42 protein-coding genes and 1 tRNA gene (1 of these 43 running past the window's edge) are annotated in these 57,671 nt (G+C 41.5%); 20 read left to right on the forward strand and 23 right to left on the reverse strand.

Going from position 1 to position 57,671, the window contains the following annotated elements; all coding sequences use genetic code 11:
- Nucleotides 1–559: 559 nt before the first annotated feature.
- The 3 genes from HMPREF9304_RS03455 (at nucleotide 560) to HMPREF9304_RS03465 (ending at nucleotide 3,244) form a co-directional block, all read left to right on the forward strand.
- Entirely contained in the window at nucleotides 560–1,609 is a 1,050-nt protein-coding gene (locus HMPREF9304_RS03455; protein ID WP_036926472.1) for an agmatine deiminase family protein, read from the forward strand.
- Nucleotides 1,610–1,706: 97 nt separating this feature from the next.
- On the forward strand, nucleotides 1,707–2,594 hold the full coding sequence (locus HMPREF9304_RS03460; RefSeq protein WP_036926552.1) for a carbon-nitrogen hydrolase: 888 nt from the start codon (nucleotides 1,707–1,709) through the stop codon (nucleotides 2,592–2,594).
- Nucleotides 2,595–2,644: 50 nt separating this feature from the next.
- Nucleotides 2,645–3,244, forward strand: a complete 600-nt coding sequence (locus tag HMPREF9304_RS03465) for a hypothetical protein (protein WP_156104753.1) — start codon at nucleotides 2,645–2,647, stop codon at nucleotides 3,242–3,244.
- A gap of 387 nt (nucleotides 3,245–3,631) precedes the next feature.
- Here HMPREF9304_RS03465 and HMPREF9304_RS03470 read toward each other — a convergent pair whose 3' ends face one another.
- On the reverse strand, nucleotides 3,632–4,609 hold the full coding sequence (locus HMPREF9304_RS03470) for an ROK family protein (protein WP_036926478.1): 978 nt from the start codon (nucleotides 4,607–4,609) through the stop codon (nucleotides 3,632–3,634).
- 252 nt (nucleotides 4,610–4,861) lie between these two features.
- Between HMPREF9304_RS03470 and HMPREF9304_RS03475 the strand changes: the two genes are divergently transcribed.
- The 4 genes from HMPREF9304_RS03475 (at nucleotide 4,862) to HMPREF9304_RS03490 (ending at nucleotide 8,680) form a co-directional block, all read left to right on the forward strand.
- Nucleotides 4,862–5,530, forward strand: a complete 669-nt coding sequence (locus tag HMPREF9304_RS03475) for a LysE family translocator (RefSeq protein WP_036926481.1) — start codon at nucleotides 4,862–4,864, stop codon at nucleotides 5,528–5,530.
- Between the two features lie 93 nt (nucleotides 5,531–5,623).
- On the forward strand, nucleotides 5,624–6,172 hold the full coding sequence (locus HMPREF9304_RS03480; RefSeq protein WP_008123298.1) for a DUF4924 family protein: 549 nt from the start codon (nucleotides 5,624–5,626) through the stop codon (nucleotides 6,170–6,172).
- A 3-nt stretch (nucleotides 6,173–6,175) separates the two neighbouring features.
- Complete coding sequence (gene rfbD / locus HMPREF9304_RS03485; RefSeq protein WP_036926487.1) at nucleotides 6,176–7,024, forward strand: dTDP-4-dehydrorhamnose reductase; 849 nt, start codon at nucleotides 6,176–6,178, stop codon at nucleotides 7,022–7,024.
- Between the two features lie 90 nt (nucleotides 7,025–7,114).
- Nucleotides 7,115–8,680: a peptide chain release factor 3 gene (locus tag HMPREF9304_RS03490; RefSeq protein WP_036926488.1), complete on the forward strand. Its 1,566-nt coding sequence runs from the start codon at nucleotides 7,115–7,117 to the stop codon at nucleotides 8,678–8,680.
- Between the two features lie 148 nt (nucleotides 8,681–8,828).
- Here the strand turns inward: HMPREF9304_RS03490 and rny are convergent, their stop codons facing one another.
- The 4 genes from rny to HMPREF9304_RS03510 form a co-directional block, all read right to left on the reverse strand.
- Nucleotides 8,829–10,361 carry a ribonuclease Y gene (gene rny / locus HMPREF9304_RS03495; protein ID WP_008123292.1) on the reverse strand — a complete coding sequence of 511 codons (1,533 nt, stop codon included), beginning with the start codon at nucleotides 10,359–10,361 and terminating at the stop codon, nucleotides 8,829–8,831.
- Nucleotides 10,362–10,526: 165 nt separating this feature from the next.
- Nucleotides 10,527–10,838 (reverse strand): cell division protein ZapA, encoded by a 312-nt coding sequence (locus HMPREF9304_RS03500; RefSeq protein ID WP_036926553.1) that lies wholly within the window; start codon nucleotides 10,836–10,838, stop codon nucleotides 10,527–10,529.
- An 8-nt stretch (nucleotides 10,839–10,846) separates the two neighbouring features.
- On the reverse strand, nucleotides 10,847–11,140 hold the full coding sequence (locus HMPREF9304_RS03505) for a coiled-coil domain-containing protein (RefSeq protein WP_036926489.1): 294 nt from the start codon (nucleotides 11,138–11,140) through the stop codon (nucleotides 10,847–10,849).
- A 137-nt stretch (nucleotides 11,141–11,277) separates the two neighbouring features.
- Nucleotides 11,278–11,904 carry a DUF8491 family protein gene (locus HMPREF9304_RS03510; RefSeq protein ID WP_036926554.1) on the reverse strand — a complete coding sequence of 209 codons (627 nt, stop codon included), beginning with the start codon at nucleotides 11,902–11,904 and terminating at the stop codon, nucleotides 11,278–11,280.
- 304 nt (nucleotides 11,905–12,208) lie between these two features.
- Here HMPREF9304_RS03510 and rfbA point away from each other — a divergent pair, with 304 nt between their 5' ends.
- The 3 genes from rfbA (at nucleotide 12,209) to HMPREF9304_RS03525 (ending at nucleotide 16,166) form a co-directional block, all read left to right on the forward strand.
- Nucleotides 12,209–13,090, forward strand: a complete 882-nt coding sequence (rfbA, locus tag HMPREF9304_RS03515) for a glucose-1-phosphate thymidylyltransferase RfbA (protein ID WP_036926490.1) — start codon at nucleotides 12,209–12,211, stop codon at nucleotides 13,088–13,090.
- 60 nt (nucleotides 13,091–13,150) lie between these two features.
- The gene (locus HMPREF9304_RS03520; RefSeq protein ID WP_036926493.1) at nucleotides 13,151–15,649 is read left to right on the forward strand and encodes a GumC family protein; all 2,499 of its coding nucleotides are present in this window, start codon (nucleotides 13,151–13,153) and stop codon (nucleotides 15,647–15,649) included.
- 79 nt (nucleotides 15,650–15,728) lie between these two features.
- Nucleotides 15,729–16,166: a BT0820 family HAD-type phosphatase gene (locus HMPREF9304_RS03525; protein WP_036926496.1), complete on the forward strand. Its 438-nt coding sequence runs from the start codon at nucleotides 15,729–15,731 to the stop codon at nucleotides 16,164–16,166.
- 336 nt (nucleotides 16,167–16,502) lie between these two features.
- Here the strand turns inward: HMPREF9304_RS03525 and rplI are convergent, their stop codons facing one another.
- The 6 genes from rplI to fusA2 form a co-directional block, all read right to left on the reverse strand.
- Nucleotides 16,503–17,081: a 50S ribosomal protein L9 gene (gene rplI / locus HMPREF9304_RS03530; protein WP_036926498.1), complete on the reverse strand. Its 579-nt coding sequence runs from the start codon at nucleotides 17,079–17,081 to the stop codon at nucleotides 16,503–16,505.
- A gap of 18 nt (nucleotides 17,082–17,099) precedes the next feature.
- A complete protein-coding gene (rpsR, locus tag HMPREF9304_RS03535) occupies nucleotides 17,100–17,369 on the reverse strand; it encodes a 30S ribosomal protein S18 (protein WP_008123278.1) in 270 nt (89 codons plus the stop codon).
- Nucleotides 17,370–17,371: 2 nt separating this feature from the next.
- Nucleotides 17,372–17,716 (reverse strand): 30S ribosomal protein S6, encoded by a 345-nt coding sequence (gene rpsF / locus HMPREF9304_RS03540; RefSeq protein WP_025071601.1) that lies wholly within the window; start codon nucleotides 17,714–17,716, stop codon nucleotides 17,372–17,374.
- 659 nt (nucleotides 17,717–18,375) lie between these two features.
- Nucleotides 18,376–19,074, reverse strand: coding sequence for a response regulator transcription factor RprY (gene rprY / locus HMPREF9304_RS03545; protein ID WP_008123271.1), 699 nt, complete (start codon nucleotides 19,072–19,074; stop codon nucleotides 18,376–18,378).
- A 27-nt stretch (nucleotides 19,075–19,101) separates the two neighbouring features.
- Entirely contained in the window at nucleotides 19,102–20,661 is a 1,560-nt protein-coding gene (locus HMPREF9304_RS03550) for a sensor histidine kinase (RefSeq protein WP_036926499.1), read from the reverse strand.
- 227 nt (nucleotides 20,662–20,888) lie between these two features.
- Nucleotides 20,889–23,051, reverse strand: coding sequence for an elongation factor G2 (gene fusA2, locus HMPREF9304_RS03555; protein ID WP_036926501.1), 2,163 nt, complete (start codon nucleotides 23,049–23,051; stop codon nucleotides 20,889–20,891).
- A gap of 131 nt (nucleotides 23,052–23,182) precedes the next feature.
- On the opposite strand from fusA2, the gene hemW reads away from it, so the two are divergent.
- On the forward strand, nucleotides 23,183–24,343 hold the full coding sequence (gene hemW / locus HMPREF9304_RS03560) for a radical SAM family heme chaperone HemW (protein ID WP_036926503.1): 1,161 nt from the start codon (nucleotides 23,183–23,185) through the stop codon (nucleotides 24,341–24,343).
- Here hemW and HMPREF9304_RS03565 read toward each other — a convergent pair.
- Nucleotides 24,318–24,662 (reverse strand): hypothetical protein, encoded by a 345-nt coding sequence (locus HMPREF9304_RS03565; protein ID WP_036926504.1) that lies wholly within the window; start codon nucleotides 24,660–24,662, stop codon nucleotides 24,318–24,320. The genes hemW and HMPREF9304_RS03565 overlap by 26 nt on opposite strands.
- Complete coding sequence (locus HMPREF9304_RS03570) at nucleotides 24,652–26,022, reverse strand: uracil-xanthine permease family protein (RefSeq protein WP_036926506.1); 1,371 nt, start codon at nucleotides 26,020–26,022, stop codon at nucleotides 24,652–24,654. The genes HMPREF9304_RS03565 and HMPREF9304_RS03570 overlap by 11 nt, the downstream gene beginning before the upstream one ends.
- A gap of 171 nt (nucleotides 26,023–26,193) precedes the next feature.
- On the opposite strand from HMPREF9304_RS03570, the gene HMPREF9304_RS03575 reads away from it, so the two are divergent.
- Nucleotides 26,194–27,348, forward strand: a complete 1,155-nt coding sequence (locus HMPREF9304_RS03575; protein ID WP_036926508.1) for a lactonase family protein — start codon at nucleotides 26,194–26,196, stop codon at nucleotides 27,346–27,348.
- A gap of 834 nt (nucleotides 27,349–28,182) precedes the next feature.
- On the forward strand, nucleotides 28,183–29,004 hold the full coding sequence (locus tag HMPREF9304_RS03580; protein ID WP_036926556.1) for a carboxylesterase family protein: 822 nt from the start codon (nucleotides 28,183–28,185) through the stop codon (nucleotides 29,002–29,004).
- A 193-nt stretch (nucleotides 29,005–29,197) separates the two neighbouring features.
- Here the strand turns inward: HMPREF9304_RS03580 and HMPREF9304_RS03585 are convergent, their stop codons facing one another.
- From HMPREF9304_RS03585 to lon, 4 genes are all read right to left on the reverse strand, one after another.
- Nucleotides 29,198–30,949, reverse strand: coding sequence for a DEAD/DEAH box helicase (locus HMPREF9304_RS03585; protein ID WP_036926511.1), 1,752 nt, complete (start codon nucleotides 30,947–30,949; stop codon nucleotides 29,198–29,200).
- Nucleotides 30,950–31,078: 129 nt separating this feature from the next.
- Nucleotides 31,079–32,311, reverse strand: a complete 1,233-nt coding sequence (locus HMPREF9304_RS03590) for an LptF/LptG family permease (protein WP_036926513.1) — start codon at nucleotides 32,309–32,311, stop codon at nucleotides 31,079–31,081.
- A 4-nt stretch (nucleotides 32,312–32,315) separates the two neighbouring features.
- Nucleotides 32,316–33,443 (reverse strand): tRNA guanosine(34) transglycosylase Tgt, encoded by a 1,128-nt coding sequence (gene tgt / locus HMPREF9304_RS03595; RefSeq protein WP_036926515.1) that lies wholly within the window; start codon nucleotides 33,441–33,443, stop codon nucleotides 32,316–32,318.
- 11 nt (nucleotides 33,444–33,454) lie between these two features.
- Nucleotides 33,455–35,944 carry an endopeptidase La gene (gene lon, locus HMPREF9304_RS03600; RefSeq protein WP_036926517.1) on the reverse strand — a complete coding sequence of 830 codons (2,490 nt, stop codon included), beginning with the start codon at nucleotides 35,942–35,944 and terminating at the stop codon, nucleotides 33,455–33,457.
- A gap of 1,371 nt (nucleotides 35,945–37,315) precedes the next feature.
- On the opposite strand from lon, the gene HMPREF9304_RS03610 reads away from it, so the two are divergent.
- Nucleotides 37,316–38,017: a tRNA1(Val) (adenine(37)-N6)-methyltransferase gene (locus HMPREF9304_RS03610; RefSeq protein WP_008123248.1), complete on the forward strand. Its 702-nt coding sequence runs from the start codon at nucleotides 37,316–37,318 to the stop codon at nucleotides 38,015–38,017.
- Between the two features lie 97 nt (nucleotides 38,018–38,114).
- Here the strand turns inward: HMPREF9304_RS03610 and HMPREF9304_RS03615 are convergent, their stop codons facing one another.
- A complete protein-coding gene (locus tag HMPREF9304_RS03615; protein ID WP_081455455.1) occupies nucleotides 38,115–39,140 on the reverse strand; it encodes a diacylglycerol/lipid kinase family protein in 1,026 nt (341 codons plus the stop codon).
- Between the two features lie 213 nt (nucleotides 39,141–39,353).
- Between HMPREF9304_RS03615 and spt the strand changes: the two genes are divergently transcribed.
- Nucleotides 39,354–40,541 carry a serine palmitoyltransferase gene (gene spt / locus HMPREF9304_RS03620; RefSeq protein WP_036926559.1) on the forward strand — a complete coding sequence of 396 codons (1,188 nt, stop codon included), beginning with the start codon at nucleotides 39,354–39,356 and terminating at the stop codon, nucleotides 40,539–40,541.
- Nucleotides 40,542–40,831: 290 nt separating this feature from the next.
- Nucleotides 40,832–40,905, forward strand: a tRNA-Pro gene (locus tag HMPREF9304_RS03625).
- A gap of 268 nt (nucleotides 40,906–41,173) precedes the next feature.
- Here HMPREF9304_RS03625 and HMPREF9304_RS03630 read toward each other — a convergent pair.
- A complete protein-coding gene (locus HMPREF9304_RS03630; RefSeq protein ID WP_036926519.1) occupies nucleotides 41,174–43,168 on the reverse strand; it encodes an OPT family oligopeptide transporter in 1,995 nt (664 codons plus the stop codon).
- A 218-nt stretch (nucleotides 43,169–43,386) separates the two neighbouring features.
- Between HMPREF9304_RS03630 and HMPREF9304_RS03635 the strand changes: the two genes are divergently transcribed.
- Nucleotides 43,387–45,525, forward strand: coding sequence for a M6 family metalloprotease domain-containing protein (locus tag HMPREF9304_RS03635; RefSeq protein ID WP_036926524.1), 2,139 nt, complete (start codon nucleotides 43,387–43,389; stop codon nucleotides 45,523–45,525).
- Between the two features lie 129 nt (nucleotides 45,526–45,654).
- Here the strand turns inward: HMPREF9304_RS03635 and clpB are convergent, their stop codons facing one another.
- The 3 genes from clpB to HMPREF9304_RS03650 all read right to left on the reverse strand — a co-directional run bounded on the left by clpB (nucleotide 45,655) and on the right by HMPREF9304_RS03650 (nucleotide 49,013).
- A complete protein-coding gene (clpB, locus tag HMPREF9304_RS03640) occupies nucleotides 45,655–48,246 on the reverse strand; it encodes an ATP-dependent chaperone ClpB (protein ID WP_036926527.1) in 2,592 nt (863 codons plus the stop codon).
- 123 nt (nucleotides 48,247–48,369) lie between these two features.
- Nucleotides 48,370–48,663, reverse strand: coding sequence for a helix-turn-helix domain-containing protein (locus HMPREF9304_RS03645; RefSeq protein WP_036926562.1), 294 nt, complete (start codon nucleotides 48,661–48,663; stop codon nucleotides 48,370–48,372).
- Nucleotides 48,663–49,013 (reverse strand): type II toxin-antitoxin system RelE/ParE family toxin, encoded by a 351-nt coding sequence (locus HMPREF9304_RS03650; RefSeq protein ID WP_028900797.1) that lies wholly within the window; start codon nucleotides 49,011–49,013, stop codon nucleotides 48,663–48,665. Before HMPREF9304_RS03650 ends, HMPREF9304_RS03645 begins: the two co-directional genes overlap by 1 nt.
- 841 nt (nucleotides 49,014–49,854) lie before the next feature.
- Between HMPREF9304_RS03650 and HMPREF9304_RS03655 the strand changes: the two genes are divergently transcribed.
- From HMPREF9304_RS03655 to HMPREF9304_RS03665, 3 genes are read left to right on the forward strand one after another with little or no spacing between them, the layout of a single operon-like run.
- Nucleotides 49,855–55,380 (forward strand): alpha-2-macroglobulin family protein, encoded by a 5,526-nt coding sequence (locus HMPREF9304_RS03655; RefSeq protein WP_036926529.1) that lies wholly within the window; start codon nucleotides 49,855–49,857, stop codon nucleotides 55,378–55,380.
- The gene (locus HMPREF9304_RS03660) at nucleotides 55,377–56,441 is read left to right on the forward strand and encodes a DUF1573 domain-containing protein (RefSeq protein ID WP_036926531.1); all 1,065 of its coding nucleotides are present in this window, start codon (nucleotides 55,377–55,379) and stop codon (nucleotides 56,439–56,441) included. The genes HMPREF9304_RS03655 and HMPREF9304_RS03660 overlap by 4 nt, the downstream gene beginning before the upstream one ends.
- A gap of 4 nt (nucleotides 56,442–56,445) precedes the next feature.
- On the forward strand, nucleotides 56,446–57,312 hold the full coding sequence (locus HMPREF9304_RS03665; RefSeq protein WP_036926533.1) for a 4-hydroxy-3-methylbut-2-enyl diphosphate reductase: 867 nt from the start codon (nucleotides 56,446–56,448) through the stop codon (nucleotides 57,310–57,312).
- Here HMPREF9304_RS03665 and HMPREF9304_RS03670 read toward each other — a convergent pair.
- On the reverse strand, nucleotides 57,309–57,671 hold the final stretch of the coding sequence (locus HMPREF9304_RS03670; RefSeq protein WP_036926534.1) for a tRNA threonylcarbamoyladenosine dehydratase. 411 nt of this gene lie beyond the right edge of the window; only the last 363 of its 774 coding nucleotides appear in the window; the start codon falls outside the window, past its right edge; the stop codon is at nucleotides 57,309–57,311. The genes HMPREF9304_RS03665 and HMPREF9304_RS03670 overlap by 4 nt on opposite strands.

Here is a 57,671-nt window from a genome sequence, read left to right on the forward strand (position 1 = left end):
AATGCTGAATTTTCTTTACAAAGTGCCTCTCATAACTCGCGTGAAAACAACCAACGCCAAAGTTGGTCGCAAATACGCGAGAAATGAGCGACTTTCATAATACATTGTCATTGAGAGCATTATGTTTAAGTTTTCTCTTTTCCTTCGTCTTTTTACCATTTCTTTCCGATTAAAGCATTGAGATAAGCTTACTATTTGCATGCTTTAAGCCGGCTGAAGCATGTGAATAACACCTCTAATGTGTGTTTTCAAGCCCGTTAAATCAATGTTCCGACTTGAAAAGACATCTATTCTGTTAAAATCAGCCCATTTTTGCATGTCGTTTGCCTATTAAATTTTTCTATTTCGCAGATTTTAGATGGTCGTTTTTTGGTAAAATGATAGGACAAAAACAACGTATTTCATTACTAAATAATAAAATTAAAGAAGACGATTCTTTTCGGTATGAGTATTCGTGTAAATATAATGCACCAAACATAGGTTTTTGAAGAAATCGCACCACAACTCATTTTTTTCATGTATATTTGTAACAATTATTAAAAGCATAGTTTATCTGTAAATGGATTTACAAGACATAACATACTACCTGCCAGCCGAATGGGAGCCGCAAAAAGCGGTGCAATTGACATGGCCACATGCCCATACCGACTGGCAACCCTATTTGCAAGACATCATTGATACTGAGGTACAACTGGCAAGGGTGATTGCAAGATATCAGGAGGTGCTCATTGTCACACAAGATGTGGCAGCGACGAAACGCCACTTCACGGCAGAGGAATGCCAGCAAATCAGGTTCGTAGAATGCCCTCTCAATGACACCTGGGCTCGCGACCATGGCTTCATCACCTTACTGTCCAAAGACGGCAAGGCTGCTCCCCTACTCTTAGATTTCCAATTTAACGGTTGGGGAAACAAGTTTGAAGCCTCCAAGGACAATCGTATCAACAGGCAGCTTGTAGCGAAAAACGCAGTAAAAGGCGAATATGTAGATTATAACGACTTTGTCTTGGAAGGCGGTTCCATCGAGAGCGACGGCAAGGGAACCATCCTGACCACCAGTCTCTGCTTGCTCGCTCCAAACAGAAACCAACCGCTGACAAAGCAAGAAATAGAACGAAAGTTGCTCAATAGATTGCACGCCGACCGCATTTTGTGGATAGACTACGGAAAACTGGTAGGTGATGACACGGATGGACACATAGACACAACCGTGCGATTTGCCCCAAATGACACCTTATTATATATAGGCACCGATGACGAGGAGGACGTGCAATACAAGGACTTCAAAAAAATGGAACAACAACTGAAAACGTTTCGCACCATAGAAGGCGAGTCTTATAGATTGCTCAAGCTCCCTATTCCCCAACCCATTTTCTACGAAGGTGAACGTCTGCCAGCCACTTACGCCAACTTCGTGGTCATTAATGGGGCAGTGATAGTTCCTACCTATCAACAAGACGAACTGGACAGGCAAGCGCTCGACATCATTGGGACAGCCTTCCCCCACCGTGACATCATTCCTATAGATGCCACGACTGTGATTAAACAGCATGGCTCGCTGCACTGTCTTACCATGCAACAAATGCAAACTTTGAACTTTGAACATTGAACTTTAAACTTTATGATTGGCAAAGCTATCAACTTGTGAACTTGTAAACTTGTCAACTAAAAAACTAAAAACTCATCAACTCATCAACTTAAAAAACATGCACGAAATAAGAATAGGAATACTACAATTGCGGAACACAAAATGTGTTGACGACAACAAAAAGAAAATAGCCGAGAACATCACCGACTTGGCGCAGCGTGGCGCACAACTCATCGTACTGCAAGAATTGCACAATTCGCTCTACTTCTGTCAGGTAGAAGATGTCAACAACTTCGATTTGGCAGAACCGATACCTGGTCCATCAACCGAGTATTATGGCAAGCTCGCTCAACAATTAGGAATCGTCATCGTTACCTCCTTGTTTGAGAAACGAGCGCCCGGACTGTATCACAACACGGCAGTGGTGATTGAGAAAGACGGAACTATTGCTGGCAAATACCGCAAGATGCACATACCTGACGACCCCGCCTACTATGAAAAGTTCTATTTCACCCCTGGAGATTTAGGTTTCCACCCTATTGACACCTCCGTAGGACGCTTAGGTGTATTAGTTTGTTGGGATCAATGGTATCCAGAGGCAGCCCGACTCATGGCATTGCAAGGTGCACAACTGCTCATCTATCCCACAGCCATTGGTTACGAAAGCAGCGATGACGAAGATGAGCAACAGCGACAACGCAACGCATGGACCACTGTTCAGCGCGGACATGCGGTAGCCAACGGACTGCCAGTTATCACCGTAAACCGAGTTGGACACGAAGACGACCCTTCCGGACAAACCAATGGCATTAACTTTTGGGGCAGTTCTTTCGTGGCTGGTCCACAAGGAGAATTGTATTATCAGGCGTGCGATGACGATGAAGAAAGCGTGGTGATAGACATCGACCTCGACCATAGCGAACAAGTACGCCGCTGGTGGCCATTCTTGCGAGACCGACGGATTGAGAACTATCAGGACATCTTGAAAAGATATATCGACAAGTAATACCCAAAATAATGGCTACCACAAGCATCAACAGGTCAAATAGGAGTACTATGATGCAAGCGAGCAAAACAGGTACCGTCATCATAGCACTCTTGTTTTCTTTTTCTACTTCCCACACCCATGCACAATCGTCATTCGATGAAAGGGAGGGATGCCTCAATGTTGTCAACACAACTGTTACCAAAGGAACAGGCGAGTATGGAGACGACACCTTTAGCATGAACTACCAGCACGAAAGGTTCATCACTGAACAATGGAGTATCGGAGCAGGCATTGGCTACAATTATCACAGCCAATACAGATTGGCGATTGTGCCAGTGTTCGCCAGCAGCACATTCTTTTTCACCAACACACAATGGGCACCTTTCGTCAACGTGCAGTTGGGTTCCTTTGGTATCATTAGGAAGGGCAACATAGATACAAACACGAAATATTCTACAACCCTCAAAAACACAGATTTCAATCTATTGATGTCGCCGAGCATCGGCATAAAACTCCACTTGTCATCCCACATCGGACTCATGACCTCTATCACGAATGAGAATATCCTCCTTAAGGTCTACAATGACAAGCAAAATGCATACACCAATAAGGTTATCAGTAGCTTGGGCATAAACATCGGATTATTCTTTCAAATCAAGGGGTGGTAATGGCTAACTTCAAATATGCAACCGATAACAGATTTATATTGAATATAGACGAGAACCTGCTTTATGACAAAAAGGACTCTTTAACCAGCAATAAAGTCATACAATTTCAAAACAATGCAAAGAGAGTTCTTGGAATCAAACTTGGAATAAGAAAAAGAATTACAAGCTTGTAATTATCAACACAGTCATTTATACTGGGCAATGCAATAAAAAAGTAAAGAAAAAAGGGGCTACGCCAAGCAGCGCACCCCTTGATACGGTTTTAGTCAAGCTTCCGTTTTATTCCTTTCGTTCATATCAATTATTGAGAACGCATCTCAGTCTTAATACAGGAATATGAATTGAAAAGAGGAAATAGTGTCTAACAAAAGCAATGTGACGGGACTGTTAGATTTCCCAACCAATAGCACTCGCACCGAGTACTGCTGCTGAAGAACCGTCCAAGCCACTGATTAAGAACTTTGCCTTATCCTTATAAATCTTCAACACATTTTTATCATAGCTTGCTTTGAGCGGCTTCATGAGCAAATCGCCAGCCTTGGTAAGTCCACCAAAGAAGATGAATGCCTCTGGAGAACTGAATGCGGCAAAATTAGCACAAGCCTCGCCTAACATCTCTCCGGTAGTTTGATAAACATGCTGTGCGAGCTTGTCACCTTTTTCTGCAGCGATGCTCACATCTAAAGAGGTAATATCTTCCAATATCATCTCGCGTAACAAAGAAGGTTCTTCGGTGGTCTCTAACAATTCACGAGCTGTTCGAGCAACACCTGTTGCCGAGCAATATGCCTCAAGACAACCATTACGTCCACAGCCACAAGAGCGTCCGTCCTCACGACGTACCACTACATGTCCTAACTCTCCTGCAAAGCCATCACTTCCATAAACGAGCTGCCCATTGACAACAATTCCAGAACCAACTCCTGTGCCCAAAGTAATCACTATAAAATTCTTCATACCACGAGCCACACCATAGGTCATTTCGCCAATGGCAGCAGCATTAGCATCATTGGTCAAAGCTACAGGAATGCCTAATTTCTCGGAAAACATCTTTGCCAAAGGTACTACCCCGTTATGTCCCCAGCTCAAATTAGGCGCAAACTCAATAGTACCATTATAATAGTTACCATTGGGAGCACCAATACCCATAGCTTTGATAGTATTGATACCGCCCACTTGGTCGATGATGAGCTGCAAAGCCTCTACGGAAGCTGCTACATAATCATTTACATCGTCATAACCTTGTGTCTTAATTGAAGTCGTAGCCTTAATGTCTCCACGACTATCTACTATACCAAAAACGGAGTTTGTTCCGCCTAAGTCCAAGCCGATAACATACGGCTTTAATTTAGATAATGATTTCATTTTAGATATTTTTTTTAATTTAGAAGTTAACGTATTAATGAGTTCTTTCGTCCACAAGCAGAAGCGTCAATAATACTTCTTAAAAGTCTCCAGTTTGATAACATTCAAATAGAAATAATTTACTAAATACACATCAACGCTTCATGAATTGAACAAATCGATTACGCAAAGTTATTAAAAATATAACTTCAACCAAAGTTTTAATCTATAAATTTGTCCATATCGCATAATTTTTGCAATTTTGCATACCGTATGCCGTTTGAATTTCATATTGATATCATTGACCAAGTTTGGAAAGGAGTAATCATTGGAGTGATTGCCTCTGGACTAATGGGACCCGTGGGTGTTCTGTGCATCCAACGCACCCTGAATAAAGGACGATGGTACGGATTTGTTACAGGTGTAGGGGCGGCTTGTTCCGATATTATCTATGCACTGTTAACGGGGCTTGGAATGAGTTTCGTCTTAGACTTGATTACCAATCCGAAGAATATGTTTATATTACAAATATCAGGAAGTCTCTTATTACTGCTATTTGGGATTTATAGTTTTAGAAATAACCCAACGAACCACATGCACGTTAGTGGCACGAAAAAAGGCACATATACCTACAATGGCATTACGGCATTTTGGCTTACATTTCTGAATCCACTCATCATTTTATTGCTCATCGCCATGTTCGCTCAATTTAACTTCGTGGTGCCTAACCACCCTTTTGAGATGTGTTGCGGGTATCTTGGAATCTTTGGTGGTGCCGTATTATGGTGGTATGGGCTGACTTGGCTAATAGATAAAATACGAGGGAAGTTCGATACAAACGGCATCATCATCATCAATAAAATCATTGGAACCATTGTTATCCTGTGTTCATTGGTGATTCTCATCGGTACTGTTTTCAATTTGTATACGGTACATTATTAGCAACACTTGCGATTCAAGGCATCCTTGCTAAAGGAGTGGACATCTACGCAAGACTTGGGCGACGAATTGGAATACTAAAAAATTTCATACAACGTGTATATATCTCAACAATTACGCAAAAAGAACATTGCCGAATACCTTTTGTATATGTGGCAAATAGAGGATCTCATCAGAGCCTATGATTGTTCATTGGCTCGAATCCGTAGAGAGTATATCTCTCAATTTGACTATTCTGACGAACAGAAAGATGAAATGACTGATTGGTATGGTAATTTGATTAGAATGATGAACGAAGAGGGGAAACGAGAAAAAGGACATCTTCAAATTAACGAAATCATTCTACAAGATTTGATTGACTTACACAGTCAGCTACTTCAAAGCACGAATTTTCCTTTTTACAACTCAGAATATTATAAGGTACTGCCGTTCATTGTCGAATTACGACAAAAAGGAGCAAAGGACCAGCATGAGATATTAGTGTGCCTAAATGCGCTATACGGTGTCATGCTTCTACGTTTACAACACAAAGAGATAACACCAGAAACAGTCCATGCCATTGAAGAAATAACCACCTTTATCGGGATGCTGTCCGATTATTATATCAAAGACAAGAATCAAGGAATTCAATTTGAGGAGGAATAATTTATGAATATACTTATCACAGGTTGCAACGGACAATTGGGACGCGAGATGCAACGGCTTGAAAAGCAAATGAAAGAACACCAATGGTGGAATACAGACGTAGATGAGTTGGATATTACTGACCAAAAAGCCATTGAAGAGCTTGTGACTACTCACGAGATAGACGGAATCGTGAACTGTGCAGCCTATACCGCTGTCGACAAAGCAGAGGACAATAAACAATTAGCTACTGCATTAAACGCTGAAGCTCCCGCTTATTTGGCAGCAGCCATAGCCAAAAGAAAAGGGTGGATAATACAAATCAGTACTGATTATGTATTTGATGGAACGCAACATACTCCTTATACAGAAACCGATACCCCATGCCCCAACAGTGTGTATGGCGCAACAAAATTGGCAGGAGAAGTAGCTGTTAGGCAGATTTGTCCTGAACATGTCATCATTCGAACAGCATGGCTCTACTCCGTTCATGGCCATAACTTTGTCAAAACCATGATTAAGTTAGGTAGGGAAAAATCGGAACTGGGCGTCATCTTCGACCAAATAGGAACACCGACCTATGCAGGAGATTTGGCTCAAGCCATCATGACAATCATCAAGGAGGGCATTGTTCCTGGTACGTACCACTATTCCAACGAAGGTGTCATTAGTTGGTATGACTTCACAAAAGCCATTCATCGGTTGGCAGGCATTACCACGTGTCACGTTCATCCATTACATACAGCCGACTATCCAACAGCAGCTAAACGTCCACATTACAGTGTATTGGACAAAACGAAAATAAAAACGACTTACGATATTGAAATACCCTATTGGGAAGAGAGTTTAGCGAAGATGATTGAGGAAAGCTAAATCATATCAAGGTGGATTCTACAACCTACCACCTCGCAATTCATCCTTTCTCAATTAACAATAAAAACAAACACATCAACGGAATACAACATGAATGAAATACAACGTCGTCGAACTTTTGCCATCATTTCACATCCAGACGCAGGTAAAACAACACTCACCGAAAAGTTCCTGCTCTTTGGAGGTCAAATACAAGTTGCTGGAGCCGTTAAAAGTCATAAAATCAAGAAGACAGCTACCAGTGACTGGATGGACATTGAAAAGCAACGTGGAATATCAGTATCTACGTCAGTTATGGAGTTCGACTACCAAGGCTATAAGATTAACATTTTGGACACTCCTGGACACCAAGACTTTGCAGAAGACACATACCGTACGCTTACAGCTGTAGATTCTGCCATTATTGTGGTCGACTCTGCAAAAGGAGTGGAAGCCCAAACACGCAAGCTGATGGAAGTTTGTAGGATGCGCCAAACGCCAGTGATTATTTTTATTAACAAAATGGACCGTGAAGGTCGTGACCCTTTTGATGTACTTGACGAACTGGAACAAGAGTTACAAATTAAAGTACGCCCTTTGAGTTGGCCTATCGGTCAAGGTGTTCGCTTCAAAGGGGTGTACAACATCTATGAACAACAATTAAATTTGTTCACTCCGAACAAACAACGTGTCACCGAGAAGGTTGAGGTAGACGTTGAGAGTGAAGAGTTAGAGAAAAAGGTTGGAGAAAGAGAAGCCCAACGTTTACGTGAAGACCTTGAACTAGTGAATGGCGTTTATCCAACTTTTGACCAAGAATCCTACCGTGCGGCAGAAGTGGCACCCGTATTCTTTGGGTCGGCACTAAACAACTTTGGCGTTCAAGAACTATTGAATTGCTTTGTAGAAATCGCACCAAGTCCTCGCCCCACCTTAGCTGAAGAGAGATTGGTACATCCAGAGGAGCAGAAGTTTACTGGATTTATCTTTAAGATTACTGCCAACATAGACCCTAATCACCGCTCCTGCATTGCCTTCTGCAAAGTATGTTCTGGAAAGTTTGTTCGCAACCAGCCCTATCTTCATGTACGCAATGGGAAAACGGTCAGGTTTAGTTCACCTACTCAATTCATGGCACAACGTAAGAGTACCATTGAAGAAGCCTATCCTGGTGACATCGTGGGATTGCCAGATAATAACATTTTCAAAATTGGAGATACACTCACTGAAGGTGAAATGATTCATTTTAAGGGACTACCTTCGTTTTCACCAGAAATGTTCAAATACATTGAAAATGATGACCCTATGAAATCTAAACAACTCAACAAGGGTATTGAACAACTCATGGACGAAGGTGTTGCTCAGCTATTCATCAATCAGTTTAACCAACGAAAAGTTATCGGCACCGTGGGACAACTACAATTTGAAGTTATCCAATACCGATTAGAAAATGAATACAATGCGAAATGCAGATGGGAACCTGTTCATCTATATAAAGCGTGCTGGATAGAATCGGACAATGAAGAAGAGCTGGAGAACTTCAAGAGACGGAAATACCAATATATGGCAAAAGACCGTGAGGGAAGAGATGTCTTCCTTGCTGACTCCCAATATGTTTTATCAATGGCGCAGCAAGATTTCGAACATATTAAATTTCACTTTACCAGTGAATTTTAAGACATTCATATCATCAGCTAATCAAAGGATATAAAGAACTTCCTTCATGTTCTTTGTAATTTCTGAAATAAATCAATAAAAATAAATCGACCGTATTTGTTACTTGAAATACGGTCGATTTATTTTATAGATGATAACCACAGATGTATTATTTGGCGTATGCTACACTCCTTGTCTCGCGTATAACAGTAATCTTAACTTGTCCTGGATACGTCATTTCATTTTGAATCTTTGTAGCAATCTCATCCGACAACTTTAAGGTCTCCGCATCGTCCATCTTGTCTGCCCCTACAATGACACGAAGCTCTCTACCAGCCTGAATAGCATAAGTTTTGGTTACGCCAGGGTAACTCATCGCAATTGCCTCAAGATCATTCAAGCGTTTGATATAAGCCTCTACAATTTCTCGACGAGCACCTGGACGAGCTCCAGATATGGCATCACAAACTTGAACAATGGGTGCCAACAACGTTTGCATCTCTACCTCATCATGATGAGCTGCAATAGCATTGACTATCTCTGGTTTTTCCTTGAACTTCTCTGCAATCTTGCCTCCATAAAGAGCATGTGGCAACTCACTCTCCTCGTCAGGCACTTTTCCTATATCGTGCAAAAGTCCTGCACGTTTTGCTTTTTTAGGATTCAAGCCCAATTCAGCTGCCATGACCGCACAAAGGTTTGCTGTCTCACGTGCATGCTGTAATAAATTCTGTCCATAGCTTGAACGATACTTCATTTTTCCAACAATTCGCACCAATTCGGGATGAAGTCCATGGATGCCCAAGTCAATGACTGTCCGCTTACCTGTTTCGATAATTTCATTATCAAGTTGTTTCTTCACCTTTGCCACCACTTCTTCAATTCGAGCAGGATGTATACGTCCATCCGCTACCAATTGATGAAGCGCCAAACGACAAATCTCACGTCGTACAGGATCGAATGCGGAAATGACAATAGCCTCTGGTGTATCATCGACAACAATCTCAACCCCTGTAGCAGCTTCTAAAGCACGAATGTTTCGTCCTTCTCTTCCAATAATACGACCTTTCACCTCATCATTATCGATGTGGAAAACACTGACAGAGTTTTCGATAGCTGTTTCAGTGGCAACGCGTTGAATTGTCTGGATAACTATTTTCTTAGCTTCCTGATTGGCATTCAATTTCGCTTCATCCATTATCTCGTTAATATAACTGGCAGCATCTGTTTTCGCCTCATCCTTTAAGCTTTCCACTAATCTTCGCTTTGCTTCTTCAGCAGTAAGACCAGACAGTTCTTCAAGTTTCTCACGTTCTTGTAACTGAAGTTTATCAAGGTCGGCTTGTTTGATTTCTAACAATTTCTTTTCGTTGTCTATACGCTGTTGTTGTCTATCAACCTCTTGTTTGCGACGAGCCAATTCTTCTTGTCGCTGATTTAAGCCAAGCTCTTTCTGTTTGAGTTTATTCTCACTCTGTTGGATTTTCTGATTACGACTTTGAACTTCTTTTTCAAGTTCAGACTTCTTATTCAAGAACTTTTCTTTAACCTCCAGCAGTTTCTTTTCTTTGAGAACCTCTGCTTCTTTATTCGCTGCAGCTATTATCTCATTGTATTTCTTTTTAACAACGTATTGATAAACTGCATAGCCTATTGCGCCAATGACAGCAATAGCTATTATCATTGTGATAATTGTACCCATATTATATAATATAAATTTAATTTCATTTCTAAACTTACCGTGGAAATGAAAAATCAGATTGGTAGCAGATTGATTTCCATACAATCAATGCAGGCTCTACTCCAAAAAGGTAAAAGACAAATAGGCTGCTCTCTCAGTTATTCATCCAGCAATTCATCGATTCAATCAAGGAATTTGCTTCTTGAATGCCTCTTCAATCTCGGTCGTTAATTGTGCCATCATTTCATGAAAAGGCTTCACGTCATTGCGCCCAGACTCTTTCTCGTATCTTAACGCAATATCGATCAGTGCCATATAGAGTATTTCTTTCTCACTCCTTTTGGTCTTAAAAAGTGAGGAGTACGTATTTACAGTGTCCGTGATGAGTTTTGCTGCCTGGCGATAATATTCTTCATCATCCCTCAGGACAGTTACGCTCATGTCTGTATCGTAAACATGTAATCTTATTTGTAGCTTATCTCTATTGTCTCCTGCCATCACTCCGACTATTTTCCACTCAGTAGTGTGATACATTTATTGACATCCCTGATGAGCTTGGATAATTTCTTCTTCGCGACATCCATATCCACATTAGAAACTTGAATCATCCTTGCCATCTTGAGACTATTGTAATTCTGTTTTGCTTGTTCCAGCTGTGCTTCGAGTTCTTTTATCTTCGCATTCTGCTCATCCACCATTTCGTACAAGCCATCATTCTCCTGTTTCATTTCTTGATATTGGAGAATCATTTGCCTGACACGTGTGGTGAAAAGCGATAAAGTCTTCTCATTCGCATTCATAGATTTACAATTTGGTTACAAATTTAACTTAATAAATTGATAATCACAAATTATCCATCATTTTTTTTGCGCTTTACTTTAGCACAGAGCATTGCAAAAGTGAATTTATAAAAGTCATTGTTGCTGAAAAACAAATGTTATTTCTGCTCATTATCAGCGGGTTTTGGCTCTTTTTTTGCCAACATCACCAATTGATATACGAAGTCAGTAACCCACTTTTGCGAAAACCCTAAACGATTGTTATACTTTCTAATGGTGACAACCGCTTTCATAGCAGCAGCATCTGTATAATCGTTCTTAGTGAAAATATCGTTGACGGTCTTCTCCGTCATGGTATAAATAGCACTCTTAAAGATTGATGGAACTCGTAACTTAAACTTCATTAGATTACCTATCAGCATCATCAGCTCCTGTGTAAACCCTTGAAATTGCAAAAGGTAAGTCTGAACATCTTCCATTCTGCGACAGTTACGACGGATACTCTGATCAATCTCCTTACAGAAATTGTCGTTTGTCTTGTAGATATCTTTCAGCATTTTCTTACAATGTACTTTTTCGCCAACACCTAATTTGTTATTCACTGTTGGAACTTTTAATGTTGTCTTGAACGTGCGCAAGTCAGGTAACATTTTCAAATTGTTAATTCCCAATTGCGCTGCCATTGCAGACTGAAAGTAAACCCTAATTAGTGTCATGTAGTCTTCCATGCCACCAGTTTTCTCTTGTTTGCCCTTTTTGTCAAAGATATTTGATAAAAATTTCATCATGATAATGTAACATAATATTTTTCTTCGCATGAGATTATCTCACGGAATGCTCCACAAAGTTACGACAAAACAATAAAAATACAAAACAAAATCAACAATTTCAGGTTTCTCACTTTCCCTATTCAATTATTATTTATATCTTTGTGCCATATATGTGCGCAACGGCAAGCAAGATTGGAATGCCATGCCCTGATTGAGTCAAGTCGCACAACTCCAAGTTTATGTAAAGTTGCCGTTGATGAAGTTGTACACTACCTTATCCTTAGCGTATAGGTAAATAAAAGAACTAAGTTTTACACTCATGAAAGGAATTATTTTAGCAGGCGGTTCAGGGACACGTTTGTATCCCATTACGAAGGGTATCAGCAAACAATTGATACCTATCTTCGATAAACCCATGATATATTATCCCATATCTGTACTAATGTTGGCAGGTATTCGTGAAATTCTGATTATATCAACTCCGTTTGATTTACCAGGTTTTAAGCGACTGTTAGGAGATGGACAAGACTTAGGAGTGAAGTTTACTTATGCGGAACAACCAAGTCCCGATGGCTTAGCGCAAGCATTTATCATCGGTGAAGAATTTATCGGCAATGAATCCGTTTGCCTGGTCTTGGGAGACAACATCTTTTATGGTTCAGGTTTTTCATCCCTCCTCCACACGGCTGTTACAGACGCAGAAAAAGAAAATAAAGCAACTGTTTTTGGTTATTATGTCAATGACCCCGAGCGATATGGCGTCGTAGAATTCAATCAGGAAGGAAAATGTCTAAGTATTGAAGAAAAACCAAAAGCCCCAAAAAGCAATTACGCTGTAGTAGGACTCTATTTTTATCCAAATTCTGTGATAGATATTGCCAAGCACATTCAACCAAGCGAACGTGGAGAGTTAGAGATTACTACCGTTAATCAAATCTATCTTGAGAGACAACAATTACAAGTACAGACATTACAACGAGGCTTCGCGTGGTTGGATACGGGTACCCATGACAGCTTGTCTGAAGCCAGCACATTCATAGAAGTTATTGAAAAGCGCCAAGGGTTGAAAGTAGCCTGCTTAGAAGAGATTGCTTTCAAAAAAGGTTGGATAGGAAAAGAACAACTCATTAAGATAGCTCAACCGATGAAGAAGAATTCTTATGGACAATATCTTCTTGAGCTAACGCAAAATAAGAAATAGTTTGAAGCTATATAATAAATAAGTATTTGGAATAGTAATGAAATAATCACATTTATTCAAATGGAAGATATCAAAAACCAAGAATTGAAAAAGATTGATGAACAAGAAGAAAGTTCATTTTTTAATTTTGAAACCATTTATACAACACTTGTTCTAAACTGGAAATGGTTTGTCTTATCCCTCATCATTTGCTTGGGAATTGCAGCCATATATCTAAGGTACACAACGCCTATCTATCAAGCAAATGCTAAAATGCTGATTAAAGAAGAGGATAATTACAGACGTGGCAGAAATAGCGCATTAAACACCTCGACTTTAGGAATGATGACCAACTCGGCAGGTATTGAAAATGAGATGGAAATTTTATCTTCCTTATCACTGGCAGAACAAGCTGTTAGAGACCTGAAGTTGTACACCATTTACACATCAGAAGGCAGAGTGAAAGACATACTGATGTATCAAAATCAACCCATTGATGTAGATATCGACCCTGCTCATCTTGACAAGCTATCCACGGCTATCAATTTGTATATACAACGAGAAGGTAATTCTTTTCATGTCACAGGAAATTACAATGCGACAGATGAACAATCACAGAAGGCATATACAATTGACAAAACCATCAACAAACTTCCAGCAACCTTAGCTACCAAAGCAGGAATCTTAACATTCAATAGTAGAAATGCGGGTTCGTTAAAAGACGGTGAGAGCTTCAAAGTCAGTATTGTCTCTCCTAAAGCGATGGCTGCCAAATTCAAATCATCCTTTAATGTTGCGCAAAGTTCCAAAGGCAATAGCATTGCATTGCTCACACTGAGAGATGAAATTCCCTTTAGGGCAAAAGATTATCTACGACAAATAGTTATTTGTTATAATCGGCAGGCGAACATAGATAAAAACGAAATAGCCCGCAATACAGAAGCGTTCATCAATAGTAGATTAGAGAAGATTAGCGCAGAGCTCGGAGCTACCGAGGGTGCACTGGAAAGCTATAAGAAACGCAACAGAATGGTCAACCAAGAAATGAATGCTGCACAGGCGATGGACAATGCCAACGCATACGATCAGAAGTTAGCCGAAGCAAATACACAGGTGGCACTGCTTAACAGCGTTCAAGAAAGTATGGGGCGGCCAGGCGGAAAATACGAAACACTTCCTGCCAATGTAGGTATTTCAGACCCTACTGTAAACGGATTGATTAACAAGTATAATGAAATTGCTCTTCAGAGGAATAAACTCTTAAGGAGTGCTTCAGAGACCTCACCTACAGTTACACCGCTTACTTCTCAGCTGGATGATTTGAACAACAGTATTCATCGAGCTATGAACCAAGCAAAGAAAGGACTACAAATACAACGCAATAGCGTGGCTTCGCAATATGGTAAGTACCAAGGACAAGTATCTCAGAGTCCTGAACAGGAGCGCATGCTCACCCAAATAGGACGCCAGCAGGATGTAAAATCAGGACTTTACCTTATGTTGTTACAAAAGCGAGAAGAGAACTCAATCTCATTGGCAGCCACCGCAGACAAGGGTACCCTGATTGACGAACCTGCAACTGGCGGACAAGTAAGTCCAAAACGTACGATGATATTCCTAATTGCGCTGCTCATAGCATTGGGTATTCCTTCTTTAATTCTGTTCTTGATACAATTCTTCCGCTATAAGATAGAGGGTCATGACGATGTCGCCAAACTAACCAAGCTGCCAATTTTAGCAGATGTGGCAGTAGCCAGCGAATCGGCTAAGACCAAAGCTGACATTGTGGTTCATGAGAACCAAAACAATCAGATGGAAGAAATATTCCGTAGCATGCGAACCAATTTGCAATTTATGATGAAAGAGAATGAGAAAGTCATCATGTTTACTTCTACCACATCGGGTGAAGGAAAAACTTTCAACGCCTCCAACCTTGCAGTTAGCTTCGCATTATTAGGTAAGAAAGTCATCTTGGTGGGTCTGGATATTCGTAAGCCACGTTTGGCAGAATTGTTCGAAATAGACGATCATCATCATGGTGTTACGATGCTACTCACCAAAGAGCAGCCTACTTGGGCAGAGATACAAAGTCAGATTTTACCTTCAGGTATTAACAACAACCTTGAATTACTTTTATCGGGTCCTGTACCTCCAAACCCTGCAGAACTGATAGCTCGGCCCTCTTTGCAGCTCATCATTGACCAACTGAAACAGCACTATGATTACATATTAATTGATACTGCTCCTGTAGGATTGGTGACAGACACGCTCCAAATTGGACGTGTCGCTGATGCAACGGTCTACATGTGTCGCGCTGACTATACTCCTAAAGAGAGTTTCACTCTCATTAACACTCTTGCAAAAGAGAAGAAGCTTCCACATATGTCCATTGTAATCAATGGCATTGATATGTCCAAGAAGAAATATGGCTATTATTATGGCTATGGAAGGTATGGCAAATACGGAAAATATGGACATTATGGCAAGCGTAGTTATGGTAATTATGGCAATTATGGAAGCTACGGCAACTATGCCAATAGCCATTACGGAGATAAAAACGACACTTCTATCAAACGATAGCGAGTAAAAAAAATACGGTTTTTTGATTAACTTGAAGATGATATTTTTCAATATTTGATATCGCTTAAAGATTTGCACTATGACTATTGCAGTAGATTTCGATGGAACTATCGTTGAACATCGCTATCCAGAGATTGGCGAAGAGCTTCCTTTTGCAACGGAAACTCTGAAGATGTTGATAAAAGATCAGCACAGATTAATCTTATGGAGTGTACGAGAGGGCAAGCTTCTACAAGAGGCTATCGATTGGTGCAAAGAACGAGGAGTTGAGTTTTGGGCTGTCAATCGTGACTATCCCGAGGAAGATGGTACCAAGAATAATAATCACTTCTCGCGAAAACTGAAAGCAGACCTCTTTATTGACGATAGAAACGTTGGTGGATTACTCGATTGGGGACAAATATATCATATGATTCACGACCATAAAACAGTAAAAGACTTGATACGAGAAGCTGTAAACCAACAGGTACTTGCAGCAGAACCACCAAAACGCAAAAGGCACTGGTGGAGTCGTTAGTCTTTTCCACAAGGATCTCAAGACATAAAGGCAATACACGAACATACCCTGTTTGTGTATTGTCTTTTTTTTATCTCCCGTGGGTAATGCTAATGAATGATTTGATAAGACCAGCCCACAAAGGGCATACATCCAAGCCTACAAACGTTTATCAATCACAAGAAGCTTAATGCGGAATAATAGTAAAGCACAGTTAAAGTCGGGAAAAATAAAAATCCCGATGTGGTTTAATGACACATCGGGACACCTATAGATTTGCTTTACAGTGCAATTGGTATCAATATCTAATATTGGTTCACTGCAATTAAGCGTCTTCACCGCTTATTCAGCAGCTTTTTATTCTGCGGTTTTAGTATCGTCAGCTTCTTCAACAGATTCCTTCTGCTCAAGTTCTGCTGTCTCTACAGCGTCAACTGTCTTACCAGTCTTTTCCTCTGTATCAACTTTGTCTGACTTCACTTCTGCCTTAGGAGCATTTTCTGCTACTACGGTAACAGGAACTTTCACTTCAACCTCTTTATGGAAGTGGATAGTGGCTTCATATTCTCCCACCTTCTTGATATCACGCATCGTGATAATCTTTCGGTCTACAGCAAAGCCTTTCTTCTCTAATTCTTCAGCAACTGTCGCAGCAGTAACCGAACCATAAGTAACACCTGTCGCAGATACCTTTACAGAAATTTCCAATGCTACATTTTCCAACGCAGCAGCTTTCTTCTCTGCCTCTGCTTTCTTAGCTGCCAACTTATGAGCTTGCTGCTTCATATCTTCTGCAAGAACTTTCTTAGCCGATTCGGAAGCAATGACAGCCTTACCTTTAGGTATCAGGTAGTTACGACCATAACCACGTTTAACATCTACAATATCGTTCTTGTAACCAAGACCGATGATATCTTCTTTTAATATAATCTCCATTCTGTTTCCTCCTCTTAATTATTTCATCAAATCAGTTACATAAGGAAGCAGTGCTATCTGGCGAGCACGTTTTACGGCCTGTGCTACACGTCGCTGGTACTTTAATGAAGTTCCAGTAATACGACGAGGAAGAATTTTACCCTGTTCGTTCAAGAACTTTTTCAAGAACTCAGGATCCTTATAATCAATGTACTTGATGCCACTCTTTTTGAAACGGCAATACTTTTTCTTCTTGGTATCCACTGAAGGTGGAGTCAAATAACGAATTTCTGATTTATTCTCTGCCATAATTAAGCCTCCTTCTTGTTAGCATACTTCTGTTTTCTCTTCTCAGCATACTGTGCAGCATACTTGTCCAATTTAACAGTCATAAAACGGATTACTTTCTCGTCGCGGCGGAAGCCGACTTCGAGTGTGTCTACTAATGTTGGCTCACCTTTGAACTCAAACAAACAGTAGAAGCCTGAGTTCTTTTTCTGAATTTGGTAAGCCAGTTTCTTAAGTCCCCAAGCCTCTTCATTCAGAATCTCGGCACCATTATCAGTAAGGAGAGTCTTGAATTTAGCGACCGTTTCCTTCATCTGTTCATCAGACAAAACGGGAGTCAAAATGAAAACGGTTTCGTAATGATTCATATTACTTCATTTATTAATAAATATTATTTTTGCAAAATGCGGTGCAAAGTTACCACTTTTTCGTAAGTCTACCAAATCTTTTTTGTACTTTTGCTGCCATGAAGAGGTATCTCAAGAAAATAAAAATGGTGCCAAGTTTCGGCTTATACTGTGTTTACGTTGGAGTAGTTGTTTTTCTTCTCTCGTACATCACAGGTTGGTCTCACTACAACTGGGTCTTATTCTTGGGACTATTTTTTGTGGTGTTGGGCATCATTACCTATACTTACTTATCAAGGAAACAAAACAAATATTAATTGTTCACTTCTCTTGTTACCAATAGCACAATGACTGGCGTTTACCGCTCTATAAGACTATTCGCCATAACAAAGCGTCAATACTATTCTGCTTGAACAAAAGCGTGTTGCAAGCTTTATAAAACTATAATGATGCAGCTAAGGAAAACAGTCTGTTTTGGCAGGTAAAACAAACTGTTTTGGTGTCCAAAATAGTCTGTTTTACACGGTTCTGCCAACCATACATTGGCACAAATTGCAAAGCCAAGAGCATCAGAGTCTATGGCGTCATGCTGAAAGAAGAAGCAAAATAGGCATGAAACTTTGTTCCATGCCTATTTATATTTGCAGAAGTTGTTGACACAACAACCTTATACGAGCTTATCAATCCTCTTCGGGAGTAATCAATTTGTACCCTTTACCATGAATGTTGATAATCTCTATTTGGTCATCATCTTTCAAGTGTTTGCGCAGCTTGGTGATATAAACATCCATGGAGCGTGCGTTAAAGTAGTTGTCATCAATCCAAATAGTTTTCAAAGCAAAGTCGCGTTGCAATATTTCATTGGCATGAGAGCAAAGTAATGATAACAATTCATTTTCTTTGGTTGTCAACTTCGTTTGTTTATCTCCTATAGTCAACAACTGTTTTTGGGTATCGAAAACAAAGCGACCGATTTGGTAAACGGTTTTTTCCTTCGTCTTTTTGCCACGGACACGACGCAAGATGGCTTCAATGCGCAATACTAATTCCTCCATGGAGAAGGGTTTAGTAATATAATCGTCTGCTCCAATCTTGAAACCTTCGAGTATATCTTCTTTCAACACCTTGGCTGTAAGGAAGATGATAGGCATTTCTGCATTGGCTTGTCTTATCTCCTGTGCCAAAGTAAAACCGTCTTTCTTAGGCATCATGACATCCAACACACAAATATCATATCTATCTTTCAAAAACTCTTTATATCCTTCTTCGCCGTCTGGACACAAGGTGGCAATATAACCTTTCGCTTGTAAATACTCTCTAAGAAGCATTCCTAAATTCTCATCGTCCTCACACAATAGGATTTTCAATTTCTCTTCCATAGTCTTATTTGTTTTAATGAATAATTATTAATCTTTAATCACTGGGAGCTTAATCGTAAACGTGGTCCCATTTTTATATTCGCTGTCTACAGAGATGTCGCCTCCATGTAGATTGACGATTTTCTTCACATACGCTAATCCCAAGCCGAAGCCTTTCACATCATGCACATTACCTGTATGCACGCGATAGAACTTTTCAAATATTTTCCTTAAATTTTCCTTTTTAATACCCAAGCCTGTATCTCGAATGGACAAATACAAATATTCTTTGTCATTCCATGTCTTCAAGAAGATATTAAGAGGTTGGTTGGGTTTCCCATATTTCACCGCATTGTCCATCAAGTTGAAAAGAGCATTTTGGAAATGTACTTCGTCCACATAGATAGTAGAATCCACAGCGCCTATATCGGTATATATCTTTCCTCCCGTATGTTCAACACGCAAAGCGAAGGAGTGCGAGATGTTTTCTATCAGCTCGTTCAAGTCCAATTGTTTTTTCTTGAAAACAGCTTTCTTACGATCGAACATTGACATTTGCAAAACTTTCTCAACCAAGAACCGAAGACGTTTGGTCTCGTCTTGTATCACCGAACCGAGATGGTTCAGCATTGCCTCGCTTTTGGTCAGGCTCTTGTCATTCAACATTTGCGCTGCCAACGAGATACTGGCTATCGGTGTTTTCAGCTCATGCGTCATATTATTGATAAAGTCGTTCTTTATTTCGGTGTAACGCTTTTGCCTAAACACAATCACAATTGTAAAAATGAAAGTTATCAACAAAATCACAGTGAACACAATGGCGGGCATGATGAACCGAACAGAGGAAAAGATATAGCTGTTCATGTCTGGGAAATGCAAGCGCACCACGCCTGTCTTTGAAGCAGGGTCATTACGGAACAATACCTGTGAATAGGTGTACTCTTCGCCATCATCAGAATAATCAGAGCATCGATAAACCTCTCTCCCATCTTGGGTGGTCACTCTGAAATGATAAGGTATGTTGATCCCATTGTTCATCAACTCTGATTTTAAGTCCTGATCGAGCAACTTAAAATTGATTCTTTCTTTCAAAGGCTTTTCAGAGGCAGAGTACAATATCGAATACACTACTTCATCTAAGAGTGCACGCTGATACACATAACGATTTTTCACTATCTCCTGCAAAGATTTTGTAGCTTCCGAAAGGGAGTTCTTGTCACTTTGCAAAATCATACCCTTAGGCATTTGAGACGGTTTTACCGTAATAGTCTTTAGCTCAAACGCTGAATACATCGTCCCATCTTTTCCCGTTACAGAGAATTGATGCGATTGTTGCAACGTTCCATCGGGTTTTCCCGAACGCGTTCCGATAGAGTCTTGAATGAAAGCACGACGCTCTGTTTCATTGACATCTTTCTGTAAATATCGGAAAGTTTCGTTATATTCAAGATTACGCGCTGCTTGGTTCAAAGCTCTGTTGACAGACTCGTCAAACTGTTCTTTCTTCATATCTGCCATTTCCTGAAAATATTTCAGCTGTAAAAATAGCAGCACAAGGAAAGAAACTCCCATGATGACCGAGATAATCCAAATCGTCCTCTTTTTCATATAGTACAAAGATAACAAATCTCTTAATTCATTAACAGTATCATGTTAAATAAAAAGAGCAGTTTATAGTATATTAACTAAAAATGAAAGTATAGTTACCTTAATGCAATTAAAGCAATACATTTATCACAAAAAAGATAGTTATAGGGAACAACTTACTACCTATTCAAAAAAAAGAGATGCACAAATTTAACATTCGCACATCTCCTTTACATTGTATGTTATTTTTAATCTTCGTCCGAAACTTTCTCTGCTTCGTGTTCAGCAATAAGCTGTGACTGCAAATCATTAGGTACAAGTTCGTAACTTGAGAACTTGGTTGTAAATGAAGCACGACCGCCCGTAATCGAACTTAAAGCTATCGAATAGTTGGAAAGCTCCTTTAGAGGTATCTTAGCAACCAGTTTTTGGTAACCAGCCTCGCTATCCATGCCCATAATGAGTGCACGTCGACCTTGCAAATCACTCATCACATCACCCATATAATCGCCAGGAACAAACACTTCCAAATCATAAATAGGCTCCAAAATCTTTGGTCCTGCATTTTTGAACGCATCGGCAAAGGCATGTCGTGCCGCCAAAGTAAAGGATAATTCATTGGAATCAACGGGGTGCATCTTACCATCATAGACAACAACTCGAACGTCTCGGGCATAACTTCCTGTCAAAGGACCTTGCTCCATGCAGTCCATAACTCCTTTTTGGATGGCTGGAATGAAACGCAGGTCAATGGCACCACCGACAACGGAATTGATGAATACCAGCTTTCCTCCCCATGGCAGGTCAACTTCTTCTTTGCTCTTGATGTTCATCTTGAACTCTTGACCGTTAAACTTGTAATGAGTAGGATCTGGCATTCCCTCGGCATAAGGCTCAACAATCAAGTGAACTTCACCAAATTGTCCTGCTCCTCCCGACTGCTTCTTATGACGATATTCTGCTCGTGCTTGCTTGGTAATCGTCTCGCGATAAGGAATTTTCGGTTCAAAAAAGTTAATCGGAAGCTTGTCATTGTTTTCAAGACGCCACTTCAAAGTACGCAAATGGAACTCTCCCTGACCATGGACAATCGTCTGTCGCAACTCCTTAGATTGCTCCACTACCCAAGTGGGGTCTTCTTGACGCATCTTTAACAAGGCTGCCATGACCTTCTCCGTATCGCCAGCATTGACAGCTTTCACCGCTCTACTGTATTTTGAATTGGGATATTTAATGAAGTCAAATCGCCATTCGCAATCCTTCTCATTGAGTGTGTTTCCTGTTTTCACATCTTTTAGCTTCACCGTACAACCAATATCACCAGCATTTAGTTGGTCTACCGCAATACGATTGGAACCTGCACAGGCATACAATTGACCGATTCTCTCTCTCGATCCACGATCTGCATTGATGAGATCATCGCCCGACTTCACGCTACCGCTCATTACTTTGAAATAAGATACTTCGCCAATGTGCGGTTCAAGACCCGTTTTGAAGAAATACAAAGAAGTGGGACCGTCAGAATTTGGGTCAATTTCCTCACCACGTGTATTATGGATTTTAGGCATCTCATTCACAAAAGGAACTACATTTCCCAAGAATTCCATCAAGCGACGAACTCCCTTGTCCTGCCCTGCACAAACACAGAATACAGGGAAAATGCTTCTCGTCACCAAGCCTTTGCGAATACCTTCACGCAATTCATCTTCCGTTAGGCTTTCTGTATCAAAGAATTTCTCCATCAAACTCTCATCATTTTCAGCTGCTGCCTCGACAAGAGCTTTGTGCAATTCAAGTGCTTTCTCTTTCTCTTCTTCGGGTATCTCCTCAATAATTGGCATACCACCTTCTTCTTTCCAAGAATATTTCTTCATCAACAAAACGTCGATAATCTCGTTGAAGTTTGAGCCAGTTTGTACAGGATATTGAATCTGAACACACTTGGAACCATAAATATCCTTCATGGAATTAATGACAACATCAAAGTCACACTTGTCAGAATCAAGCTGATTGATCAAAAAGATAACAGGCTTTTTAAGCTTTTCGGTATATCTAAAGTTATTTTGCGTACCAACCTCTGGACCATACTGACCGTTAATCAAGATAACAGCCTGATCCGTAACGTTTAAAGCAGTAATAGCTCCTCCCACAAAGTCATCGGCTCCAGGACAGTCTATGATATTTAATTTCTTGTTATTCCATTCCACATGGAAAACTGTTGGAAATACAGAATATCCATATTCCTGCTCTACGGGGAAGTAATCGCTCACTGTATTTTTTGCTTCCACCGTACCACGGCGCTTAATAATACCGCTTCCATACAACATACTCTCGGCAAGCGTGGTCTTGCCGCTACCCGCACTGCCAAGCAATGCAATGTTTTTGATTTCGTTTGTCTGATATACTTTCATATCGGTTATAGATTTAAAAGGGTTAGTACTAAATGTTCAAAAGTTGTTGACGCCTAAATTACGCATTTTTTTAATAAGTTCCAAAAGTATTATCAGAAAATTAGTATTTTTGCAAATGTATTTGTTTAATCATGGCTGGCTTATATCTTCATATCCCTTTTTGTGCAAGTCGTTGCATCTATTGCGGTTTTTACTCAACCACAAATCTTTCTTTAAGACAAAAATACGTAGATGCCCTCTGTCAAGAGTTACGATTGAGACGGGATTACCTTTCTGATATAGAGACTCACCTTTCCGAAGACACCCATTTGATTCGAACAATATATATAGGTGGAGGTACGCCCTCACAACTCACTCCTGCACAACTTCAACAGATTTTTGAGGTAATTGCCAGCATCTATTTTAATGGCAATCTGTCAACCATGCGTAGCCAATGCGAGGTGACTCTCGAATGTAATCCCGATGATATATCACCATCGTTCGTTGATTTTCTCGAACAATCACCTGTAAACCGAATTAGTATGGGGGTGCAAACGTTCTCCAATGCACAGTTGAACTTCCTTCACAGGAGGCATGAAGCAAAGGATGTAGCGACGGCTGTCAAGCTATTACGAAAGATAGGTGTGGACAATATCAGCATCGACTTGATGTTTGGGTTTCCCAACCAGTCGTTGGCAGCTTGGGAAAGAGACATTCTGCAAGCACTGGACTTAGGCGTTGAGCACATTTCCGCTTATAGCTTGATGTACGAAGAAGGCACACCACTCAACCAACTATTAAAAAGCAATAAGATTCATGAAATTGATGACGAACTTTCACTACAGATGTATCAAACGTTGGTTCATCATCTCAAAGCAGCTGGTTACGAACATTACGAGATTAGCAATTTTGCAAAACCAGGAAAACAAAGTTGCCACAATAGCAGCTACTGGCATGCCATACCTTATTTGGGCATTGGTGCAGCGGCACATTCATATAATATCGAGTCAAGACAATGGAATGTTTCTGACTTAAAGACCTACATTACAGCCATTGAACAAGGCAAGATTCCTGCAGAAAAAGAATGGTTGGATGCTGATACTCGCTACAATGACCTCGTGACTACTGCCCTGAGAACCTCGCAAGGTATTCGCCTCTCAGCCCTTACTCCTCACTATCGGAACTTCTTACTACAACAGGCGAAAAGGTTTATTGACCAACATCTCATGGAAATAGAGGGTGATTATATTCGCTTAACGACAGAAGGAATTTATATCAGTGATGCCATTATGACCGATTTAATCTATGCTTAAATTCTTCGTAGGCTTGCTTTTTGACATCTTCCTCTACTTCTGACAGAGACCGATGCCCAGAAAGAGTTGCCTTGGTCCAAACACATAGCAAAAAAGTTACGATGACAACAGCAGCCGATATCAGCCAATTCAATATTTCATTCGCTCCATCAACCAACTTGAAAGCGAGGATTCCGCAGACCAAAGGCACAGCCCATAGCAGCCAATCAAAGCCTGTTCTCATCTTGTAGCTTTCTTCTATCTCTCTATACTCCTGATTTTTAGACAAGAGCTCACGCCTATGCGACTGCCAATAAAGTTCAAACGCATCATCCTTCACGCATCTCCTCCTCTTTGTCTTTAGGTAAAACCAAATTGAGTACTACACCCACGATGGCACTCAGTCCTATACCACTCATCTTCGTCAGTTCGCCTTCACCACCTGGTAAATAGTAAAAGACCACCAAACTTGCCAAGATGCCACCGATGATACAGCAAAGAGCTCTCCAACGGTTTGATTTGAGCGAATTTGCGTACATGAGACAAATCACCATTAAGACGCCTATCAAGATGCCACGGAGGGTGAAATCGAGTATAGCACCACCGATTCCCAATGTCAATGTAACAGAAACAATGATGACATTCCTTTGATGATTCATGTCAACCTTATGTTGAATAAGATTCTGCACCCCTACACTCGCAATTGTACCAAAAAGCAATAACATGATTCCCCCCAGTACCGCTTGTGGTATGCTCTGCAAAAGAGCACTCAATTTACCAATCACCGAAAAGACAATGGCAGTGAGGGCTGAAATTCGTATCACTTGTGGATGTGTCACCTTCGTAATCTGCATTGCACCTGTCACCTCCGAATAGGTAGTTACAGGAGGGCCGCCAAAGAAGCTAGCCGCCAAACATGCCAAGCCATCACCTAACATCGTGCGGTGCAAACCTGGCTCTTCAACAAAGTCTTTACCTGCTACTGCTCCCACAACATACACATCGCCAATATGCTCAATGACAGGTGCAATGGCTACGGGTATCATATAGATAAAAGGTTTCCATGCAAATTCGGGCCAATGAAAGTTTGACAACGAACCCGGAAGTGCAAACCATGCTGCCGATTGTACTTTTGAAAAATCGACTTCACCTAATAGGGCTGCCACAATGAAACCGACGATGATTCCACACACGATAGGCACTAATTTGAGCAAACCCTTACCCAACATCAAGACAGTAATGGCAGTGACCAGGGCAACAAATGCCAATAGCCAGTTTTCTTTCGCCATATTTACCGCCGAACCAGACAGCGACAGTCCTATCAAGATAATCACAGGACCTATCACTACGGGTGGGAAAAGGCGATTCAACAGTTTCCTTCCTTGCCATTTCACTAAGGCACTCATCAGAAAGTAGACCAACGCCACACCCGCAATGCCTGCCAATGTCCCTGGCATGCCCCACATCTTGGAAGCTTCGATAATGGGAGCAATGAAAGCAAAACTTGAACCTAAGAAAATAGGCACTTTTCCTTTCGTTACCAAATGAAAGATAAAAGTACCTATGCCTGCTGTAAACAAAGCCGTAGCGGGGTCAAGTCCTACCAATAAAGGAACCAACACCGTTGCACCAAATGCCACGAAAAGGAATTGCACTCCCACAACACCTTTTCTAAAAGGAGTTAATTGTATGTTATTCATTCTAAGATACAAAAATACAAATAATTCCTTGATAATGCATAAATTTGATTTATTTATTGCCATTGTTTGAAAAAATGAATATCTTTGAACCGTGCTAACAAATCGTGTCACCATGTACACCTTATTATATATATATAAGCACAACGTGTCAAATCATAAACAATATAACCAATGAAACTAAGAAACATTTTTCTCATCATTCTCTCTTTTTGTATGGGATTACCACTTAATGCACAAAACAACATTAAGCTCGTTGTCGGTTCTTATGCCAATGAAACAGGCAAAGGTATTTATTCGTTTGACTTCAACCAATCCACGGGCAAAGCTACCCCTTTGGATACGTTGGAAGTGAGCAACCCTTCTTTCCTCACCCTCTCTTCAGATGGTGCAATGATCTATGCGGTAAGCGAAAACTCAGAGGACGCTGCGTCAGTCCACGCCATTACCTTTGATCAAGCAACAGGGCGCATGAAGCTACGTCAGAGTATGCCAACAAATGGTGCAGATCCTTGTTATGTGGAAACCAATGGCAACCTTCTCCTCACCGCCAACTATTCGGGTGGGTCTATGAGTGTGTTTCCCTTAAACATTGACGGGTCATTGGAACCCATGTCTCAACAATTCAAGGGGCATGCCAATGGGTCTGATGCGCAACGTCAAAATACGCCCCATATTCATTGTACTCGATTTCTACCCGACGGCAATGGTGTCTTAGCTACTGATTTTAGTGCAGACCAGTTGTTAAGATTTGAGCTTACAGACATGAAAGCATTAGGAGATCAGAAGGTGACAGCACAACTCACCAAAGGCTCTGGACCTCGTCATATAGCCTTTAGCACTGATAGCAGATTTGTTTATGTCATGAGTGAACTGTCTGGAGCCGTTACCGTTTATCAGTATAACTTCGGAAAGATGAAGAAAATTCAAGAGATATTGTCTAACGAAGTAGGCGCACGAGGAGGTGCAGACATTCATGTTTCGCCCGATGGACGTTTTCTTTACACCAGCAATCGATTGAAGAATGATGGCATCACTATATTTAAGATTGCCAATCGCACAGGGTTGTTGACCAAGGTGGGCTATCAACACACAGGCATACATCCACGCCATTTCAATATCACCCCTAACGGTCGATTCTTGTTGTGCGCATGCCGAGACAGCAATGTCATACAAGTATTTCGCATCAATAGTGCCACAGGATTGCTCACCGATACGCATCAAGACATTTCGGTGGACAAGGCTTCGTGCGTACAGTTCTACCCTATCGTTATGCAACCCGACCTCAATGGCGATGGTGTATTTAGAGTGATAGAAGTAACCAAATAGGACATCTGCCCTTTTTTCGTGTGACAGATGAGTAAGCATACAACGAAAAAACACCAATTAAACAGTGTTTGTTAAATTGGTAGTACGTAGTATGCAAGAATAATAAATGCTGAATTTTCTTTACAAAGTGTCTCTCATAACTCGCGTGTAAACAACCAACGGCAAAGTTGGTCGCAAATACGCGAATTTTGAGAGACTTTTGTAATTCATTGCTATTGAATACGTTACACATAAATCATTTCTTTTCATTCGATTTTTTACCATTTTTGGACGACTAAAGCATTGAGATAAGCGTGGAATTTGCATGCTTTAATGCTGTTGAAGCATGTGAATAACACCTCTAATGTATGTTTCCAAGAGCGTTAAATCTATGTTTCAACTTAAAAAGGCATTTATTTTGTTAAAATCAGCCCATTTTTGTATACCGTTTGCCTATTGATTTTTTCTATTTCGCAGATTTTAGATGACCGTTTTTTGGTAAATTTATAAGACAAAAGCTGTGAATATCTTTACCATAGATGATAATGCTGTAAATGAGATAGCGCTTTCATCAAAGGGTCATTTTTTTACAACCAATGCAACGAATCGGGTAAGCCATGAACACAAACCATGCAATTCGCTTCAGCCGTAAGATTGGTTGTTGAAACCAAAGAAATAAGTTTTGGTTTTCACAATTAGCCACCTTTTTTCAATGAAAGAACCGTGTTGCAGTGCGAAGATTCTTCAGTGAGTTGCAAAATCTTGTGATATTTGTGATGAATAGTTCGTCATTTTTTTATTAAATTTGTTGCGTTTAGAAATATGTTTCATTATCCTATCCGTTGAGTCATGCAAATGTTTTTACGATCTTCTCTCCTTTCATTATATTTACTGGTTTGTGCTTTTAGTGCTTCGGCTCAATCGTTAAAGCCTCAAGGCATCTTTGAAAAGCAACAGAATGTGATTGCAGGCGGTTATTCTTTTTGGCTTTATAAGCCTGCGGACTATATAGACGACGATCATGATTTTCCTTTGATTATTTTTCTGCATGGTGCCAGTTTATGTGGTCGTAATTTGAACAAGGTTCGTAGATATGGAGTGTTGGATGCGATTGATCATGGAAAAATAATTCCTACATTGGTCGTGGCACCTCAAAATCCTGGTGGAGCATGGAGTCCCAGTAAGTTGAATGACCTTTTAGAATGGATGAAGAGTCACTATCGGGTGGACAGTACGCGAGTTTATGTTTTGGGCATGAGCTTAGGAGGATATGGAACCATGGACTTTGTGGGAACCTATCCCGACAAAATCGCTGCCGCAATGGCATTTTGTGGTGGTTGTTCGCTGAAGAATCAGGACGGGTTAGGACGTGTGCCACTATGGATTATGCATGGAACAGCGGATAGAGCGGTGAGTATTAAGGAATCAAAAAAGGTGGTTGAATACTTGCAACAAAAGGACATGGACCACCTTTTGCGGTACGACTGGATGCAAGGAGGTGGGCATGGAGCACCTGCGCGATTGTTTTATCTTCAGAAAACTTATGATTGGCTCTTTTATCATTCCCTGAAAGATTCACCACGTGAGATAGATCGCTCATTTGATATCACCCCCGAAGATATCAAGACCACTTATCAAGAATTACGTGCTTTGCCTCATATGTACGATAAAGACTAAAGAAGAACACAATTTTTGCGTATCTTATGCTTGATATTTTTGATGATAGAGTCGCTTGTTTTTGGTACAAATCATCAATTCGCAGAGATATAGTGTCGTTTCTAAAAAGCCTTGTTGTATAATTTTTCTGAACTGGCATTATTCACTGATTCGTGAAAGCCATAAAAAAAGAGCACTCGTGGTGCTCTCATTTTTATTTCTTACTCAAGGATTTAAGCCAGCGCAATGGTTTCTTAATGATTGAAGTGAATCCTGATTCTGTCTTTTGTTGATTCTTCGGTGCTTCAAATTTTCTTGTACCTTGGTACGTTACCTCTTGCTTTTGTCGTTTGTTTTGCTTTTTGTTGGTCCGCTGTTTCTTAGTCTGCCTTTCGTTATTGGGCTGGATTGCTTTCTTATTGCGCCCCTCTACGTTTGGCTGGTTATTGTCTTGTTGCGAGCGTGGCTTATTATTCCTATTTTCATTCCTGTTTTGTGTGCGTCGTTTGCTTTGTTTCTTTGGCTGCTGTTCGGTACTCTTTTCGTCCGTGCGTTCATTCTCTGATTTCTGCTTTGCTACCTGATTGTTGCGCTGTGGCTGTACATTCTTTCTGCGACCTTTACGACTTGTTTGTTTTTCACGCTGTTCAGAATCCTTCGACACATTATTGTTCTTTGACGAATCAACTGTCTGTGAAGTCTCATTTTGTTGGTCGTTTTGACGACGAGGCTTATGTTTATGTGCGGTCTGATTTCTATCTTTGCGTCTGATAGATTTAGCCTTTGTTCCACGCCGTTGTGGTTTTCTTCCCGAACTATATTCGGGTGCTTCGCCTATACCTTCTGGAAGTTGAATCTTTTCCACCTCTTTTCCTAAGAACTTTTCAATCTGTTCAAAGAGATAAGTGTCGTCTTGTGCAACCAAGGTGATGGCTTGTCCGTCTCTATCAGCACGTGCGGTACGTCCAATGCGGTGAACATAGTCTTCTGCATCGTTGGGAACGTCATAATTGATAACCATAGATATATCATCAATGTCAATCCCCCTTGCCACAATGTCGGTTGCCACGAGCACGTCCAATTGCCCACTCTTAAAGTTAAGCATCACTTCATCACGCTGTGCTTGTTCCAAATCAGAGTGCATCTCACTGCAGTTTACATTCATGCGATGCAGGGCTGCCGCTACCTGTTTCACTTTTAGTTTGGAACCACAGAAGACTATGACACGTTTCAGATCACCTTTCTTAAAGATGTCTTCAATGATTTTCAGCTTCTGCGCCTCGTAACAAATGTATGCACACTGCTTAATTTTCTCTGCAGGTTTGCTGACTGCCAACTTAATCTCAACTGGATTTTTTAGTAAGGTTCGTGCCAAGTCGTTAATTTTGTCAGGCATTGTTGCAGAAAACATAATGGTTTGGCAAGTTTTGGGCAATCCTTTCGCAATGCTCATGATGTCGTCAGCAAAGCCCATGTCGAGCATGCGGTCGGCTTCATCCAACACGAAAAAGCTAATTTTGCTCATATCTATGTTACCCATGTTGATATGACTAATCAGGCGTCCGGGGGTAGCAATCACCACATCCGCCCCCAATCGTAGGCTTTTTACTTCTTGGTCATATCGGTTTCCGTCATTTCCACCGTACACAGCCACGCTACTCACGCCTTGAAGATAATAGCCAAAGCCTTGCATGGCTTGGTCTATTTGCTGCGCCAGCTCACGAGTGGGCGACATAATAAGACAGTTAATGGCATTGTCTGGATAGTTGTTACTATCTATTTTACTCAATATGGGTAATAAATAGGCGGCTGTCTTTCCCGTTCCTGTCTGTGCTACGCCTAAGACGTCTCTTCCTTTTAAGATCTCTGGAATACACTTTTCTTGCACTGGTGTGCAGGTATCAAAGTGCATATCGTACAAAGCGTCTAATACATTATTATTTAATGGTAATTCTTCAAATTTCATATTTTCAATTTACTATTCATCTTTCGTATCTCTCACTGTATTGAGTGCTGACGAAATATGGATTATTTTTCTATTTTTCTTTTATTTCCTTCACATGCCAAAGAGTAATGACGGCAATCCTCTGTGGCATTAGTTCGGTGCTTGTCGATAGCAGAAGTAAGCCACAACGCTAAAGAGAATGTTGGGTACCCAAGCTGCCAGCATTGGTGGGGCATCTGCATTGATGGCAAAGGTAGCCGAGATGGTTTGTAACAGGATATACAAGAAGCTCAATGCAAGTCCCAAACCCAAATACAATCCCATGCCTCCTTTTCGCTTGCGAGCAGACAATGACAAACCAATAATCGTCAGAATGAAGGAGGCAAAGGAGGAGGCAATACGCTTATGGTATTCTACTTGGTATTGCACCACATTGCCTGAGCCACGATTTACTTGTTTACTAATGTACTCGCGAAGTTCTGGACTGGTAAACGTCTCTTGTTGTCCTTTAGAATATACCAAGTCCATAGGCTCCATCATGATGACAGTGTCTCGTTCTGATCCGCTGGTAATATGCTCTCGTAGTCCCTTCAGCTCTCTTATCTTCCAACCTGTCACGGTCCAATGATACTTGGCATCGGCAATCGTGTCGTATTGAATTTCCATGGCGGTGAGATGACTTACCAACTTTTTGTCCTTAAATTTATCTAACGAGAAGCCGTATCCCCGTTTCGTTTTATTGTCATAATGCTGAATATAAGCTATCGTTCCTTTGTCAACTTGCAGTTGGACATTATCCGCAGCCGACCGTTTTTTGTTATTCTTGTATAGATTATCAAAATTTTGTCGCACTACTGTACCATGTGGAATGACATACGCACTGAGGAAAAAGGATACCGACGCAATGAGTATACATGATATCATGTAGGGTCGCATCAGGCGCTTAAAGGAGATACCAGTTGCCAGCATGGCTATAATCTCCGAATTGCCAGCCAATTTGGAAGTGAAAAAGATAACGGCAATGAAAACAAATAGTGGGCTAAACAGGTTTGAGAAGTATGGAATAAAGTTGGCATAATAGTCAAAGATGATTGCTCTCACGGGAGCTTTGTATTCTGTGAACTTGGACAAGTTCTCATTAAAGTCAAAGACAATCGCAATAGCGATAATCAAAGCAATAGAGAAAATGTAAGTACCAATGAACTTCTTTATGATATACCAGTCTATCCGCTTGATATATTTCTTTGGATTCAAAATCTTTAAGAAACGGAGTTTGTGAGCAAGCCATTGAAACAATGACCCTATGGGAGCAGTAAGTCGATGTATTTTTCTACCGACTTTTAATAATCTGCGGTGTTTTCTTCTTGATTTGAAACTTTTCATCCGTTTATATTCTTCGTCCCAATTGTTCGATGATACTTCGTTTCCAACTGACAAAGTCGCCCTGCTCAATGTGCTGACGTGCATCGGTTACCAGTCTGAGGTAAAATGCCAAATTGTGTATCGAGGCTATTTGCAGTGCCAAATACTCTTTAGCTTTAAACAAATGATGCAGGTATGCTTTCGTACATACCATGTCAATGTCGCATCCTGAAGAATCAATGGGAGTGAAATCATTTTCCCATTTCTTGTTCTTCATGTTCATTGTACCCTCGTAGGTAAAGAGCATTGCGTTGCGTCCATTACGCGTTGGCATCACACAGTCGAACATATCCACGCCACGTTCGATACCCTCTAAGATGTTTTGTGGTGTTCCCACGCCCATAAGATAGCGTGGCTTGTCTTTAGGAAGAATGTCGTTCACCACTTCAATCATTTCATACATCACCTCTGTGGGTTCGCCTACAGCTAATCCACCAATGGCATTTCCGTCTGCACCTTTATCTGCAATATATTTTGCTGACTCTTGACGAAGGTCTTTATAGGCAGCTCCTTGCACGATAGGAAATAGACATTGGTCATATCCATATAAAGGCTCGGTCTCCTTAAAACGTTTGATACAACGATCCAGCCAACGATGCGTCATACCCAAACTTTGCTTTGCGTACTGGTAGTCGCAATCACCGGGAGGACATTCATCGAGAGCCATCATGATATCTGCGCCAATAATACGCTCGGTATCCATGACATTCTCGGGGGTGAAAAAATGTTTTGAGCCATCAATATGTGACCTAAACTCGCATCCCTCTTCGGTTAATTTGCGAATACCCGTAAGTGAAAACACTTGAAACCCGCCAGAGTCTGTCAGAATAGGACGATCCCAACCATTGAATTGATGTAGTCCACCAGCCGCTTTTAGAATCTCTAAGCCTGGTCGAAGGTACAGATGATACGTATTTCCCAAGATAATCTGCGCCTTGACTTGTTGCTTTAGTTCGCTGAAATGCACAGCTTTCACCGTTCCCACCGTACCCACAGGCATAAAAATCGGTGTCTTGATTTGCCCATGAGCCGTAGTAATCAGTCCTGTGCGAGCAGACGAATTAGGGTCTGTATGTTGGAGTTCAAATGTCATGTTGATACGCTTTATGCAAGTACCTCTTCAATTTGCTTGCTCGGTCGCTTCGACTCGTCTTCGACTGTCAAATCTATTGGATGGTCAACCCGTTCGTCTGTCAGTGCAAAGTCCCACACTTGTTGCACGTTCTCCACATAATGGAAATCTACACCTTTCAAGTATTTTTCGGGAATCTCGTCAATATCCTTTTTGTTTTCCTTGCACATCACAATGTCTGTAATGCCAGCTCGTTTTGCTGCGAGTATCTTTTCTTTAATTCCTCCTACAGGTAAAACCTTGCCACGGAGGGTAATTTCGCCTGTCATGGCTGTATTCTTGCGCACCTTGCGTTGAGTGAGAGCCGAAGCAATAGACGTAGCAATCGTGATTCCTGCCGATGGACCGTCTTTTGGAGTTGCGCCTTCAGGCACATGGATATGTATGTTCCACTGGTCAAAGACACGGTAGTCAATGCCTAAGGCGTCTACATGAGCTTTGACGTATTCGAGAGCTATCACTGCCGACTCTTTCATTACGTCGCCTAAATTACCAGTAAGCGTTAGCTTGCCAGGCTTTCCCTTGCTCATAGAGGTTTCTATAAAGAGAATCTCACCACCCACACTGGTCCACGCCAATCCGGTTACTACTCCCGCATAGTCGTTGCCTTGGTAGATGTCACGGTAGAAAGGAGGCTTGCCCAAAAGTCCCTCTATCTTTTCGGCTGTGATGTCCGTGTAGTCTAAATTCCCCTCCATCGCTTTGTTATAAGCCATTTTGCGCAGTGCTTTGTTAATTTGCTTCTCTAATTGGCGCACACCACTTTCGCGAGTATATTGCTCAATTATTTTTTCTAAGGAAGCTTTGTTGAACTTCACTTTTGGGCTATGCGTGTCTAATCCCGTATTTTTCAATTCACGAGGAATGAGATGTCGCTTGGCTATTTCTATCTTTTCTTCCGTGATATAACCACTGACTTGAATAATCTCCATACGGTCGAGCAAGGGGCGTGGAATGGTATTCAGGTCGTTGGCTGTGGCAATAAACATCACGTGGGATAAATCATAGTCCACATCCAAATAGTTGTCGTGGAAAGCATTGTTCTGTTCAGGGTCCAATACCTCAAGGAGTGCCGATGAGGGGTCACCGTTAATGGTGTTTTGAGTCACCTTATCAATCTCGTCAAGGATAAAGACTGGATTGGAAGAACCTGCCTTCTGTAAGCTCTTGATGATTCGTCCTGGCATGGCACCAATATAGGTTCGGCGGTGTCCGCGTATCTCTGATTCATCGTGTACACCTCCTAAAGAAATGCGAACATATTTGCGTTTCATGGCAGAAGCAATGCTCTTGCCCAAGCTTGTCTTACCCACACCGGGAGGTCCGTATAGACAAAGGATGGGTGACTTTAGATTGCCACGCAACTGTAATACTGCCATATATTCTAAGATGCGCTCTTTCACTTTCTCCATGCCATAGTGATCACGGTCTAAAGTGCGAGCAGCACGGCGCAAATCAAGATTGTCTTTGGTAAACTCTCCCCAAGGTAAGCTAACCAAAGTCTGAAGATAAGAAAGCTGAACGCTATATTCTGGACTTTGTGGATTGAGCAAGTCGAGCTTATCAAGCTCTTTTTCAAACGTCGCCTCAATATCCTCATTCCAATGTTTCTTCTTGGCTTTTTCTTCCAATTCACGTCGTTCTGGAGAGCCGTCTGCATTGCCCAACTCCTCTCGGATATTCTTAATTTGCTGTTGTAGGAAGTATTCGCGTTGTTGTTCGTCAAGGTCTTCACGTGTTTTGGTACGAATGTCCTTCTGCAACTCAAGCAGTTGCATTTCTTTGTTCAGAACTTTCAGCGACACCAAGATACGCTCAATCATAGAGTCGACCATCAACATCTTCATCTTGTCTTCAATAGAGAAGGGCATGTTGGTGCAGATGTAGTTAATAGTCAGCACGTCATTTTGCAGATTACTTAATGCAAATTGCGCTTCATCTGCAATGTCGTCATTCTCTTTGATATATTCAATGGTTTGTTTGCGCAAATCTTCTGCGGCTGCATGATACTCCGAGTCGCCTTCCTTAGGCAGTATTTCTGGCTCTAAATGGGTAAGTCCCTGAAGGTAAGGTGTCTTCTTCATTATCTTGTCGAGTTTACAACGACCCAACGATTGAACAATGGCTGTTACATTTTGCCCATGTCCGGGTATTTCCAGCACGCGTACCAAGCGAGCATACACACCATATTCATATAAATCTTCTTGTTGTGGCTCCTCTGTCTCTGAGTTTTTTTGACAGAAGATAGCAAATGTTGTATTGGGACTTTTCTTTACTGTTTCTATTAGCTTCAAGCTATTGTCGCGTCCAATGAGTATGGGACAAAGTACCCCGGGAAACATCACCATGTTGCGTGTTGCCAATACGGGCACTTCTCCTTCAACATTCACGTTGAATAAGTTAGAGATGTCACCTTCGTAATCAGCAATCATTTGGATAGATGCGTTATTTTTCTTGCTCATATATTCTCTTTTCGTTATCAGCTTGCAAAGTTACTACTTTTTCTTGAGATAAGGACTTTGCATTTCTACTATTTATAATATGTGTGGTTGAGTACCAGTAAATAATGTTGCAAAATGTGTGCCACGTTTAGTTGTCGGTAACTCTTTTTTGCTTTAATCCTTATCTTTCTTGTTAAAAGCATCCACCGTTTTTGTCCTATCATTTTACCAAAAATCGGTCATCTAAAATCTTCAAAATAGAAAAAATCAATAGGTAAACGGTATATAAAAATGGGCTAATTTTAGCAAAATAAACGTCTTTTCAAGCTGAAACATTGACTTAACGGTCTTGGAAACATACAATAGAGGTGTTATTCACATGCTTCAACAGCCTTAAAGCATGCAAATTGCGAGCTTATCTCAATGCTTCAATCGCCAAAAAAGGATAAAAATAGGGATGAAACGAAATGACTTTAGCGTAATATCTTAAATAACAAGAGGTTATGAAACTTTCTCAAAATTCGCGTATTTGCGACCAACTTTGACGTTGGTTGATTTTACGCGAGTTATGAGAGGCACTTTGTAAAGATAATTCAGCATTTATAAGTCTCCCTTGCAGCATGTCACTATTTTTATAACTGCTGTTTTTTTGGTGCTTTGTTTTGCAAAAATATGAGTCTAAAATACAAAGAACTGTGTTTTTCCGAGAGGCAGAATAATTTATTTTTATTCGCTCTCTGGCGTACGAGTGTGTAGAAGTGTCAAAGCACCGTGCTGTAGATCGTTTTTCTCATGATATTTCTTTAACGTTTCAAAAGAATATTCTATTTTTGTAATAGTAAAATTCAATTGACGTTTGAAAGTGATGAGCAAGGTGAAAGAGTTTTTCAAAGAATTAGAAGAGGACTATGGGTATGACAAATCTCTCATTACCTTAGTTATAGTGAATGTGTTTTTCTTGTTTCGTGGATTATATCAATATTCAGAGCCCTGGATTTTTTTTATGCCTCGTATATTACTGGCCTACCGTTCGAAAAATGGCAAAACCAGAGCAATTGAGAGATTTGAAAGATGTGTATTTAGGGATTACTTATTTCTTCTTCTCTATTAGGTTTATTGGTAATATTATCATACCAATGTATTTCCATTAACCGAGTGAGATAGTCTCATTAATGGAGTGTGAACACAAGGTGTATGCCTTGACATGCTTGGAGCCATGGATTAAGAAGCGTAAGTGTACTTTGTTGAAATCAAAGATTTTATACTTGTCGCTACTGGCGGCTTCCATCTGTCGGATGCATCGTTAGTAGTAAAATAAGAATTGGTGATTTTTTTGCTACTTTTAAGCACCCGATGGAACGTTTTTCCCGAAAATATAACTAAGTTTGCAGTATGAGTAACGATTGGTTTCAACTGAAAGAATTTAGGGTGCGACAAGACAGATGTGCCATGAAAGTGGGTACTGACGGTGTGTTATTGGGTGCGTGGGCGCAAGGCGGACAGCGCATTTTGGATGTCGGAACAGGCACTGGACTCATTGCTTTGATGATGGCACAACGCTATCCACAGGCTCGTATCGTCGCCATAGATATTGATTGCGAGGCGTGTAAGCAGGCTGCGGAAAACGTAGCTACATCACCTTTTGCTGATAGAATAGCGGTGGACAATGTGCCCTTGCAACAGTTGAACGACACAGAGGAGTTTGATGCCATTGTGACTAATCCACCTTATTTTATAGATAGCTTGCGCAATCCAGACGAACAAAAGGCATTGGCGAGGCACGCCTGTAGCTTACCGTATAAAGATTTGTGCAAGGGTGTTCAGCTATTGCTCTCGAGTAGGGGAATTTTTAGTGTGGTGTTGCCCACAGATAATATGGAAAAGTTTGTGGCAGAGGCAGCATTTGCAGGACTTTACCTGTACAAACAATATAAAATTAAAACCCATTTGCGAAAAGAACCCAAACGCTGTCTCATGGCTTTTACAAAGTTTCGTCCCAACTGTTTGGAAATAAAAGAGTGTACATTGTTGGACGAACAAGGGCAAAAGAGTGAGTGGTACAAGGCGTTAACCCATGCGTTTTATTTGCATTGATGCACAAATTTAAGGGCGATTTGTAGGGTTGAACGGTAAAATTAGCGATAGTTTTTTGCGCTGTTCATGCGTTCATGCGCTCCTCACTCCAACGAGATTATATGTTCAGTTTCTTTTGTAGCACTCGACTCAACGCCTGAATATGGCGCGTCTGCTTCGAAATATCCTCTCGAACGACGTTAATTTCGTTAAATAGTTCTGCTGCCGCACTTTGGAACGCATTAGGTTGGCGCTGTCGTCTATCGGCATCGGGGTTGATGATGATTTTGATACCTTTCTCTTGTAGCTCAATGTCGATATCTTTGCCCGTCATCACAGGATCGCCGTCGTAATGGATAACCCCCGGTTTGCTTCGTTTGATATGTAACTTTTTTGTTCTAAAAGTCTTAATTTTAGAATTCTTATCCAAGGTCTTGTTAAACATGTCAATGCTGATTTGCGAAGCCTCGATAAGGTCGAATGGCTCCATAATGATAACATCCATATAGCCATCGCTCATGGAGGCTTGTGGGGCAATCACCGCATTGTTGCCATATTGTGACGCATTGGCGCAGGAAATGAGAAAAGCTTTGTATTTGTTAACGCCATGGTCGTCAATGATTTCGTATGTTTCGGGTTGATATTTCAATCCTTCTTCCAACACTTTCTGTACATAAGTTATCGGACCGCGTTTGCCACATTCGGCAAATTTCTGACTTACAAAAGCATCGAACCCCATGCCACAGGTGCAGAAAAACGGCATGTCGTTGATAATACCATAATCAAATGGATGGATGACGCATTTGTTAATCACCTGAATGGCTTTTTTAAGGTTCATCGGTAGGAGCATATGGCGTGCTAAACCATTGCCAGATCCACAGGGTAAGATTCCCAGGGCGGTATGAGAATGCACAATGGCACGTGCCACTTCATTGACAGTGCCATCGCCTCCTACAGCAACAACAATATCTACGCCCTTTTCTTTGGCTTCGGTAGCCAATTCAGAGGCATGTCCCGGGTGGGTAGTTTCTAAAATCTCATACTCAAACTGCGTCTTATCTAACGTATTATCAATTAGTTTGGGTATGCCACCTTTATTCGTTGTTCCCGAAATGGGATTCATGATGAACCATATTTTCTTCATCTTCAGTCCATTCAATACTTATAGAAATCGTACAATCGTTGAATAAAATCACCGACAATGGTTGCAAATGTACTACTTTCCGTTCAATAAACGATATGCTGAAGGATAAAAAACATAAAAACAAACATATATGGTTGTAAAAAGGACAAAATCAGTTAATTATTTATATCTTTGCATTCTGATTATTAAAATAAGGAAAAAGAATTGAAGAAAATGGGACAATTACAAGAACGTTACCAACACTATCGTGAACCGCAAAAATATATTGAGGCTGGAGTGTATCCCTATTTTAGAGAGATAACCAGCAAACAAGGAACCGAAGTAGAAATGGGCGGCCATCGAGTTTTGATGTTTGGTTCGAATGCCTATACTGGTTTAACGGGCGACGACCGTGTTATTGCGGCTGCTAAGGCTGCGTTGGAGAAATACGGATCGGGCTGTGCAGGTAGTCGATTCCTCAATGGAACATTAGATTTGCATGTGCAATTAGAAAAAGAGTTGGCTACGTTTGTGGGTAAGGAAGATGCGCTTTGTTTCCCTACTGGTTTTTCTGTCAACCAAGGAGTGTTGGCTGTGGTAGTGGGAAGAAACGACTATATGATTTGTGATGACCGAGACCATGCCAGTATTGTAGATGGGCGTCGTCTGTCTTTTGCTACACCATTGCGCTACAAGCATAACGACATGCAAGATTTGGAACGCATTCTCCAGAAACTTCCACACGAGGCGGTGAAGTTGATTGTGGTAGATGGAGTGTTCTCTATGGAGGGAGATTTGGCTAATTTGCCCGAAATCATTCGCTTAAAGAAAAAGTATAACTGTTCTGTCATGGTGGATGAGGCGCATGGCGTGGGCGTGTTTGGCAAGCAAGGTAGAGGCGTTTGCGACCATTTTGGATTGACCAACGATGTCGATCTAATCATGGGAACATTCTCAAAAAGTCTTGCTTCTATCGGTGGCTTTATCGCAGGAGACAAAGATACGATTAACTTTTTGCGGCATACCTGTCGCACTTACATCTTTAGTGCTTCGGACACACCTGCCGCAACAGCTGCCGCTCAAAAGGCATTGCATATCTTGCAAGCCGAACCTGAGCGTATAGAGAAGCTATGGGAGGTAACTCGCTATGCGTTACGTCGATTTAAGGAAGAGGGTTTTGAGATAGGTGATACAGAAAGTCCTATCATTCCATTATATGTACACGATATTGATAAAACGTTTATGGTGACAAAGTTGGCTTTCGATCATGGCGTGTTCATCAATCCAGTAATACCTCCTGCTTGTGCTCCACAAGACACTTTAGTGCGCTTTGCACTCATGGCGACACACACCATTGAACAGGTTGAACGGGGTGTGCAAGTCCTTAAAAAAGTTTTCCAACAACAGGGCATTATAGCATAGTCATCGCTAAATCTCATCGTTTGTGCGTTGTAATTCAAATAGTGATTGAATGACGCACAACACAGTTGATATCAGAAAGTCCTTATCTGCATCGAGATTGATTGGATGAGGGCTTTCTGTTTTTGTCCATGCCTTGCATGTATTGTTTCTCAAGGTCGTTAGTTAATAAGGTAGTGCATGATGATGCCAGTGATATTAGTGCAATAAATTGAAAAATAAACATTAAAATGTTTTGGTAATCAGAAATAATCTATTACCTTTGCACTCGCAATTCAGAAATGAAAGGCAAGCGGGGTGTAGCGCAGCCCGGTAGCGCTCCTGTTTTGGGAACAGGCGGTCGCAGGTTCGAATCCTGTCGCCCCGACAATGAGAGTCCATTGTATGATACATACAGTGGGCTTTTTGTTTTTAGGTGAGACATCTCACAGTCGCGCCAACCCATACTCTAACAACCTTTGTGATGACGTGATGAAATGGTCAGTAGCTTTTTGCGTTTCTTATAGCGATAGCGTATCAAAATAACAGCTCATGTTCACACCTTTATCAAATCCTGAAAGTGGTGTGCCATGAGCTGTTAGTTGTATGTGCCAAATGTTGTGTTTTTATCTTTTGGCAGCTATCCAAAGGGTAATTTATTTCTTTACTCGCGTAGCCATGATAAAGTAGCTAATCAAGAGCAAGTAGGCAGCAAGTGACAGTAGTTGCGATAATGGGTTCGCCAACCATTCGGAATTGATAGGATTGTATCCCGTAAATCGGAGCAATGCACTGACCACTCCCATTAATGCTCCACCTGCAATGAAGCCACTGGCAAGCAGGGTTCCTTTCTCACCTCGTGCCTTATTGGCTTGTTTGTCTTTGCTGCGAGAGGTGACAAACCAGTGAATGATACCACCAATGAGTAAAGGAATGTTGAGTTCTAATGGTATAAACATACCCAAGGCAAAAGGTAATGCGGGAATCTTCACGAGAGTAAGCACAACTGCAATCAATGCACCTATGCCATAAAGCAACCATGGAGCACCAGCACCGTTCATCATTGGCTCTATTACAGCAGCCATGGCGTTGGCTTGTGGAGCAACTAAGTGGCCTTGTTGTTCAGGGTCAAAGCCGTAAGTTTGATTTAACAGCATCATTACTCCGCCCACGGTGGCAGCACTTACCAATGTTCCAAGGAATTTCCATGTTTCTTGTTTTGCAGGTGTCGTACCCAACCAATATCCAATCTTTAAGTCAGTAACAAAGGCACCAGCCATGGATAGTGCAGTACATACCACGCCTCCCATGATGAGGGCTGCCAACATACCTTCAGGACCATTAAGTCCTACGGCAACCATTACAACACTGGCAAGGATTAAAGTCATCAAAGTCATGCCCGATACGGGGTTACTTCCAACAATAGCTATGGCATTTGCTGCTACCGTAGTGAACAAAAAAGCAATACCAGCAACCAAGAGAATGGCAACGAGCGCATGGGTAAAGGTGTTCATAACACCGAAGAGGAAGAACAAGAAGGTAATGACAATGGCAGCGATTGACCCTATGGCGATGACTTTGAACGAGATGTCACGCCTGGTACGTATTTCTTCTTTCTTACTATTGTCCTTGCCTTTCATCTCTTGAACTGCCAATCCGACGGCACTCTTAATAATTCCCCAACTCTTAATAATGCCAATAATGCCAGCCATAGCAATGCCACCGATACCGATGCTCTTGCCATAAGTGGCAAATATGGTTTCTGGTGACATCTCTCCTACAGGCATCGAAACAACCGTTCCACCAATGTTAAGAATGGTATCGCCGAAGAATAAGGAGAGTCCTGGCACGATAAGCCACCAGATAGCAAATGATCCAAGACAGATAATAAAGGTATATTTGAGTCCAATGATGTAGCCTAATCCCATGACAGCGGCACCAGTATTGACCTTGAAGACAAGCTTTGCCTGGTCTGCCACTTGTTCGCCCCAGCCCATGACACGTGAGGTGAAGTTTTCATTCCACCATCCAAACGTAGCAACAATAAAGTCATACACGCCACCAACCAATCCTGCAACGAGCAAAGGTTTAGCTTGTGCGCCTCCTTTCGCACCACTAACGAGCACTTGTGTTGTAGCCGTAGCTTCAGGAAAGGGATACTTTCCATGCATATCACTAACAAAATACTTACGGAAAGGGATGAGGAATAAGATGCCAATAATGCCACCCAAAGCCGAACTCATAAATATTTTGAGGAACGAAGCACTCATCTCAGGATACTTTGCCTGTAGGATGTAAATGGCTGGCAGTGTGAAGATAGCTCCCGCTACCACTGCTCCAGAGCAAGCGCCGATACTCTGTATGATGACATTCTCACCCAGTGCTTTGTTTCGTTTGGTAGCGGTAGACACGCCCACGGCAATAATTGCAATAGGAATGGCAGCTTCAAAAACTTGTCCTACCTTTAACCCAAGATACGCAGCTGCTGCTGAAAACAGCATTGCCATTACGATACCCCATGTCACTGACCAAGCATTTACTTCGGGATATACTTGTTTTGGGTTCATCACAGGTTGATACTCTTCTCCTTCTTTCAGTTCTCTGAAAGCGTTGTCAGGTAATTCTACCGACTCTTTTAGTTTGTTTTCCATAAGAAATAGTTGTGTTTGTGATTGCAAAGATACGTTAAATCAATGAAGATTCAAAACGATAATGCAGCTTTTCTGTTCATTTTTATTCATACAATGGTTCATTTTATTTATCTTTGTGACAAGAAAGGCTGTAGTTGAATGACGTCAATACGAATTTTACCAACCTTGGCTTTTACTATGAAGTCCATTTAATAAGTTTGTTACTATTTTGAAATACGATGAAGCGAGCTTTTGTTTTTCTCCTCATTCTCTGTATGACGCTTTGTGTAAATGCTATTCCTGCAAAGCGAAAGGGATATACGACGATTCGTTTAACGGATGGACGTGAGGTTTTGGCAACGCTTGTTGGCGACGAATATCTTCACTATATGCAGGCAGAAGATGGACAGCAATACATTTATAATCCTGTTTTGGGCGGCTTTGAAGCATTATATTTAGCGAATCTAAAGCGTACCGCTGCTGTCACTCGAAGTCAAATAAATCAGGTTAGGCGTCATAGAAGATTGGTTACTGCTAAGATATTACAGGAAAACAAACCACAAATAAAAAAGGCGTTGCTGCTTTTAGTGCAATTTCCAGACAAACAATTTCTTCCTCAGCATACGCCTCTTCTTTATGAAAACATTTGTAACACGCCCAATTTTCAGCATAAACTTGGTTTTAAGGGCAGTGTAAAAGATTATTTCAAGGCTCAAAGTAATGGACTTTTTGATTTGGCTTTTGACGTAAAAGGACCTATCAATCTGTCCCATCCCTATGCCTATTACGGTGCAAATAATAAAGCTGGAGAGGATATTCGTCCCGAGGAAATGGTGAAAGAAGCGTGCAGAGCCGTTGATGTGCAAGTTGATTTTGCCGATTATGATTGGAATCATGACGGAGAGGTCGATGCTGTTTACATCTTATATGCAGGTCAGGGCGAAAATACAACGTACAAAACAGACCCTCAAACCATTTGGCCACATCAATCCGAACTTTCCTCCACCAACGATGTCCTAACTTTGGACGGGGTTACTATTCGTCCTTATGCTTGTAGTGCCGAATTGATAGGTGCTCACCAGATAGATGGTATCGGCACTATCTGTCATGAATTCTCTCATTTATTGGGTCTTCCCGACATGTACGACACTGTAAATCAAGAAAATTATGGCATGTGTACTTGGGATATTATGGACCAAGGAGCATACAACGGTAACGCATTTGTACCCGCAGGTTATACAAGTTATGAGCGAATGTTTTGTGGTTGGATGACTCCTCACAAGCTCACAAAGGACACGTTGGTACAAAACGTCAAGCCATTGAGCGAAGGAGGAGAGAGTTATATCTTATATAATGATGGACACCTCAATGAATATTATCTGTTAGAAAACAGGGCAAAGACCAAATGGGATGCGTATTTGGATGGTGAGGGACTACTTGTTCTTCATGTTGACTATGACGCTCAGGCATGGAGCGACAACGAAGTAAATACAGATAATAGCCACCAACGATGCACTATCTTTCATGCCGACGACTCTGATCGATACCTTACCAGCTTGGGAATGTTTCATTCAGCAGAGGTGGCAGGCGACCCTTATCCTTATAAAGGTAACAACTGTCTCACTTCAACTTCGCAACCAGCTGCCAATCTCTTTCATGCCAATGCGCAAGGTAGTATGCTGATGAATAAAAACCTCACAAACATTCAGCGTCATACCAATGGGACAGTTTCCTTTCAGTTGAGTGTTGGAACTCGTACTGCGGATGATACTGCCGCTCCATTGCCAGATGGTGTTCTATTTCACGAGACTTTTAATCAATGTCATGGCACAGGAGGGAACTCAGGAGGCTTTCGTGGGCGAGTAGCTACTCAAAGATCTCAGTATTTACCAGATGTACAAGGGTGGACAGTACTCTCTGGTGCGGCTTATGGTGGCGATAGATGTGCAAGATTTGGTTTAGCAAAAAACGGAGTAGGAATTGTTTTTTCTCCCTCTTTTATGGCTATTGGAACCGATACTTTGATTTTCGTAGCAGCTCCTTTTGGTAATGACGGAAATTCTGTGGATGTGTATATCAACGAAAAGTTGCTTGATAGTTTCCCGCTTCAAACGGATGCATGGACTACTATCTCTGCTCCTTTTGAGGGAAAGGGAGCAACGGTGATTAAGTTTGTCCCCGATCGTAGGCTTTTTCTTGATGATGTAAAGGTAGTGGGTCCACGCTCCACAACCAATGGTATTCAATCTTTTTCTACAATTTATCCGTCCCCATGCACCCATCGTATTTATAATCTGCATGGACAATATGTGGGAGATGATTTGTCAACATTGCCACAAGGAATATACGTCATCAATGGAAGAAAAATACTCAAGTGAACTTTCAGCAGGTCTGCCCATAGAGATAAAACGCAAAAAAGAGCGGTTTGTAGTCCGCTCTTTTTTACATATAGGTTTACCATAACCCCTCTATACCGAGGAGTTTAGGTGCTTGTTCTTTGTTGTAGTTTATGAATTGCTAAACGTAAGTCCATCAGGTGTTCCATCAATCTTAATAGGACGATTGTTCATTACCTTACCAGCTAATAGCTTTTTAGATAAGTCGTTGAGTACATATCGTTGGATGGCACGTTTTACAGGACGCGCTCCAAACTCTGGATTGTAGCCTTTGTCACAGAGATAATCAATAGCTCCTTGCGTCCATTCAAGACTAAAGCCTTGAGTTTGCAACATATGTTTTACGGCATTCATTTGTAACTCTACCACGTCCGCAATCTCATGCTTGGTCAATGGCAAGAACATAATAGTTTCGTCAATTCTATTCAAGAACTCTGGACGAATTGTCTTTTTAAGCATATTCATCACCTCAAGCTTTGTATGCTCAAGTTTCTCTTCTCGATTGAGGGGTGTCATATCCTGCATTTGTTGTTGGATATACTGGCTCCCCAAGTTAGAAGTCATGATGATAATGGTGTTCTTGAAGTTCACTGTACGTCCTTTGTTGTCCGTTAGTCTACCATCGTCCAATACTTGTAATAAGATATTAAAGACGTCTGGATGCGCTTTCTCTATCTCGTCAAATAGCACAACGCTATAGGGTTTGCGTCTCACGGCTTCTGTGAGCTGTCCACCTTCGTCATAACCTACATATCCAGGAGGCGCACCGATAAGTCTTGACACACTAAACTTTTCTTGATATTCACTCATATCAATACGTGTCATCATGCTCTCGTCGTTGAATAGATATTCTGCCAACGCCTTTGCCAACTCGGTCTTACCCACACCTGTTGTACCTAAGAAGATGAACGATGCTATCGGACGTTTGGGATCTTGCAATCCAGCTCTACTCCTTCGTACCGCATCACTAACAGCTACAATGGCTTCATCTTGTCCTATCACCCGTCGATGCAACTCATTCTCTAAGTGCAACAGCTTGTCTTTCTCGCTTTGCAGCATCCTTGTAACGGGTATTCCAGTCCATCGGCTTACTACTTCGGCAATATCATCGGCTGTTACCTCTTCTCTCACCATGCCTTCACCACCTTGAGTTGCCTTGAGTTGTTGCTTGATATTCTCAATATCGGCTTGCAAACTCTGTAGTTTTCCATACCTAATCTCGGCTACTCGTTCGTAGTTTCCCTCGCGTTCGGCACGATCGGCTTCAAACTTTAAGTGTTCTATCTCTTGTTTGTCTTGCTGAATCTTGTTGACCAAGTTCTTTTCGCTTTCCCATTTTGCACGGAACGATTGTTCTTGTTCTTTAAGTTCGGCTATCTCCTTGTCCAGCTGTTTAATCTTCACCTCGTCGTTTTCGCGTTTGATTGCTTCGCGTTCAATCTCCAACTGCTTCAACTTACGAGTCATCTCATCCAGCTCCTCGGGCAATGAGTCGCGCTCCATGCGCAGCTTAGCTGCCGCTTCGTCCATCAAATCAATAGCTTTGTCAGGCAAGAAACGGTCGCTGATGTATCGCTCAGACAACTGAACTGCCGCAATACAAGCATCGTCTTGAATTCTTACTTTGTGGTGATTCTCATAACGCTCCTTTAGTCCACGTAAGATAGAGATAGAGCTTAACTCATCAGGCTCTTCTACCAATACGGTTTGGAAACGACGTTCCAATGCCTTGTCTTTCTCGAAATACTTCTGATATTCGTTCAGTGTCGTGGCTCCTATGGCACGTAGCTCACCTCGAGCTAAGGCTGGCTTTAAGATGTTAGCTGCATCCATTGCACCTTCTCCACCCCCTGCACCTACCAAGGTATGAATCTCGTCTATGAAAAGAATGATGTCACCATTGGCATGTGTAACTTCTTTAATGACGCTCTTCAGTCGTTCCTCAAACTCACCTTTGTACTTGGCACCTGCTACCAATGCACCCATGTCCAAAGAGTACAGTTGTTTGTTCTTTAAGTTCTCGGGTACATCGCCTCGAACAATGCGGGCAGCCAAACCTTCTACTATGGCTGTCTTACCAGTACCTGGTTCTCCTATCAATATAGGGTTGTTCTTGGTACGCCGACTTAGAATCTGTAACACTCGTCTAATCTCTTCATCACGACCAATTACAGGGTCCAACTTTCCTGCCCGTGCGTCGTTCACCAAGTTTTTGGCATACTTCTCCAAGGCTTGGTAGTTCTCGTCTCCACTTTGCGTTTGAATCTTTTCACCCTTTCTGAGTTCCTCGATGGCTTTACGCATCTCTTTTTCTGTACATCCAGCATCTTTCAAAATCCTGCTGGCTGTTGTAGTTACTGTGAGCAATGCTAACAATAATGGTTCTAACCCAACAAACTGGTCACCCATACTTTGTGAGAGGTCTACCGTTGTTTGTAGCACTTTATCGGTATCATTGCTAAAGTAAGGTTGTCCGCCACTCACTTTGGGTAAGTGGGCTATTTCACTTTGCACAAGCTGCTGTATCTGTGAGGGATTGACACCTAACTTCTGAAAAATAAAGTTGGTTACCTCTTTCCCCTTGGTTAGCAACCCTTGTAACAAGTGTACTGGCTCTATGCTTTGCTGTCCTGCTTGTTCTGCAATGCGCAAAGCCTCTTGAACCGTCTCTTGTGCTTTAATTGTAAATTTGTCAAATGTCATATCTTGTGTTCCTTTCTTTTTGTAATTTCGTTTTTCCTTAGATTGGATTCAAAAGTTATGCCTGTTATAAAAGGATGTCATAATGACAGTTTTGTATGACTATTTGTCTCCTTTACTCCGCTATTAGAAAGAAACTTCGATATTTAGCTTTCCACCTAACCCACGTTCTACCACATCAAAAAGTGTTTTTAATGTTATATTTTCACCATTACTTTCCACCTTAGATATAAAGGAGCGTTTCTTATTAATCCGATTGGCTAATTGCTCCTGCGTCATATTAAGGTGCTCACGAGCTTCCCTTATTTTCAATCCTATACGCAAAGATTCTAATTCGCGCTCTAAATCATCACGCTTAGGCGTGCCAACAGCACCATAATATTGATCCTTTATATTGTCAAGTGATTTTAGATTATTCATCATTTCGTTACCTCCTTTTTATCGTTATAATAGTCGTTCATTATTTTTACAGCACGTTTTATTTCGTACTTTGGCGTCTTTTGTGTTTTCTTTTGAAAGCCACTTAGCAAGACTACAAGTTGGTTTCCATCAAAAATACAAAAGATGCGAAAGATGTTATTGCCCAACTGTATGCGTATTTCAAACAAGCCATTCGTACCCTCGATATATTTAAGGTAGTTTTGTGGAATACGCTCTATTTGCTCCACAATATCAAGTACCTTAATGATTTTCTTCTGAACTTTCTCATTTTGGTCCTTAAAAAATTCATCAAAGTATGTTTTATATGCAACAACTTGTCTGTATTTTATATCGCAAAGGTAACTTATAAATTACATATATGCAAATTTTAAGGACATTTTCAAGTTAATGGCTGCTTTCCGTCTTCACAATTCTTTCATCGAAAGATAGAATTTTACAACGAAAAACTGTTCCCAAAAACAGCATTTGTAAGGTTGATATTATGCAGAATGAAAAGATAATAAATGCTGAATTATCTTTACAAAGTGCCTCTCAGAACTCGCATGTAAACAACCAACGACAAAGTTGGTCGCAAATACGCAAGTTATGAGCGAAGTTTGTAATCGGTTGTCATTGAAAACGTTATACCTTTGTCTTGTCTTTTTCTTCTCTTTTTTACTTTTTCTTGGCGGCTGAAGCATTGAGTTAAGCTAACAATTTGCATGCTTTAAGGCTGCTGAAGCATGTTCACAACACCTCTATTGTATGTTTCCAAGACCGTAAAGTCATTGTTTTAGCTTGAAAAGACCTCTTTTTTGGTAAAATCAAGCCATTTTTGTCTATCGTTTGCCTATTATTTTTTTCTATTTCGAAGATTTTAGATGGTCGATTTTTGGTAAAATAACAGGACAAAATGCAACCGTTGCTTTTATCCAAACAAATAATGATTAAGAGACGCAGCTTTTGCGTTAAAGGGATTTTGTTGCAACAACCAATTTATCATTCACCACCTTCCTAAAGCCAAAGAGCCGTGTCGCTTGCGAAATAAAAAAGTATTTTCTTTATCCCACAGACTTATAAATCACAAATTTTATGTACATTTGCATATAGTAGAGAGTAGTCTTCTTTTGAAATAGAAAAGAAGAATTGGTGGATTCACCAGCTCGATGTACATCTATAAAATATCAGGTTATGAATAGATTGATTACCTTATGGGTTGTGGTATTGGTACTAATATCCTCTCCTATGAAAGCAGATAATTTCGCTGTTCTTTGGAAAAAGTACGAGCAGGCAGAAAAAAAAGACCTTCCCAAAACTTCACTCCATGTGCTGGAGCAGATTATCAAGAAGGCAGAAACGGAACAAAAATACGGTCACCTCTTGAAGGCATCGTTTTTACACGGACTGATAGCTACACAAATTTCGCCCGATTCGACAACTGTCGAGTTGACTAAACTCAAAGAGCGACTACGCCAAGCAGAGCTCAAAGATCGTGTTTTGGCAGCTGTGTATCAGTCGGCGTTGGGTCAGCTATACGCAGAAAATCTTACTTTGGGTGACAACAGTGTCACGTTGAGTGAGCAATACTTCAAACAGTCGTTGGCAGAGCCTGCGTTGTTGGCTTCCTATAAGTCGGCAACATACGAACCTTTTACGGTTTCGGGCGTAGACAGTAAGATTTTTAATCATGACTTATTGCATGTATTGGGCTTTGAAGCACAACGCTATGACCTCCTTCATCAGTATTATCTATCGCATGACAATCGACCAGCCGCCTGTATAACGGCGTTGTATGACTTGAGAGAAAAATATCGTTCGGACGTTTTGCAAGCTAAAAAGTCGAAATATATTCAGAAATTAGACTCGTTAATAGCTGTGTATAAAGACCTGACAGAGGCTGGCGAAGTGGCAATTGAACGTTATCAATGTATAGAAGAGGCAGAGGATATCAGCGCAGAACAAAAGATACAATATATCAATTATGCGTTGATGAAATGGGGTGCTTGGCCAAGAATCAACATTCTTCGCAATGCCAAAACACGGCTTACCTTGCCCACTTTCCATGTGTCACTCGGCGATGCGGTGGCAATTCCTCATCAGGAACGGCAGGTAGTTGTCTTGCAACTTTGCAATATCCAACAATTGAACATGTCGGTGTGGCGAGTGAATGTAAATGGAGACACCCAGTTAGACCCTAATGACGCCCGTGATTATGCACGTTTGCGACCGCATATCGATGCCAAGACGCCAGTCTACACAACCAGTAAGCAATATGTTGGGATGCCCGATTATCAGATGGTGCGTGACACCATGAGTATCAAGGGACTGCCTGTTGGTGTTTATCTGGTTGAATTGACGACCGATAATAAGACGATAAAGCCACAACGAGCATTGCTCCGTGTCAGTGATGTGTACCTCTTGTCTCAGTCTTTGCCTCATCATCAATTGCGAATGGTTGCGGTGAGTGCTACTACTGGGCAGCCATTGCCAGGTGCCAAGATACAACTGAGAAAAGATGAGCAAAGCGGAAGAGCATATAAGCAGCAGGTCTATACTTGCAATCAGGAAGGCGAAGTGACAGTGACAATAAAAGAGAACAGAATGTACTATGCTTATCCTTATACTCAAAGCGACAAGGCATGTGCGATGACATACCTCAATGGTTATGGATTTTTCCCTAAAGAGAAGAAATCAGACGCTCTATATGTGCACCTGTTTACTGATCGTAGCATCTATAGACCAGGTCAAACGGTGCACGCTTCGGCTATTGCTTATCGTTTAATCAATGGTAAGGAGACTACCGTTGCAACGCATCAAACGCTCACTTTGACCTTGAGAGATGCTAATTATAAAGAGGTGGGCGTGCAAAAAGTGACGACCGATGAGTACGGTACGGCTGTGGCAGACTTTGTGTTACCTTCAACGGGACTCACTGGCACATATTCTTTGCGCTCTAATCAGGGAAGAGATGCCTATGCGTCGTTGTCGGTAGAGGAATATAAGCGTCCCACTTTTTATGTTGAATTTGATACTATTTCAATGAAATATCAAGAGGGCGATACGGTGAGGTTGGCAGGACATGTGAAGAGTTTTGCTGGTATTCCTGTTGCAGGAGCGCAAGTGAAATACACGATTACACGCTCGCCAATGCTTTGGAGATACTTCGAAATGAGGGACAGAACACAAAACGTTACGATAGACATTGATACCTTGGCAACCGATAACAGCGGAAAATTTATCATCAATGTCCCCTTGATACTGCCCGAAAAGAGCAACCAAGCACCTCAACATTATTCGTTCTTGACTAAAGTGGATGTAACCGATGGAGCAGGAGAAACCCATCATGCCGAAAACGCCTTGATGTTGAGCGACAAACCTACGACGTTTTTGTGTGATTTGACAAAGCTAAGTCGCACGGATAGCATCAAACCGATGACTTTTAGCTATCTTAACAGCATGGGAGTAGCCATTGATGGAGACGTTCATTACACGATTGACGGTAAATCGTATCATGTAAAAGCCAATCAACCTACGCTCCATGGATTGGAAAAGCTATCCTCTGGTGAACATCATTTAATGGCGGTTTGCGGACAGGATACATTGCGCCATACCTTCTATACATTCTCGTTGGACGATAAGAAACCTGCCTTTAAGACTTCTGACTTCTTCTATATCACCCAAACAACATTCCCTAATGATGGTAAACCTGTGCAACTGATGTTGGGTTCTTCGGATACCAATGTGCATGTGGTTTATTCTTTCATTGCTGGCGATCGTGTGATTGAGAGTGGAAGTTTGGCTATGAGCAACCAAATCATCAAGAAAAAGTTGAAGTACCAGTCACAATATGCCGACGGACTGCTATTGAATTACGCTTGGGTGAAGAATGGAAAATGCTACACGCATAGGCAACTCATTGCGAAGCCTCAACCAGATAAACGGCTGATGTTGACGTGGAAGACCTTCCGCAACCGACTCACACCAGGACAAAAAGAAACATGGACTTTACAAATAAAAACTCCTAATGGCAAGCCTGCCAAAGCACAACTCATGGCAGTACTGTTCGATAAAACGCTTCAAGAAATCAAGGAACACGCATGGAGATACTACATTCCGTATCAACCAGCATGGGCTACTACCTTTTGGGAAAAGCCTAACATTGAAAATGCAATGCTTTATGGCGATGCACCGTTTACACCATTGCGCGAAAGGCCTATCAACTTTACTTATTTTGACGATGTGTTTGCTGGTTTTGGACAGAGTGATGAAGTTGTTACAATTGGCTATGGAGGCGGTGTCAGGACGCGGGCACTTAGTAAACTAAATGCCATGTCCAAGGCAGAAGCGTTCAGCGATGAGACAATGAGTGTGGATGGGGCTCATGATGACAAGTCTTTACAACTAAAACAGAAAGAAGCAATGCCCGCATCGCAAGTGGATTCTCCGACAAAGTCGAATGCTCAACCCGCTATTCGTGAGAACTTTAATGAAACGGCTTTCTTCTTTCCTGCCCTGATTGCTGATGACAAGGGACAAGTAAGTTTGAAGTTTACGTTGCCAGAGAGTGTAACAACTTGGCAATTCATGGGGTTAGCTCACGATGAGGAGATGCACCATGGCTTCTTAATGGACGAAACTGTTGCGCAGAAAAAGGTCATGATTCAGCCTAATATGCCTCGTTTCGTACGCAAGGGTGACCAGCTTACCCTTTCGGCACGTGTGATGAGTACCTCTCAACGCATTGAAACAGGAACGGCATGTATTGAACTTGTTGACCCAGCTACCGAGAAAGTGGTGTTTACCCAACAAAAGTCATATGACTTGCAGCCCGAGGCAACTGATGTCGTTACCTTCTCTATCGATATGGTTCAACTGTTGAAAGCGCATCCGAAGTTGTCTCTACTCGTTGTACGCTTTACGGCTAAGGGTAAGAACTACAGTGACGGGGAGCAACATTATTTACCTATTCTGACCGATGACGAATGGGTTACTACCACCGTACCTTTTACCTTGCATGACAAAGGGGTGAAGACCATTGATTTGCAAAAGCTCTTTCCTACTCACGATGACCGCAACTTGCTAACCGTAGAATATACCCAACAGCCAGCATGGTTAATGGTTCAGGCACTTCCCAACATGGAAAATATAGACGATGACAATGCCATGAGTTTAGTGGCGGCTTATTATGCCAATAGCATTGGGCAACATTTGTTTAACGAAGTACCACAACTACAATCTGTTGTTAAATTATGGAAGCAGGAAAAGGGTAAGGAAACGTCGTTGACCAGTGCTTTAGAAAAGAACAAAGAACTCAAGACGGTACTCTTGAACGAAACTCCTTGGGTGATGAATGCACAGAATGAGACCTACCAACAACAGCAACTGGTTGAGTTCTTCGATAGCAATATGATGTCTTACCGTTTAACTTCGTTGCTTCAAAAACTATCTAAATTGCAAAATACAGATGGTTCTTTCAGCTGGTGGAAAGGCATGTCGGGCAGTCGCTACATGACAGTCGCTGTTGTAATGACGCTCGCTCGGTTGAATACACTCATCGGTCATCAGACCTCTACGCAGTCCATGATAGCCTCCTCGTTGCGCTTTTTGGATAGAAAATTGAGCGAAGAGGTCGCTGAATTGAAAGCAAGACAGGCGAAAGGAGAGAAAGATTTATTCCCTTCAGAGTTTGCTTGTAACTGTCTCTACACGTATGCGTTGTTGGATAAACGTAGCAATGGAAATATAAACTATATGGTGAACTTGCTCAGCCAACAGCCCACAGTCTTGTCTATCTATGGTAAAGCCAGAACGGCAGTGATACTTTCGATTTACGGAAAACAAGCCAAAGCCAATGAATATTTGCAGAGTATACAGGAATATACGGTGTACACCGAGGAGATGGGACGATATTTTGATGCGCCACGTGCCAACTATTCTTGGTTCAGCTATCGCATTCCTACACAAGTAGCCGCTATTGAAGCGATGAAGCTCTTAAAGCCTAACGACCCCAGCATTGAGGAGATGCAACGCTGGTTATTACAGTCCAAGCGTACGCAAGCATGGGATACTCCGATAAACAGTGTCAATGCTGTTTATGCTTTCTTGCATGGACAGACGCAAAAACTAACAATAGGCTCTCAATCCGATTGCTTTCAACTCAATGGACAACTGCTTGAAATGCCGAATGCCACAGCAGGATTGGGCTATGTGAAGACAGCTAAGACAGGAAAAGATATGCGACAACTAACGATAGACAAAACGTCAGTTGGTGCATCTTGGGGAGCTGTCTATGCTCAGTTTATGCAAAAGTCGACCGAAGTGGTTGACCAATCCTCTGGACTCAAGGTGACACGCACGCTGTTGCGTGATGGTAAACCCGTACAAACTTTCAAAGTCGGCGATAGAGTGACTGTGAGATTGGTTGTAGAAGCCAATCGTGATTACGATTTTGTACAACTACAAGATAAGCGTGCTGCCTGCCTTGAACCTCTACATCAAAGAAGTGGGTATGCTTGGGGGTATTACTATGCGCCCAAAGATAATGTGACCTCGTATTATTTTGATCAGCTTAGCAAAGGGAAGCATGTGATAGAAACAGAATATTTTATAGATAGAGCCGGCACATACCAAACAGGAATTTGTACCATTCAATGTGCGTACAGTCCTGATTTTAATGGAAGAGCTGCAGGTCAGACATTGAAAATAAGCGAAAAATGAATAGATTAATTATTGGATTGACATTCCTTGCGCTGCCTGTCCTTGCTCATGGACAGCAGATAAGGGCAGTAAATGAAGTCATAGATTGTGGACAAATCATCTTTAAGCATCCAGTTACCGCTGAATATGAGATTAAGAATACTGGGCATCAGGATTTGTTGATTAATAAAGTGATGACCGATTGTGGATGTACTACTGTGGACTATCCACGCAAACCGATAGCTCCACAGACATCAGCCACTATTAAAGTGGTGTATGATAGCAAGTTGTTGGGAACTTTCCAAAAGCAAATAGCACTCCTTAGCAATGCCTCCACCCAACCCTACCTCTTGAGATTGAGAGGCAAGGTTGTGGAAGAAATTGTTGATTTTGTAGGAGATTATCCTTTTCATCTCGGTGAACTCCAGACTGATGTTAATAACATTGAGTTTGATGATGTGAACCGTGGTGACCGTCCTCAAATCAAAATTCATATTAAAAACACCACAAACGAGATGGCAGAACCTGTACTGATGCACCTTCCTTCTTATCTACAAGCAGAAATGTCACCGTCGCGATTGGCACCGGGACATGCTGGTGTCGCCACCATTACCCTCGATTCGAGGAAGATACGTGATTATGGACTTACGCAGACAGGTATTTATTTGGGCTTTGTTCCTGGTGATAAAGTGGCTCCCACCAAAGAGCTGACAGTCTCTGCAGTACTCTTGCCCGACTTCAAGGACGCTGGCGAACAGGCTCGAATAGCTATGCCAAAAATGCAACTTTCGGCAACAACCCTCCATTTGGGGAACTTTGGTAATAAGAGAAAGCAGTCTGGAAGAATCTTGATTCAAAATATGGGGCGAGCAACCTTAGAGATAGAGCGACTTCAGATGTTCACTGGCGGTATAAAAGTTGCTATGAATAAATCACGAATAGAGCCGGGTAAGATTGCTAAACTCAAGGTAACAGTGGTAGAAGAAGAGTTGAAAAAGGTGCGTAGCAAGCCTCGTATTCTTATGATTACCAATGACCCCGACCAGCCAAAGGTGATTATTGACATTGAAGTGGAGAAGTAGTGTGATGATTCAGATAGAGATAGACAGTGGGAGTGGCTTCTGTTTTGGGGTGACAACAGCGATACAGAAAGCACAGGAAGAATTGGAAAAAGGAGAAACCTTATATTGTCTGGGCGATATAGTGCACAATGGCATGGAGGTGAAACGGCTGCATGAGCAGGGCTTAGAGACCATTACTCATCAAGAGTTGCAAAATCTTCACAATGCAAAAGTGTTGTTGCGCGCCCATGGAGAGCCTCCAGAGACGTACGCATTGGCAAAGAAAAACAACATAGAGATTATTGATGCGACCTGTCCTGTGGTGTTAGCGTTGCAGCGTCGCATCAAGAAACAGTTTGATACGCATCAGGATGCACAGATTGTTATCTTTGGAAAAAATGGGCATGCAGAAGTGTTGGGACTCGTAGGGCAAACGCAGAACAAGGCTATTATCATTGAAAATTTTGAAGATGTCAAGCAGTTGGACTTTTCACGGGATATTTATCTGTATTCTCAAACAACGAAAAGTCTCGATGAGTTTCATAGAATTATTAGTTATATCCAAAATCATATAGCCTCTACTGCTTCTTTCCGAAGCTTTGACACCATTTGCCGACAGGTAGCTAATCGAATGCCCAACATTGCAAACTTTGCATCGAAGCATGATTTAATTCTGTTTGTGAGTGGACGCAAGAGCTCCAATGGACGAGTGTTGTACATGGAGTGTAAGCGTGTAAATCCCAATAGTTATCAAATAGAGGATGTAGATGAGATAGATTTCAACTGGCTTCAGGGTGTGCAGACCATTGGGATATGTGGCGCCACCAGTACGCCAAAGTGGCTCATGGAGAAATGTCGCGACCACATCCTTGCTCATTTACAGGACTGTTAATCAGAGGTTGCGCTCTTCAGTCGTATCAAATCCTTTACCACCTCGCCCCCTAAAATCAGTCCTGCCGTTGCAGGTACAAAGGCATTGCTGGCAGGTGTCGTTCGTTTTTGGTTGGTGGTAGGTGATTTTACCGTTTCTTCGAGAGGTGAGGTAGATGTTGCTGTCGACTCTATTTCAAAGGGCTTGCGAGGTGGCTCCTCGCTGTAAACCACTTTAAGGTGTGTAATGCCCATTTTTCGGAGCTTCTTTCTTAGTACCTTTGCCAATGGGTCCATTGCCGTTTTGCTGATGTCTGCTACCTTGAATTGGGTGGGGTCTATCTTGTTGGCAGCTCCCATACTGGCTATGATGGGCAGCTG

It is taken from the genome of Hoylesella timonensis S9-PR14 (assembly GCF_000762405.1).
GTDB lineage: Bacteria > Bacteroidota > Bacteroidia > Bacteroidales > Bacteroidaceae > Prevotella > Prevotella timonensis_A.

What these genes read in the sequence shown, in the direction of transcription:
- spt (WP_036926559.1), top strand. Translation starts at nt 39,354, where the DNA reads ATGGGACAATTACAAGAACGTTACCAACACTATCGTGAACCGCAAAAA.
- HMPREF9304_RS03510 (WP_036926554.1), bottom strand. Translation starts at nt 11,904, where the DNA reads ATGAAATTTTTATCAAATATCTTTGACAAAAAGGGCAAACAAGAGAAA.
- HMPREF9304_RS03465 (WP_156104753.1), top strand. Translation starts at nt 2,645, where the DNA reads ATGATGCAAGCGAGCAAAACAGGTACCGTCATCATAGCACTCTTGTTT.
- HMPREF9304_RS03580 (WP_036926556.1), top strand. Translation starts at nt 28,183, where the DNA reads ATGTTTTTACGATCTTCTCTCCTTTCATTATATTTACTGGTTTGTGCT.
- HMPREF9304_RS03575 (WP_036926508.1), top strand. Translation starts at nt 26,194, where the DNA reads ATGAAACTAAGAAACATTTTTCTCATCATTCTCTCTTTTTGTATGGGA.
- HMPREF9304_RS03585 (WP_036926511.1), bottom strand. Translation starts at nt 30,949, where the DNA reads ATGAAATTTGAAGAATTACCATTAAATAATAATGTATTAGACGCTTTG.
- HMPREF9304_RS03655 (WP_036926529.1), top strand. Translation starts at nt 49,855, where the DNA reads ATGAATAGATTGATTACCTTATGGGTTGTGGTATTGGTACTAATATCC.
- HMPREF9304_RS03610 (WP_008123248.1), top strand. Translation starts at nt 37,316, where the DNA reads ATGAGTAACGATTGGTTTCAACTGAAAGAATTTAGGGTGCGACAAGAC.
- rpsF (WP_025071601.1), bottom strand. Translation starts at nt 17,716, where the DNA reads ATGAATCATTACGAAACCGTTTTCATTTTGACTCCCGTTTTGTCTGAT.
- HMPREF9304_RS03470 (WP_036926478.1), bottom strand. Translation starts at nt 4,609, where the DNA reads ATGAAATCATTATCTAAATTAAAGCCGTATGTTATCGGCTTGGACTTA.
- rpsR (WP_008123278.1), bottom strand. Translation starts at nt 17,369, where the DNA reads ATGGCAGAGAATAAATCAGAAATTCGTTATTTGACTCCACCTTCAGTG.
- HMPREF9304_RS03455 (WP_036926472.1), top strand. Translation starts at nt 560, where the DNA reads ATGGATTTACAAGACATAACATACTACCTGCCAGCCGAATGGGAGCCG.
- tgt (WP_036926515.1), bottom strand. Translation starts at nt 33,443, where the DNA reads ATGACATTTGAACTCCAACATACAGACCCTAATTCGTCTGCTCGCACA.
- HMPREF9304_RS03505 (WP_036926489.1), bottom strand. Translation starts at nt 11,140, where the DNA reads ATGAATGCGAATGAGAAGACTTTATCGCTTTTCACCACACGTGTCAGG.
- HMPREF9304_RS03500 (WP_036926553.1), bottom strand. Translation starts at nt 10,838, where the DNA reads ATGGCAGGAGACAATAGAGATAAGCTACAAATAAGATTACATGTTTAC.
- HMPREF9304_RS03570 (WP_036926506.1), bottom strand. Translation starts at nt 26,022, where the DNA reads ATGAATAACATACAATTAACTCCTTTTAGAAAAGGTGTTGTGGGAGTG.
- fusA2 (WP_036926501.1), bottom strand. Translation starts at nt 23,051, where the DNA reads ATGAAAGTATATCAGACAAACGAAATCAAAAACATTGCATTGCTTGGC.
- HMPREF9304_RS03660 (WP_036926531.1), top strand. Translation starts at nt 55,377, where the DNA reads ATGAATAGATTAATTATTGGATTGACATTCCTTGCGCTGCCTGTCCTT.
- HMPREF9304_RS03490 (WP_036926488.1), top strand. Translation starts at nt 7,115, where the DNA reads ATGAATGAAATACAACGTCGTCGAACTTTTGCCATCATTTCACATCCA.
- lon (WP_036926517.1), bottom strand. Translation starts at nt 35,944, where the DNA reads ATGAGCAAGAAAAATAACGCATCTATCCAAATGATTGCTGATTACGAA.
- HMPREF9304_RS03665 (WP_036926533.1), top strand. Translation starts at nt 56,446, where the DNA reads ATGATTCAGATAGAGATAGACAGTGGGAGTGGCTTCTGTTTTGGGGTG.
- HMPREF9304_RS03520 (WP_036926493.1), top strand. Translation starts at nt 13,151, where the DNA reads ATGGAAGATATCAAAAACCAAGAATTGAAAAAGATTGATGAACAAGAA.
- HMPREF9304_RS03590 (WP_036926513.1), bottom strand. Translation starts at nt 32,311, where the DNA reads ATGAAAAGTTTCAAATCAAGAAGAAAACACCGCAGATTATTAAAAGTC.
- rny (WP_008123292.1), bottom strand. Translation starts at nt 10,361, where the DNA reads ATGGGTACAATTATCACAATGATAATAGCTATTGCTGTCATTGGCGCA.
- HMPREF9304_RS03645 (WP_036926562.1), bottom strand. Translation starts at nt 48,663, where the DNA reads ATGAATAATCTAAAATCACTTGACAATATAAAGGATCAATATTATGGT.
- rprY (WP_008123271.1), bottom strand. Translation starts at nt 19,074, where the DNA reads ATGGAAGAGAAATTGAAAATCCTATTGTGTGAGGACGATGAGAATTTA.
- rplI (WP_036926498.1), bottom strand. Translation starts at nt 17,081, where the DNA reads ATGGAGATTATATTAAAAGAAGATATCATCGGTCTTGGTTACAAGAAC.
- HMPREF9304_RS03635 (WP_036926524.1), top strand. Translation starts at nt 43,387, where the DNA reads ATGAAGCGAGCTTTTGTTTTTCTCCTCATTCTCTGTATGACGCTTTGT.
- rfbA (WP_036926490.1), top strand. Translation starts at nt 12,209, where the DNA reads ATGAAAGGAATTATTTTAGCAGGCGGTTCAGGGACACGTTTGTATCCC.
- HMPREF9304_RS03460 (WP_036926552.1), top strand. Translation starts at nt 1,707, where the DNA reads ATGCACGAAATAAGAATAGGAATACTACAATTGCGGAACACAAAATGT.
- rfbD (WP_036926487.1), top strand. Translation starts at nt 6,176, where the DNA reads ATGAATATACTTATCACAGGTTGCAACGGACAATTGGGACGCGAGATG.
- HMPREF9304_RS03615 (WP_081455455.1), bottom strand. Translation starts at nt 39,140, where the DNA reads ATGAAGAAAATATGGTTCATCATGAATCCCATTTCGGGAACAACGAAT.
- hemW (WP_036926503.1), top strand. Translation starts at nt 23,183, where the DNA reads ATGGCTGGCTTATATCTTCATATCCCTTTTTGTGCAAGTCGTTGCATC.
- HMPREF9304_RS03550 (WP_036926499.1), bottom strand. Translation starts at nt 20,661, where the DNA reads ATGAAAAAGAGGACGATTTGGATTATCTCGGTCATCATGGGAGTTTCT.
- clpB (WP_036926527.1), bottom strand. Translation starts at nt 48,246, where the DNA reads ATGACATTTGACAAATTTACAATTAAAGCACAAGAGACGGTTCAAGAG.
- HMPREF9304_RS03630 (WP_036926519.1), bottom strand. Translation starts at nt 43,168, where the DNA reads ATGGAAAACAAACTAAAAGAGTCGGTAGAATTACCTGACAACGCTTTC.
- HMPREF9304_RS03525 (WP_036926496.1), top strand. Translation starts at nt 15,729, where the DNA reads ATGACTATTGCAGTAGATTTCGATGGAACTATCGTTGAACATCGCTAT.
- HMPREF9304_RS03475 (WP_036926481.1), top strand. Translation starts at nt 4,862, where the DNA reads ATGCCGTTTGAATTTCATATTGATATCATTGACCAAGTTTGGAAAGGA.